Raw genomic sequence first — 56,344 nt, 5'->3', positions numbered from 1 at the left:
ATCCGTTCGCAGCTCGACACCGGCGTCCTGCACAGCTCGACCCTGTACCTGATCAAGTCGCAGGTCGAGCTGGCCGAGAAGATCGCGGAGCTGTCCGGCATTCCGGACGCCAAGGTGTTCTTCACCAACTCCGGCACCGAGGCCAACGAGACCGCGCTGATGCTCGCCACGACGGCCCGCCGCAGCGAGCAGGTGCTGGCCCTGCGCAACAGCTACCACGGTCGTGCGTTCGCCACGGTTGCGATCACCGGCAACCGCGGCTGGTCCGCGTCGGCGCTCTCGCCGATCAAGGTCAGCTGGGTGCACGGCGGCTACCGCTACCGTTCGCCGTTCAAGGCGATGGACGACAAGGACTACATCAAGGCCTGCGTCGACGACCTGCGCGAGATCATCGAGACCACGACGGCCGGTGACGTCGCGTGCATGATCGCCGAGCCGATCCAGGGCGTCGGCGGCTTCACCTCCCCGCCCGACGGCCTGTTCCGCGCGTTCAAGGACGTCCTGGACGAGTACGGGATCCTCTTCGTCTCCGACGAGGTGCAGACCGGCTGGGGCCGCACCGGCGAGCACTTCTGGGGCATCCAGGCGCACGACGTGGTGCCGGACGCGATGACGTTCGCGAAGGGCCTCGGCAACGGCCTCGCGATCGGCGGCGTGGTCGCGCGCGGCGACCTGATGGACGCGATCAACGCCAACTCGATCTCGACGTTCGGCGGCAACCCCGTCTCCACCGCGGGCGCTCTGGCCACGGTGAACTACCTGCTCGAGCACGACCTGCAGGCCAACGCGGCCAAGCTCGGCTCGCGGCTGCTCGGGGGCCTGCGCGAGCTCGCGGAGAAGCACCCGGTCATCGGTGACGTGCGCGGCAAGGGCCTGATGGTCGGCGTCGAGTTCGTCGGTCCCGAGGGCGAGCCGAACCCCGGCGCCGCTGCCACGGTGCTGAGCGAGACGAAGGCGCGCGGTCTGCTCGTCGGCAAGGGTGGCTTGTACGGCAACGTGATCCGGTTGGCGCCTCCGATGACGCTGACCGAGGACGAGCTCGAAGAGGCTCTGGGCATCCTGACGCAGGCGGTGGAGCGGACATGATCAAACACTGGATCGGCGGCAAGAACTGGGAAGCCGCTCCCGAACGGTCCGGCGACGTCTACGACCCGACGACCGGCAAGGTGGCGAACCAGGTCGCGTTCGCCTCGGTGTCCGAAGTGGACGCGGCGGTGTCCGCGGCCGCGGAAGCGTTTGCGTCGTGGCGCAACGCGTCGCTGGCGCACCGCTCGACGGTGATGTTCAAGTTCCGCGAGCTGCTGAACGCGCGCAAGGGTGATCTTGCGCGGATCGTCTCCGCGGAGCACGGCAAGGTGGTGTCCGACGCGGGTGGCGAGATCCAGCGCGCTCTGGAGTCGGTCGAGTACGCGTGCGGGATCCCGCAGCTGCTCAAGGGCGGCTTCAGCGAGAACGCGTCGACGCGCGTGGACGTCTACTCGATCCAGCAGCCGGTGGGCGTGGTCGGCGTGATCTCGCCGTTCAACTTCCCGGCGATGGTGCCGCTGTGGTTCGTCCCGACGGCGATCGCCTGCGGCAACACGGTCGTGCTGAAGCCCTCGGAGAAGGACCCGTCGGCGTCGAACTTCATCGCCGAGCTGTTCGCCGAGGCAGGGCTGCCGGACGGCGTGCTCAACGTCGTGCACGGCGACAAGGTGGCCGTGGACCGGCTGCTCGAACACCCGACGGTGAAGGCGATCTCGTTCGTCGGCTCCACGCCGATCGCCCGGTACGTCTACGAGACCGGTACCTCGCACGGCAAGCGCGTGCAGGCGTTGGGCGGCGCGAAGAACCACATGGTCGTGCTGCCCGATGCGGATCTGGACCTGGCTGCGGACGCGGCTGTGTCCGCCGGGTTCGGCTCGGCGGGGGAGCGGTGCATGGCCATCTCGGTGGTCGTGGCCGTCGGCCCGGTCGCGACTCGCTCGTGGAGAAGATCCAGTCGCGGATCGCCGATGTGAAGGTCGGTTCCGGGCCGTCGAGCGAGATGGGACCGCTCGTCACCGGCGTGCACCTGGACAAGGTCACGTCCTATTTGGACGCTGGCGTGCAGGCAGGCGCGTCGCTGGTCGTGGACGGACGGGACCACCTCATCGACGGTGAGGCGAGCGGGTTCTGGCTCGGGCCGACGCTGTTCGACCACGTCGGCACGGACATGACGATCTACACCGACGAGATCTTCGGGCCGGTGCTGTCGGTGGTCCGCTGCGACACCTACGAAGAAGCCGTCGAGATGGTGAACGTGAACCGCTACGGCAACGGCACCGCGATCTTCACCAACGACGGCGGCGCGGCCCGCCGGTTCCAGAACGAGATCGAGGTCGGCATGGTCGGCGTGAACGTGCCGATCCCGGTGCCGGTGGCCTACTACTCGTTCGGCGGCTGGAAGGAATCGCTGTTCGGCGACGCGCACGCGTACGGGCCGCACGGCGTGCACTTCTTCACCCGCTCGAAGGTGATCACCTCCCGGTGGCTGGACCCGTCGCACGGAGGCGTGAACCTGGGCTTCCCGCAGAACACGTGAGCGAACGCCGGGCGGATGCCACGATGGCGCGATGACCGTCCGGCGCTCTTACGACCTCGTGGCCGCGCGCTATGCCGCCGAACTGGGCGATGAGCTCGCGGGGAAGCCGCTGGACCGTGCGCTGCTCGACGTGGTGGCCGAGCTCGCGGACGGCCCGGTGCTCGACGTCGGCTGCGGACCGGGCCACGTGGCGGCCTATCTCGCCGATCGAGTGCCTGTTGTCGGCGTCGACCTGTCACCGCAGATGTGCGCGCACGCCTCGGTACCGGTGTGCGCCGGCGACATGACGGCGTTGCCGTTCCGTTCCCACTCGGTGTCGGCGCTCGTCTGCCTGTACGCGGTCATCCACCTGGACGCCGGGGAACGCGCGGCGGCCTACGCCGAGTTCGCGCGGGTGCTGCGACCTGGCGGGCACGCGTTGGTCGCGTTCCACGTGCGCGACGCGGATACCCGATCAGGTCAGGAGAGAACGCTGACGCAGTGGTGGGGGAACGACGTCGAGCTGACCTTCCGGTTCCTCGACCCCGAGGTGGAGACGCGGGCGTTGGCGGAGGCGGGCCTCACGGTGACGGCCCGCCTCGACCGCGCTCCGGACCCGCGTGCGGAGCACGCGAGCGACCGGACCTACTTGCTCGCGCGGGCGGCCAGCGCCTCCGGCAGCGGGTCGTAGCGGGAGAAGCGGCGCGTGAACGTCCCGGTGCCCGACGTCATCGCGCGCAGCTCGATCGCGTACCTGAGCAGCTCGGACGAAGGCACCTCGGCCCTGATCACCGTCCGCCCGCCTTCGTCGGCCTCGGTCCCGAGCACCCGCCCGCGCCGTCCTGACAGGTCGCCCAGCACCGTGCCCAGGTGCTCGTCGGGCAGGCGGATCGCGACCTCGTCCATGGGCTCCAGCAACGTGGTCCTCCCGGCGGACGCGGCCTCCTTCAACGCCAGCGCGCCCGCGGTCTGGAACGCCGCGTCCGACGAGTCGACCGAGTGCGCCTTGCCGTCGACCAGCGTCACCCGGACGTCGACCACCGGTGTGCCGTCCTGCAGGCCTTTCTCCAGCTGTGCCCGCACGCCCTTCTCCACCGACGGGATGAACTGGTTGGGGATCGCGCCACCCACGATCTTGTCGACGAACTCGAACCCGGAACCGCGGGGGAGTGGTTCGACGACGATGTCGCACACCGCGTACTGGCCGTGACCTCCAGATTGCTTCACATGTCGGCCGTGACCTTTCGCGCTCCCCGCAAAGGTTTGCCGCAACGGCACGCGCACAGGCTCGGTGTCGATCTCCGCGCCACCGGCACGCAGCCTGGCCAGCACGACGTCCGCGTGCGCCTCGCCCATGCACCACAGGACCATCTGGTGCGTCTCGGCGTTGCGGTCCAGCCGCAGCGTCGGGTCGCTGGCGACCAGACGGTTGAGGTTGCGGGCCAGGTTGTCCTCGTCGCTGCGGGTGCGCGGCACGACCGCGACGGGCAGCAGCGGTTCCGGCATGTCCCACGGGGCCATCAGCAACGGCTTTTCGGGGGCGGACACGGTGTCGCCGGTCTCGGCGGTGGTCAGCTTGGTCAGCGCGCACAGGTCGCCGGCGACGCAGTACGGGACCTCGCGCAGGTTGGCGCCCATCGGCGAATAGATGTGGGCCACGCGTTCGTCCGCGTCGTGGTCCTCGTGGCCGCGGTCGGCCATGCCGTGGCCGGACACGTGCACGGGGCGTTCGGGGCGCAGCGTGCCGGAGAAGACGCGGACCAGCGACACGCGGCCGACGTAGGAGTCCACAGCGGTGCGGACCACCTCGGCGACGAGTGGCCCGTCCGGGTCGGCGGCCATGCGGGGCTGGGGGATGCCGTCAACCGACGTCACGGAGGGAACCTCGTGCTCCAGTGGTGACGGGAACGCGCGCGCGATGCCGTCCAGCAGTTCGGTCAGGCCCATGCCGGTCGCGGCGCACACGGGCATCACCGGGTGGAAGGAGCCGCGTGCGACGGCGGTCTCCAGGTCCGCGATCAGCGTGTCCTGGTCGATCTCCTCGCCCGCCAGGTAGCGGTCCATGAGGGTCTCGTCCTCGCTCTCGGCGATGATCCCCTCGATCAGCGCGGCCCGTTCGTCGGGATAGTTGTCCCCGGACGTGAGCAGGCCGACCAGCTGGTCACCCTCCTGCATGTACAGCGGCACGACACCCGCGCCGAAAGCCGCCTGGCACGCGAGGACCTCGGTCATGACGTCTGCACGGTGGTGGTCGGTGCGTGTGATGACGACGGCACGCGGCATGCCGACGAGAGCGCACTCCTCCCACAGCGCGATGGTGGCCGAGTCGACGCCCTCGAAAGCGTTGACAACAAAAAGGGCCGCATCCGCGGCCCGTAGTCCTGCCCTGAGCTCACCCACGAAGTCGACGTATCCGGGGGTGTCGATCAGATTGATCTTGATGTCCCCGTGCTGGATCGGCGCTACAGCGAGGCCGACCGATCGTTGTTGCCGCACCGCTGCCGGGTCGTGATCGCAGACGGTCGTGCCCTCGGTGACCGACCCCGCGCGGGTCAGCACGCCGGTGGCGGCGAGCAGGGCCTCGGTGAGCGTCGTCTTGCCGGCGCCGGACGGACCGACGAGCACGACGTTGCGGACCTTGGCCGGGTCGTCCACAGCGACCGCGCCTGCCGGTGTCCCGTTGTCGGAGTGCTTGCTTCCCATTGCTACCTCCGTCAAGTCGTAGTGTTCGATCTCACACCCGTTCACCTCCGGGTACAAGTGCGGAGACCCGAGTGGATGCCTCCGCGCTCACGAGGCTGTTCCCCTGATGCGGCCGTGACACGTGTCACGACCTGCGGTTGATCGTGAAGTGGCCTTCTGATTCCGGGCTCCAGTGGCTTGGGTGAGGGGGCCACGTCAGACGTAGGATGAGTTCACCAAGACTTCCCCTCGTGAAAGGTTGCCCAGGTGAGCACTGATCAGGTCACGGGTACCGCCCGCGTCAAGCGCGGCATGGCCGAGATGCTCAAGGGTGGCGTGATCATGGACGTGGTCGACGCCACCCAGGCGAAGATCGCGGAGGACGCGGGCGCCGTCGCCGTCATGGCCCTCGAGCGCGTGCCCGCCGACATCCGCGCCCAGGGCGGCGTCGCGCGCATGAGCGACCCCGACCTGATCGACGGGATCATCAACGCCGTCTCGATCCCCGTGATGGCCAAGGCCCGCATCGGCCACTTCGTCGAGGCCCAGGTCCTCGCCTCCCTCGGTGTCGACTACATCGACGAGTCCGAGGTGCTGACGCCGGCCGACTACGCCAACCACATCGACAAGTGGGCGTTCACCGTGCCTTTCGTGTGCGGTGCGACGAACCTCGGCGAGGCCCTGCGCCGCATCACCGAGGGCGCGGCCATGATCCGCTCCAAGGGCGAGGCCGGCACCGGTGACGTCTCCAACGCCACCACGCACATGCGCAAGATCCGCCAGGAGATCCGCCGCCTGCAGAACCTCCCCGAGGACGAGCTGTACGTGGCCGCCAAGGAGCTCCAGGCGCCGTACGAGCTCGTGAAGGAGATCGCGCAGAACGGCAAGCTCCCCGTCGTGCTGTTCACCGCCGGCGGCATCGCGACCCCGGCCGACGCCGCGATGATGATGCAGCTCGGCGCCGAGGGTGTGTTCGTCGGTTCCGGCATCTTCAAGTCCGGCAACCCGGCCCAGCGCGCCGAGGCCATCGTGAAGGCCACGACCTTCTACGACGACCCGGACGTCATCGCCAAGGTCTCGCGCGGCCTGGGCGAGGCCATGGTCGGCATCAACGTCGAGGACGTCCCCGAGCCGCACCGCCTGGCCGAGCGCGGCTGGTAAGCAACTCTCGCGAACGAAGGCGCATCGCTCAGCAGCGGTGCGCCTTCGTCGTTCCTACGAGGTCTGCGTGAAGCAGTACGTCGTCTTGATCTCCGGGTACGCCAGCGCCAGCAACGGGTTCGGGCCGCACGCGGCCTTGTCCACGGTGTTCGCGAGCACCTTCACCCGTGCCACCCCGAAGGTCCCGCACTCCTTCTTCGGGACGGCGGCCTGGATCTGGGCGAGCGAGAAGTCGTAGCACTGGCCGTCGGCGAACACCGGGATCAGGCAGACCGACACGCGCTCCAGCACGCTGAACTTGACGTACTGGACGTACCCGTCCGCCACCTCGCCGCACTTCTCGCTCGACGACGACGCGACCTTGCTGACCGTGTAGTTGTTCTCGCCGCAGGAAACCTTCTTGTAGTCCGGCTGGGCCGCGTTGCCGGTCATCAGCACGCAGTCGCCGACCTCCGCGAACGGCGCCGGCTTCGACGTGGTCGTCGGCGGAGTGGTGGTGCGAGCGGTGGCCGACGTCGGCGCGCTGCTGCCGCCGAAGTCGATGGTGTCCTTGGTGGACAACCAGAAGATCACGCCGCCCAGCAGCAGCGCGAACACCGCGAGCACGATGACGATCTTCACTCCCGCGCCGGACTCGCGGTGCGGTGCCACGGGGATGACCGGCTCCGGCACGTCGTACACACCGATGGGCCTGCCGGTGCCCGTGCCGGGCGGTGGCGGCTGCTCCGGCGGCGCGGCGAAGGCGGAGAACGGATCGGGGCTGGGCGGCCCGTACAGGTCCGCGGACTCGGGTCTCGGGCGCTCGGGTTCGTTCGGTGGTGTGCTCATCAGATTCCCCCAGGATTTCGCGCGAGCCTAACCGGTCGCTCCCTTCCCCGGCGCCGAGGTCGTCCTGCTGCCATGATCGGCTCATGTACCGGGGAGTTCGCGTGTTTGTCCTGGTAGTGGTCCTGCTGGCCGGTGTCGCTGCCTGCGGTCGCAGCGGTGAGGAGATCACACGGCTGCGGCAGGCGGTCGAGGCCGAGATGGCGAAAGCACCACTACCGCCGGGGGCGCGGCTGCTCACCGAGCGCGGCAGGTTCGACAAGGGCTGCCACGACTTCTGGGAGTGCGCCGACGGCCCTGACCGGCCCGCGGTCTACGAGGCCGACCTCTACCTGGGACGGCCCCCGGCCGACCTGGCGAGCATGTGCGCGTACTTCGTCGCGATGCTGCGCGGCGCCGGATTCCGGCTGGCGGGGAGTTGGGAGCGCACGCCGTTCGAGATCGGCGAGGCGGCGTGCGCTGCCGGGCATCCCGGCGCTGGGACGGTGGTCAGGCAGGACGGCACCTCGTTCAGCGACAACGCGACGCTCGAGTTCTCGCTGCTCGACGGCGACACGGTGGCGCCGAGGTACAAGCTCATCTATGAGCCTCACGAACCGGTGCGGCTGACAGAGGTGCGCTTGACCCGTTCGATGGTCGCGCACCTCCGCAAGGAGCTCGATCGTGAGTTCGTGCTGGCGGCCGCCCCCGAGGCCGACGGGATCACCACCGGAGACCTGAAAGGGCAGCAGTGGACGGTGCCGCCCGACGTGACCTCGCTGCGGTTCGAGATCACGTGCGACGAACAGGACGAGGTCGAGGTGCAGGCCAAGGACCCGAGCTCGCCGGACTCCGGGCGGCGCACGGTGCAGTGCACCGGCGCCGCCACGGCGGTGGACATGCCCGTGTCCCTCAAGAGAGACAAGGTGTTCGTCGTGTTCACCGTGTACGGACGGTCGGCGACGCCCGGTGCGCAACCGCACCGGAACGGGGATTACCTGGTCAGGTTCGTCAGCCGGTCGTAAAACCGGCCGACCCGACCCGTGGGCGCGACGGCCCACGGGTCAGGCCGAACGGCGCTCAGGTGCGCACCGTCTCCGCGAGACCGGACAAAGCGGCGGGCAACGGCTCGTGGTGCAGCACGCCGAGCCGTTGCGTGGCACGGGTCAGCGCCACGTAGAGCTCGGCCGCACCACGCGGCCCGTCAGCCAGAATCCGTTCTGGCGCAACGACGAGCACCGAGTCGTACTCCAGCCCCTTGGTCTCGGAGGCCGGCACCGTGCCGGGCACGCCGGGCGGCCCGATCACGACGCTCGTTCCTTCGAAAGCCGCTTCCGCTCGCACGAACTCCTCGATCGCCTCGGGCAGCTCGTCCGAGGTCACCTGCCGCGCCCACGGCTGGACACCGTTGGCGCGCACCGATTCCGGAGCCTTCACGTCCGGCGCGAACTCGGCGAGCACCTGTGCCGCGACGGCCATGATCTCCGCGGGCGTGCGGTAGTTGACCGTCAAAGACCGGTACACCCAGCGGCCCGGCACGTACGGCTCCAGCATCTCGCCCCACGACGAGGCACCCGCCGCCGAACGACGCTGCGCCAGGTCGCCCACCACCGTGAAGGAACGGCCGGGGCAGCGGCGCATCAGCACGCGCCAGTCCATTTCGGACAGTTCCTGGGCCTCGTCGACCACCACGTGCCGGTAGGTCCAGCTCCGGTCCGCGAGAGCGCGTTCGACGAGCGTGCGCTGGTCGTGCTCCTCGAAGCGCTCGGCCAGGTCCTCGGCGAACAGCATGTCCGTGGCGAAGAGGTGGTCCTCGTCGTCCATGTGGTCCTGGCGGCCGACCATGCTTTCCAGCACCTCGGCGGCGTAGCGCGCCTCAGCCTTGCGTTCGGCGGCGGTGGCCTGGTCGACGGCCTGCTCGGTGCCGTCGCGGCCCAGCAGGTCGTGCAGCTCGTCGAGCAACGGCACGTCCGAGACCGTCCAGGCCTCGCCGTCGGCGCGGTGCAGCGACGGGTCGCCGCCTGCCGCGGCCAGCCGTTCCGGTGACGAGTACAGCTGACCCAGCAGCCACTGCGGAGTCAGCAAGGGCCACAAGGAATCCATCACCTGGACGAACGTCTCGTCGTCGGCCAGGTCCTTGGTCAGGCCCGCACGCATCTCCTCCCAGGCCACCTTGTCGGACCGGGACATCCAGCCCTTCCCGATCCGGCCGATCGCGCGCTCGGTCAGGACGTACGTGATGATCTCGCGGAACACCGCGCGGGCCTCGTTGTGCGGCAGGCCGCTGTCGCGCGCCTCCTGCCTGGCCCACTCGGCGACATCCACGTTGATCGGGACGACGACGTCCTTCATCGCGATCGGGATCGGCTCGGAAGGCAGTGGCTGCCGGTCCGCGACGGCCGCTTTCAGCACGTCCAGCATCTTCAGTGAACCCTTGAGCCGCGCGACGTCGGGAGTGTCCTCCGCCGTCACGGTGAGGCCGGGCAGGAGGCTGCCGGCGGTCGAGAACACCACGTCGGACTCGCCCAGTGACGGCAGCACCCGGCCGATGTGGTTGAGGAACGCCGGGTTCGGGCCGACGACGAGCACGCCGTGCCGTTCCATGCGCTCTCGTTGCGTGTACATCAGGTACGCGACGCGGTGCAGCGCCACGACGGTCTTGCCGGTGCCGGGACCGCCCTCGATCACCAGCACGCCGGGGTGGTCGAGCCGGATGATCGCGTCCTGTTCGGACTGGATGGTCGCCACGATGTCGCGCATGCCCTCGCCGCGCGGCGCGTTCAACGCCTCGAGGAGGCGACGTCGCCCTGCTCCTCACCGAGCCTGCCGAACACCTCGTCCGTGAAGCCCGCCACAGTGCGGCGGCGGGTGTGGAACTGGCGACGCCTGCTCATGCCCTCGGCGTTGGCGCCGGTGGCCGTGTAGAACGGGCGCGCGGCCGGTGCCCGCCAGTCGAGCAGCGCCGGCTCGAACTCGTTCTCCTCGTCGAACAGGCCGATCCGGCCGATGTAGGACACGTCACCGTCGACGCTGTCCAACCGGCCGAAGCACAGGCCGTAGTCGGCCACGTTCAGGCGCTTCATCTCGCGGTGCCGTGCGCGCACCTCGTTGTCCCGGTCCATGGCGGTTTCGCCGGTGCCACCCAGCGCTGACTGGTACGCGGCCTTCACGCGCGCGCGTTCGGCATCGAGCCGTGCGTAGAGACCGGCCACGTATTCACGCTCGGACTGCAGTTCTTCTTCGTACCCCACGTGCTCCCCAGTGCGCCTGTGTTCTGGCATGAGGCGATGAGTGTGAACGATGGACGGGGCCTTGTGGCAAGGCCCCCTGTCTGCTATACGGTTAAGTGGGACGAAGACCACCGCGTTCGTGTGGAGCGCGTGTAGGGCCCGTGTAGTTCTCCTCCCCAGGCTGAGTGGCATCCACTCGACAGGGGAGATCAACCGTGAAGCGGATTCTCGTAGCGCTCAGCGCTGCCGTCCTGAGTCTGGCGGCACTCCAAGCACCGTCCGCGGTGGCGGCACCGCCGACGCCCGCGTTCGGAGCGGCGATCGACAGGTACGCCACCTACGTGGGGCAGACGACCTGCGATCCGGACGCCAAGCCGGGTGTCAACGGGTTCAGAGACCTGCTCAAGGCGGAGTACGGGCGTGCCGACCTCGGGATGGTCCGCGCGTGCGGCACCGGCGGGCAGAGCGAGCACAAGGAGGGCCGCGCGCTCGACTACCCGTTCAACGCGGCCAACTCCACGCAGGCGGCGCAGGCCCAGGACATCATCAACTGGCTGCTCGCCACCGACCAGCACGGCAACGCGCACGCGCTGGCCCGGCGCTTCGGGATCATGTACATGATCTGGAACCACAAGATCTGGAAGGCCTACGAGGCCTCCCAGGGCTGGCAGTCCTACAGCGGTGCCAGCCCGCACACCGACCACATCCACTTCAGCTTCAGCTGGGCGGGCGCGCGCAAGCAGACGACGTGGTGGACGGCCGCGCGCAGCCTGTCCGCGGAGAGCGTGAACGGCGACAGGTACGACGACCTGCTCGCGGTCAGCCCCGACAACGTCATGCGCCTCTACCCCGGTACGTCCGCGGGGACGTTCGGCGGCTCCAGCGAGATCGGGCCCGGCTGGTCGGCGTCGTTCAACCGCATCGGCGTCGGCGACACGAACGCCGACGGCTTCGCCGACATCCTCGCCACCGACACCGACGGTTCGCTGCACTACTGGCACAACTCGGGCCGCGGCACGTTCACCAAGCTGGCCAACGGCGGCTCCGGCTGGCAGACGCTGGAGTGGTTCGCGGTGATGGACGTCAACGGCGACAACAGGGCGGACGTCGTGGGCCGCGACGGCGGCCGGCTCTACTGGTACCCCGGCGAGGGTTCCGGCAAGTTCTCCTCCCGGATCTTCATCGGTGAGGGCTGGGCGACGTACCCCCGGTTCGCCGGCGGTGACGCGGACGGCGACGGCGACGGCGACCTGTGGGCCACGAACGCGGCCGGTGAGCTGTGGTTCTGGGAGGGCAACGGCAACGGCACCTTCTCGAGCGGCCGCGAGGTCGGCGCCGGCTGGTCCGGCTTCACCGGGCTCAACGTGCTCGACGTGAACGGCGACGCGAAGGCCGACATCGTGGCGGTGCGCGCCAGCGACGCGACCTTGTGGCGGTGGAGCGGAGAGGGCGACGGAACGCTGGCCACGGCGGTGCAGGTCGGCTCCGGGTGGAGTGGCTACCGGCCCGCTGCCTACTGACGCGGGACAACGCGGGATGCGAGGCATTGGCCCTCGTATCCCGCATCAGACCGTGTGCTCCATGACCATCATCGCGGTCGTGCCCGGTTCCAGCGCCTTGCAGATGTGCGGCAGGTCTCCGGGATAGACGATGTAGTCGCCGGGTCCGAGCTCGACCGGGTCGTCGGCGAGCCCGGCCAGGCACCGGCCGGAAGCGACGATCATGTGCTCGACGCTGCCCGGCACGTGCGGCTCGGACTCGCGGGCGCCGCCCGGCTCCAGGGTCAGCCAGTAGATGTCGTGCTTGGTACCCGGACGGCAGGCGGCCAGCAGGGTGGCGGAGTAGTGCGCGCGTTCGGAGTGGATGACCGGGCCCTCGCCCGCGCGGATCACCTGGACGCGCGGCACGGCGGGTTCGACAAGGCGGCTGAACGGGACGCCCAGCGCCACGCCGAGCGCCCACAGGGTCTCCACGCTGGGGTTCCCGGCTCCGGACTCCAGCTGGGAGAGCGTCGACTTCGCGATTCCGGCCTTGCGAGCGACCTCGGTGAGCGACATACCGGTGCGGTCTCGCTCACGCCGGAGGTTGGCCGCGATGAGGTCGAGTGGTGCGTTCGACACAGAAGTCCATCCGTTCGTCTTGACGAACACCCGTTCAAGTGTTCATCGTAATGGGTGATGCGTTCGATATGGCGAACCCTTGATGCTGTGCTCCTGCGTGACGTGGCCGCAGTGGCACTCGGTGCCGCGGTCACCGGCGCTTCGTTCGGCGCGATCTCGGTCGGCTCCGGCCTGCCGTGGTGGATGCCGGTGCTGATGTCGTTGGTGATCTTCGCGGGCGGCTCGCAGTTCATGGCGGTGGGCATCGTCGCCGCTGGTGGCAGCCCTGCCGCCGCGGTGCTGGCCGGGCTGGTGCTCAACGCGCGGCACCTGCCGTTCGGGCTGGCGATCGGCGACGTGCTGGGCAACGGCTGGCTGGCACGGATCGTCGGCAGCCACTTGCTCATCGACGAGTCGACGGCCTTCGCGATGGCGCAAAAGGACCCCTCGAGAGCGCGTGCGGCTTACTGGGCGTGCGGCGTGTCGTTGTTCTTCTGCTGGAACGCGGGTGTGCTCATCGGCGCGCTCGCCGGGCAGGCGATCGGCGACCCGATGACGTTCGGGCTGGACGCGGCGTTCCCGGCGGCACTGCTCGCGCTCACGTTGCCCGCACTGAAGGACGTGGCCACGCGCAACGCGGCGCTCCTCGGTGCCGCGATAGCGCTCGCGACCACGCCGTTCCTGCCTGCGGGTGTGCCCGTGCTGCTCGCGCTCGCCGGACTGTTCGTCTTCAAGACGAAGAAGGAGGCACCGTGCCCGTCACCGCAGTCCTGATCCTCGCCGCCGGCACCTTCGCGATCCGGCTCGCGGGTCCGCTGCTGCGCGATCGCGTCACGTTGCCGGAGAAGGTCCGCGAACTGCTGTCGGCGTCGGCGACCGTGCTGTTGTTCGCGCTGGTGGCGATCTCGGCGCTGACGAGCGGCAAGCAGTTCGGTGGCTGGGCGCTGGCGATCGGCGTGGTGGTCGGCGGGCTGGCGGCGTGGCGCAAACTGCCGTTCGTCGCCGTGATCGTGCTGGCCGCGGCCACCACGGCGGGGTTGAGGCTCATCGGCGTGGCATGACGGCGATGCCTCCGCAATAGGGGACCGATGGGCGACAGGCCTCAGATGGACCCATGGCTGCGAAACCTGGACTGGTCGGGCGGGACCGGGAGACGGCTGCGCTGGCGGACGCGCTGACCGCGGCGGCGGGCGGCGACGGGCACCTCGTGGTGGCCACCGGGGGACTGGGGGCCGGCAAGACGGCACTGCTCACCACCGCGCGGGAGCTGGCCGCGCGGCACGGGTTCACGGTGCTGGCGGCACGGGGCAGCTATCTGGAACGCGAGCTGCCGTTCGGGGTGGTGAGCCGCCTGTTCGTCTGCGTCCAGCCGGGCGAGGAGGTCCAGCACCTGCCGCGCATCGCCGCCGCGCTGGGCCAGTCCGACTCGCTCGCCGAACCCGGCCCGGTGACGTTGCCCGAACTGCACGTCCTGCACCGCGCACTGGCGCGGATGGCCGCCGAACGCCCCGTCGCCGTCGTCGTCGACGACGCGCAGTGGGCCGACCAGCCGTCGTTGCAGTGGCTCAGCACTCTTCCGCACCGCATCGAGCACCTGCCGATCTTCGTCCTGGCGGGGGTCGGCGCGGGGGAGGCCTGCACCGGGCCGCAGACCCTCGAGGAGCTGCTCGCCGCCGGCACCACCGAGATCCGCCTGGACGAGCTGTCGTTCGACGGCGCGCGGGCGTTGATCGAGCAGGAGCTTCGCCGCTCGGTCGAAGACGAGTTCGTTGCACTGTGCCGTGCTGAGGCGGGCGGCAATCCGTTGCTGCTGCTGAACCTCGTGCGCGCGTACAGCGACCACGTCGAAGGGCTCACCGCGCCGGCGTTGCTGCCGACCGTCAACGTCCGCCTGCGCCGCCTCTCCCCGCACGCCCCTGACGCGCTGCACGCGCTGGCCGTGCTGGGCGGCGAGGTCACGCTGCCGCGCGTCGCCGAGCTGATCGGCACCGAACCGTGCGAGCTCGCCGGCACGATCGCTGCGCTGCGCAGGATGGGCCTGCTGTCGCCGACGGTTCTTTGGTGCATCCGTTGGTGCGCAACACCTTGCGCGAGGAGCTCACCATCACCGAGCGTCAGGACCTGCACGCCGCCGCTGCCCGGCTGCTGACCGAGACCGGCGCGTCGGCCGAGGCGGTGGCCGAGCACCTGGTCGAGACCCGGCCGCTGGGCGAGGAGTGGGCGACGGGCGTGCTGGTGTCCGCCGCAGGACGTGCCCGCGCGCGCAATCGGGTCGTGGACGCCGTCCGGTATCTGCGCCGGGCGATGGACGAGCCGGGATCCGGTGAGCTGCTCGCCGAGCTCGGCGAAGTCGAGTCCTATGTGGACGTTCCGGCGGCCGTGGACCACCTGGGCGAGGCTGATCCCGCGCACCCTGCGCTGCCGGGCCTGCTCGTGTTGCTGGGGGAGGAGCCGGAGTTCGAGCCGGGCACGATCGGCGACCCGGACGTGGTGCCGTCGACGCCGTCGGAGTTCGACCCGTACCTGCGGGCGATCGGCTTTCTTCGGCTGCGCGGCGAGCTGACGGCCGCGTACGCCCGCGTGGACCGTGCGCTGACCGTTGCGCGGAGGTGGCAGCACCGGCCGTGTGTGGCGGCGGCGCTCACGGCACGGTCAGCGTGCCTGCGGGATCTCGGACGGCTGGCGGGCGCCGAGTCCGATGCCCGCGAGGCACTGGCGGTGCTGGAGAGCTGCGGTGCGGCGCGGGTGTCCACGCCGATTTTCGCCGCGTTGACCGAACTCGCGTTGGCACTGCTGGAAATGGGCGACGTCGAGGTGGCGTCGCAGGTGTTCGAGGTCGTGCCGGGCGAGGTGCCGGACCTGTTCGGCGCACCGGCTCTGCTGGCGGCGCGAGTACGGGTGCGGATCGCGGCCGAGCGGCGCAAGGACGGCGTGCGCGATTTGTTGGACTGCGGTGAACGGTTGCGTGCGCGCGGTGGCGACGGCCTGTCGTGGCGGCTGCCGCTGGGCGGCGATCACCTCGTCGCGGAGGAGCTTTTAGCGCGCGCAACGGGTGCGGTGTTGCCGTTGGCGGCGGCGTTGCGTGAACGGGGTGTGCTGCTCGGCGTGGAAGGCGTTGCGCTGCTGGAGGAATCGGTCGGACTGCTGGCTTCGACGGGCGCGTTGCTCGAACGGGCGCGCAGCCACTTCGCGCTGGGCAGGGCGCTGCACCTGGCAGGACGGGTCAAGCCGGCACGCGCCGAGCTGCGCGTGGCCGTGGACCTCGCCGACGACTGCGGTGTCGAGGAGCTGGCGGAGGAGATCCGGCAGGAGCTGGCGGCAGGGCCCGCGGGACTCACGGAGTCGGAGCGCAGAGTGGCCGCGCTGGCCGCCGAGGGCAAGATGAACCGCGAGATCGCGGCCGCGCTGTTCGTGCAGCTGCGGACCGTCGAGATCCACCTGACCAAGGTTTATCGCAAGCTCGGCATTGACGGTCGCGACCAGCTCGCACCCGCATTGCGACTGGCGAGTTAGTGCTTCCGAACGTGCGAAAACAGCAGATTTGTATGAACCTCTGTCACCTCTCGCCGACTGGTGAACTTGTCCAGTACGAGTCGTTGAAGATGGCCGACGTCCGCTACCGCGACATGGACCAGGAAATCTTCCGGACCTGTCACGTGTGAGAGCGCAAGAGTTTCCGGAAGGCTCAGCACATAGGCCATGAACGGGTCGACGATCTCCTTGGTGTGCGGGCGGATCTTCAACGCGAGCATCGCCTGCACGGGTCGCCCGATCGCGCCCAGATCGACCTCGGCGTGGTACCCGGTGATCACGCCGCGCTCCCGCAGCGCCCGGTGCCGGACCACCGCCGTGGACTGGGCGACGTTCACGCGTTCCGCCAGGTCCTTGTTCTGCAGCCGCGCGTCCTTCCGCAGCTCCCGCACGATGGCCTCGTTGATCGAATCAAGCACGGCTTCTCTCCGTTCTGCCGAATCTGCTGCGGTTGGTCACCCGTTCTGTCGAGGAAGTCTCCACCATTTCGGCCATGACGCGCATCGAGACCATCGCAGTGCACGGCGGCCGCGACGACCTCGCGGAGCTGGGCGTGCACGCGCCTCCGATCGACCTGTCCACCACCTACCCCGTGCCTGACCAGGCGCTCGGCGGGGAGGCACTGGGTGAGTGGGCGACCGGCGCCGCACGGGCGGGCTCGCCCGTGTACGCGCGGCTGCACAACCCGACCGTGGCGCGGTTCGAGCAGGCGCTGGCGTCTCTCGAGCACACCGAGGCCGCGGTGGCGTTCGGCAGCGGCATGGCGGCGGTGACCGCGGTGATCCAGGCAGCGTGCGTGATGGCGGGAAAGCCGCACGTCGTGGCCGTGCGGCCGCTCTATGGCGGCACGGATCACCTGTTGTCGTCCGGTCTCCTGGGCGTCTCCACCACGTATGTAGAGGCAGGCCTGGTGTCCTCCGCGATCCGGCCGGACACCGGGCTGATCGTCGTCGAGACGCCGGCGAACCCGAACCTGGACCTGGTCGACATCGACCACGTCGTGCGCCAGGCCGGTTCGGTGCCGGTGATGGTCGACAACACCTTCGCGACGCCGATCCTGCAGAACCCGGTGCTGCACGGGGCCTCGTACGTGCTGCACTCCGGCACCAAGTACCTGGGCGGGCACGGTGACGTGCTCGGCGGCGTCGTGGCCTGCTCCGAGGACCGCGCGGCGGCGTTGCGGCAGGTCAGGATCATCACCGGCGCCGTGCTGCACCCGTTGGGCGGCTACCTGCTGCATCGCGGGCTGGCGACCCTGCCGTTGCGCGTCGAGGCCGCTTCCCGATCGGCCGCCGTGCTGGCTTCGCGGCTCGCCGAGCACGACGCGGTCGAGTTCGTGCGCTACCCGTCCGCGTCGCTGCAGATGCGGGGCACCGGCGCGATGATCGCGTTCGGCGTGCACGGCGACCCGACCGAGGTCGTGCGGCGGCTGCGGTTGATCACGCCGGCGGTGTCCTTGGGTTCGGTGGACACGTTGATCGAGCACCCGTGGGCGCTCACCCATCGCCTTGTCCCAGGAGAAGAACTGCGCGCTTCGGGCGTTCCGGAGAATTTGCTGCGCATTTCCATGGGACTTGAGCACGTGGAAGACATTTGGGACGACCTAAACGCGGCTCTCTGTGACGTCGATTACGTTAAGCCTTCCCCAGGTGATTACTTGGTGATGACCGCCACTCACTAAGGTCCCAACGCATCAGCGCGTCGGGGCGCGGGAGGTTCCGACGCGAGCATTTTTCCGTTTCGGAAGGAACCCCTCGTGAGTTCTGTGGAAACTGATGCGGACGGCTACACCAAGGCGCTGAGCAAGCGTCAGGTGCAGATGATCGCAATCGGTGGCGCGATCGGCGTCGGCCTCTTCCTGGGTGCGGGCGGACGCCTCGCCACAGCGGGGCCGTCGCTGATCCTGTCGTACGCGCTGTGCGGCCTCGCTGCCTTCTTCGTGATGAGGGCTTTGGGCGAGCTCGTCCTGCACAGGGCGGTCGCCGGCAGCTTCGTGGAGTACGCCCGCGAGTTCATCGGGCCGTGGGCCGGCTTCACGTCGGGCTGGATGTACTGGGTGAACTGGGCGATGACGGGCATCGCCGAGATCACCGCGGTCGCGATCTACATGCACAAGTGGTTCCCGGACCTGCCGCAGTGGATCACCGCGCTCGTCGCGCTCGTGGTCCTGGTCGCCATCAACATGTTGTCGGTCAAGCTGTTCGGTGAGCTGGAGTTCTGGTTCAGCGTCATCAAAGTCACGGCCATTGTCGTGTTCCTGGTTGTCGGCGCCAGCCTTGTCATCGGCAACGCCGAGATCGGCGGCACCACGGCTTCCGTCTCGAACACCCTGGGCCACGGCGGGCTCTTCCCCGCCGGCTTCGGTGTCGCGCTGATGACGCTGCAGGCGGTCGTGTTCGCCTATTCGGCCATCGAGCTCGTCGGTATCGCCGCAGGGGAGACCAAGGACCCCGAGAAGATCATGCCGCGCGCCATCAACGGTGTGGTGTACCGGATCGCGATCTTCTACGTCGGTTCCGTGCTGCTGCTGACGATGCTGCTGCCGTGGCACCACTTCACCGGTACTGAGTCGCCGTTCGTGACCGTGTTCTCGGCGCTGGGGATTCCGGCCGTCGGCGACATCATGAACGCGGTGGTGCTGACCGCGGCCTTGTCGTCGTGCAACTCGGGCCTGTACTCGACCGGGCGGATCCTGCGGTCGCTGGCGCAGAAGGGCGAGGCCCCGGCCTTCACCGGCAAGATGAACTCCCGGCACGTGCCCTACGGCGGGATCCTGTTCACCGGTGCCGCTTACCTGTTCGGCGTGGTGCTGAACTACATCGTGCCCAAGGAGGCCTTCGACATCGCGATCGCCGTCGCGTCGCTGGGTGTCGTGTCGACGTGGGCCACGTTGATCATCTGCCAGATGCGGTTGCGGAAGAAGGCGATGGCGGGCGAGCTCGTCCGGCCGTCGTACCGGATGCCGGGGGCGCCTTACACGTCCTGGGGAACGCTGGTGTTCCTCGCGCTGGTGATCGGGCAGATGGCGTTCGCGGGGACAGCCGAGAAGATCGCGTTCTGGTCGATTCCGGTGCTCGCGCTGGTGCTGTTCCTCGGGTGGCGGTACGTCAAGTCGCGTCAGCCGGCCGGACAGGCGCCGGAGCAGCTGGTCTCCGTCGACTGACACACCCGTTCAGATCACGAGCCGTCCCCTCACCGAGGGGGCGGCTCGCGGCTTTGTGCGCGGTGGGGTGTCACCCGGCCGGGCGGCTGGAGACGCGGCGAGCGGCGCGGGGGAGCAGCCTGGTTCCATGACAACGAGCCACATCGAGCACCGCGAGCACACCCACGTCCACGGCGAGGGTTGCGGACACGTCGGGGTGCCGCACAGCGACCACGTCGACTACGTCCACGACGGGCACATCCACCGCGAGCACGACGGTCATTTCGACGAGTGCGAACCGGACGGCCACAAAGAGCACGGGGCGCACGACCACGCCCACGGCGAGGGTTGCGGTCACGTGGCGGTCCCGCACGCAGATCACGTCGACTACGTCCACGACGGTCATCGCCACGCCGCGCACGGCGAGCACTACGACGAGCACTGAGCCTCGGGTGCCGGGCAGCGCCCCTGACCACCTCGAATAAGCTGGTGGCATGGTTGTCGCTGCCCCACCCGTCATCGGCGTGCTCGCCCTGCAGGGCGATGTTCAGGAGCACCTGGTCTCGCTCGCCAAGTGCGATGTCACCGCACGCCCCATCCGCCGCCCCGAAGAGCTCGACGAGCTGGACGGCATCGTCATCCCCGGCGGCGAGTCGACGACCATCAGCAAGCTGCTGGCGAACTTCGAGCTGCTGGAGCCCCTCCGCGCGAAGATCAAGACGGGCTTCCCCGCGTACGGGTCGTGCGCGGGCATGATCCTGCTGGCCAACAACGTGCTCGACGGCCGTGAGGACCAGTACCAGCTGGGCGGCCTCGACGTGACCGTGCGCCGCAACGCGTTCGGACGGCAGATCGACTCCTTCGAGACCGACCTGGACCTGGCAGGCGAAACGGTTCACGCCGTGTTCATCCGGGCACCTTGGGTGGAGGCGGTGAGCGGCGGCGTCGAGGTTCTCGCTACGGTGCCTGTCACGGCTGAAGCGGGGGACGCCGCCGGTAGGATCGTCGCGGTCAGGCAGGGCAACGTGCTGGCGACGGCGTTCCATCCGGAGCTCACGGGCGACGAGCGCGTTCACCGCCTGTTCGTTGACATGGTTCGCGGTTCGACGGAGGAGAAATGAGCGGCCACTCCAAGTGGGCGACCACCAAGCACAAGAAGGCCGCCATCGACGCCAAGCGCGGCAAGCTCTTCGCGCGGCTGATCAAGAACATCGAGGTGGCTGCCCGCACGGGCGGCGGCGACCCCGACGGCAACCCGACGCTCTTCGACGCGATCCAGAAGGCCCGCAAGAACTCGGTGCCGCTGGACAACATCGAGCGCGCCCGCAAGCGCGGCGGCGGTGAAGAGGCCGGCGGCGCCGACTGGCAGACCATCATGTACGAGGGCTACGGCCCGAACGGCGTCGCGGTGCTCATCGAGTGCCTCACGGACAACCGCAACCGCGCCGCGACCGAGGTCCGCACGGCGATGACCCGCAACGGCGGCTCGATGGCCGACCCCGGCTCGGTGTCGTACATGTTCAGCCGCAAGGGCGTCGTGATCGTCCCCAAGGCGGACACGTCCGAGGACGACGTGATGATGGCCGTCCTCGAGGCCGGTGCCGAGGAGGTCAACGACCTGGGCGAGGCCTTCGAGGTCGTGTCCGAGGCCGGCGACCTGATCCCGGTCCGCAAGGCGCTGCAGGACGCGGGCATCGACTACGAGTCGGCAGAGTCGAGCTTCCTCCCGTCGGTCTCGGTCCAGTTGGAGGCCGAGGGCGCGAAGAAGATCTTCAAGCTCATCGACGCGCTCGAGGACTGCGACGACGTGCAGAACGTCTTCGCGAACTTCGACGTGTCGGACGAGGTCATGGCCGAGGTCGGCTGACCGCCAGCTTCACGAACGCCGACCACGCATCTGCGCTGACGGGCAGATGGGTGGTCGGCGCTTTGCTGTCCCGGATGCCGACGCCATGGCCCACCTCGACGCAGTCCGCACCGCTACCGCTGTAGCTGCTCTTGCGCCAGCTCACCTCGACGCAGTCACCGCTGCTTCCGCTGTAGCTGCTCTTGCGCCAGACGGTCATTAGAAGCCCTCCAAGATGCTGTCGATCACCGCCCTCGATTCTTCCTCATCCAAGGCGACGGCATCGAGCCGCTTCACCGTGTTCTCGTAGATCTCGACGGTCTCCGTGTCGTCGAAGAACAGGCAGCAGTTGAGGCTCTCCAGGTAGACGACGGTCGGGAACTTGTGGAACTCCAGCAAGTAGAAGCCGCCTGACGTGCCTGCGTGGATGCCGATCGACGCCGGGATGACCCGGATGCTGATGTAGGTCCGCACCGACACCCTCAACAGGTGTGCGAGCTGTTCCCGCCAGACCTCGACGCCGCCCACCTGCAGCCGTAGTGCGTACTCGTGCACGTAGAAGACGAACTCACGGTCTCCGTTGAGGATCTTCGCTCTCGCACTCCGCGCTGCGGCGACCGCGGGGACGTCGGCCGCCTCGATCACCGGCGAGGCTTCGGTGACCACATGGGCGTATTCGGGGATCTGAAGCACGCCCGGCACCAACGTCAGCGACCAGGCGGTGATCTTCTTGGCGTTCTTCTCGTTCTCGATGAAGGTGTGGACCTGGTCTGGAACGCCGTCATCGGGGAACTGGAGCCAGCCCTTCTCGCCTGACTCCAGAAACAGCGCGATGAGGTGACGGCGCTCTTCGACGGTGGCGTGGCAGTACGCGAGCAGTTCGCGGACCTCGGCCTCGTCGACACCGCCTTTGCCGGCGAGCAGGTCGGAGATCTTTGCTTCGTGCCAGCCGAGCAGCTCGGCGACTCTGCGCTGGGTCAGGCCGGTCCGTTCGATGATCTTGCGGACGCCGTTGCCGAACTCTCGGCCCACCACGCTGGATGACCTCTTGGGCATGGAGGAACGCTAGAAGTCGAAGCGGGTTGGACTCCATCGTTTCCGGTCAAATCTGCCTGAAGGTGGGAGCCTTGGAGCAGCTCTAAGCAGGCATAAGGCACTGCGGAGGTGCCGTAGGGTGGAGTTCGTGCTTTCCGACGAAGACATCGAGCTGCGGGCCAGGCTGCTCTCCGCTGCCGACCTGCACGGCCACACGAACATCGTCGTGAACCCGGACTCCGAGGGCGCGGGGTACGTGTTCTCGGTCGGCGCGTGGCGGCGGTTCGGCGTGGCCGAGGCGGTCGTGATCGGGCTTCCGCAGGGCATGGGCGAGAACCTGATCAACCTCTACGTGAAGCGGGCGAGCAGCGGCGAGCGGTTCGTGCCGGGGCAGCTCTACCACGACTTCTTCGAGGGTGTTCCCGTCACGTTCGAGCGGGTCTACAAGGGTTTCTACCCGGAGTTCTTCGGCAGCGCCTACCTGCTCTACGACGGGTCGGACTTCGCGGCGGTGCAGATCATCGTGCCCACACCGCAGGGGCAGTGGCCGTGGCAGCCCAATGCGCCGGAAGGGTTCCACGACCACCAGCTGATCCTGACCGAAAGCGGTGTGCCGGAGAGCTGGACGCCTGGGGTCACCGGGCCGTGACCGTCCACATCGGACCACTCGGGGTGGAACACGCCGGTGAGGTCCTGACCGTGCAGAAGGCCGCGTACGTGAGCGAGGCCAAGCGCTACGCCATGTGGGAGCTCCCGCCGCTGACTGAGACGCTCGACGAGATCAGGCGGCACATCGAGTCCGGCCAGCCGGCGATCGGGGCGTGGGACGGGCATCGGCTCGTGGGCAGCGTCAGGGGCAAGGCCGACGGCGAACGCATGGAGGTCGCGCGGTTGTCCGTCGCGCCGGACATGGGTGGGCGCGGCACCGGCAGAAGGCTGCTGGAGGCCGTCACGGGAGCCGCGCCGGCAGGCGTGCGCGTGGTGTGGCTGTTCACCGGCGGGGACAGCGTGCAGAGCCTCTGGCTGTACGAGAGCGCCGGGTTCACCAGGGTGGACGAGCGGCAGGACGACTTCGGGATCCGTGTCACATTGGAGAAGAAGGCCATCTGACGTTCAGGGCCTGGTCACGGGAGCCTGGCAGGGTCCTGAAGTGGTCCACCCATGGCCAACCACCGGTGCGGACGTCGATCACACGTCGGCTGATCCGTCCGGCACCCGCCAGCCCCGGCGCATCCGGCGCCGGGGCTTGCGCTGTTGTTGGGGGAGGCACGTTGTCCGGAGCTCGTTGTCCACTCATCACGCTCCGACACCGGACAACGATCAACCTGTAGAAATGCGGTGCGGCCGACCGGTCCGGGGGGATCCGGGAACACCGCGATCGGGGGAGGAGCGCCCCGCCTCGCAGGAGGCGGAGGGGGATGCGAAGCGGGGCGCTTCAAGTACCTAGTTCTCGTTCAGGAACTTCTGGGCCAGGGACTCGCCGGTCGAGACGGCCTTGCCGTGGTCCTCGATCGGGGACACCTTCGAGTTCTTGAAGTAGAGGTAGTGCACCGGGCCGTCGGTCCCGCCGTTCTTCGGGTTCGGGTTGATGCCCAGGTTCACCGCGGACGCGTAGGAGGCCTCACCGATGATGCTGGCCGGGCCCGTGTCGCCGACCACCACGTAGTCGACCTTGTTGTTGTAGATGATCGCGACAACGCCACCGCCCTGGATGCCGAACTTGCGGTAGTCCCACGTGCCGCTCGGCGAAGGCACCACCACGAACGGGAGCTTGTCCGCGACCAGCGGCTTGCCCTTCGAGTCGTGGAAGGCGGTGTCGGGTTGGAACCACGGGTCGGTGTTCTTGTTGCACTTCGCGGTGGGCTGGCCATCGCAGTCGATGTCCATGTCGGCCTTGTACCAAACGGCGCCGTTCTTGCCGCAGACCGGGATGGTCGCGGCGGTCCCGGAGTCGCTGCGGTACTTGCCGCTGGAGATCTGCTGGCACGACGTCAGCTTGGCCAGCAGCTGCGAGGCGCTGGGGCCGGCGGCCTGGGCGGCGGGAGAAGCCAGGAGGGAAGCCACGAGCGCGGACACGGCGAAGAGCCCTGGGGCGAGCTTGCGCATTGCCACCTCTTTCGACAGGGAACTTTCCTGACTGAAAGCGGCGGTGGCATCACTCTGCGCAACTCAAGTCATGGGTGTCAAGGCGCTAAGGCTTACGTCCCAGAAGTCCTATCAGCCGTGTTTGGTCGTCCGCGTCCGCGGCAACCGGTACCGGGGTGTCGAACAGCGGACTTTCACTCCACTCGTCGATGCTGCGTTCGACGTACCGCAGAACGGTCGAGGCGAGCTCAGGATCGATCCGCTCGTCCGCGCCGATCGAGCGCGCCAGATCCCACGCGTGCACGGCGAGGTCCGTGGTCATCTGCCAGCAGTACTCCTCGGCGTCGATCGTCCCGGACGACACGCTCACGGGTTTCGACAACGCGGACGGCTCCAGCCACGCCTCGCGCGCCGCCGCGGCCGCGACCACCCAGGACACCAGCGGGTCGTCGCCGAGGTTGTCGTGGTCGAACCGGTCGCCGACCTGCTCGACCGTGCATCCCGCGAGCAGCTCGGGGGCCCAGAGCTGTTCGTAGACGAGGTGACCGACGAGGTCTCTGACCGACCACTCCCGGCAGGGAGTGCCGAGCGCCCACTGGTCCGGTGCGATCTTCCGCACCCGCCGGTCGAACTCCGTCATCGCCACACCGTGCGCCTGGATCAAGTCCATCCCAGCAGTGCATCAAATCCCGCTCGATCGCGCACCCCGGCATGAGAGTTGGGCCACTCGGACGCAACCCCGATTTCAAACAGTACGAGCGTTCGGCGTAATGTGCACCGGATCCGCCGTGACAACGTTGACACGAGAGGACGACGGACGTGAGCGCCCCTAGCGCCAGCATCTCCGAGCAGGACAAAGGTTTCTTCGGTCACCCCCGAGGCCTTTCCACGCTCTTCTTCACCGAACTCTGGGAACGGTTCTCGTTCTACGGGATGAAGGCCATCCTCGGCCTCTACCTGTGGACAGCCGTGTCCGAGGGTGGCCTCGGCATCGACAAGGCGCTCGCGCTGTCCGTCGTCGCCATCTACGGCACCGCGGTCTACATGTCCGGTGTCGCGGGCGGATGGCTCGCCGACCGCGTCTGGGGCGGCCAGCGCGCCACGTTCTACGGCGGCGTGCTGATCATGTGCGGCCACATCGCGCTGGCGCTGCCCATCGGCATCGCGGGCGTGTACCTCGGCCTGATCTTCATCGTCATCGGCACCGGCCTCCTCAAGCCGAACATCTCCACCGTCGTCGGCGGCCTCTACGAGCAGCACGACGCACGTCGTGACGCCGGCTTCACGATCTTCTACATGGCGATCAACATCGGCGGCTTCGTCTCGCCGCTGATCACGGGTGCGCTCGCGGACGGCATCGGCTTCCACGCCGGTTTCGCCGTCGCCGCGGTCGGCATGGCGCTCGGCCTGATCCAGTACCGCATCGGCCGCAAGAACCTGCGCGGCTCGGCCGCCGTGGCGCCGAACCCGTTGCCCGTGCAGGAGAAGGGCCGCATCTACGGCCTCATCGGTGGCATCGTGGTCGCGATCGGCGCGCTGGGCGTCGTCTCGTACCTGCTCGGTGGCGTCGAGGGCGTCATCCTGATGATCAGCATCATGTCGATCGTGCTGCCGATCACGTACTTCACCGTGATGTACCGCAGCAAGAAGACGTTGCCGGAGGAGAAGCCGCGCGTCCTCGCGTACATCCCGCTGTTCATCGCGGCGGCGATGTTCTGGCTGATCTTCGAGCAGAGCGCGTCGGTCATCGCGGAGTTCGCCGACTCGCACGTCGACAACCACGTGTTCGGCTGGGCGTTCCCGGTCGCCTGGTTCCAGTCGATCAACCCGATCATGATCATCGTGCTCGCGCCGGTCTTCGCGTGGCTGTGGCTGAAGCTCGCCGACCGCGCACCGGGCACGCCGCGCAAGTTCGCCGGCGCGCTCGTGCTGGTCGGTCTGTCGTTCGTGCTCATGTACTTCGCGAGCAACTCGGCGGCCGACGGCAAGGTGACGCCGCTCTGGCTCGTGCTGATGTTCCTGATCATGACCTGCGGTGAGCTCATGCTGTCGCCGGTCGGCCTGTCGGTGACGACGAAGCTGGCGCCGAAGGCGTTCGCATCGCAGACGATGAGCCTGTGGTTCCTCGCGGTCTCGGCCGGTACCGGCGTGGCCGCGCAGCTCGTGAAGTTCTACACGACGAGCCCGTCGGCGTACTTCTTCACGCTGGGCGGCGCGGCGATCGTCCTCGGTGCCGCGCTGGCCGTCGCTGCACCCGCGATCCGGAAGCTGATGGCCGGAGTCGAGTAGAGGGGCACGCTGACACAAGGCGAGAGGGAGGCCCGTCGCGGCGGCGGTGCGGCGGGTCTCCCTCTCGCCTTCAAGAATGCACTACGCAGATGTGTCATTGGGGCACGAACATTGCTCCAGCCGGGTGAAGTCGAGCACGTGCTGCGACGGATTTCGCGCCATGTCAGCTGTTCTTCACCGCCAGTGACCGTTTGGTTTCGTTCGCCCGAACCGGAAGTCGCAACGCGCCGCGGATGAGCTTCGACCTCCGCCGCGCCACCGGGCCGTCCGGCGCGAGGTTCGGGAAGCGCTTGAACAACTCGTGCAACGCGACCGCGCCCTCGATGCGGCTCAGCCCCGCGCCGATGCAGTAGTGGATGCCCGCGCTGAACGCGAGGTGCTCGCGCGCGTTGGACCGCGTCGGGTCGAACTTCAGCGGGTCGGAGAACACCCGCGGGTCGCGGTTCGCCGCCGCCAGCATGAGCATGACCGGCATTCCCTTCGGGAGCGACACTCCCGCCAGCTCAAGGCGTTCCTTCGGCCACCGGATCGTGTACTGCACGGGCGGGTCGAGCCGCAGCACCTCTTCCACGAACCCCTCGGCGTACTCGGGGCTCTGCGCGAGCGGCGCGACGGTGTGCGGGTTCTCGAAGGCCTTCAGCACACCGTTGCTGATCAGGTTCACCGTCGTCTCGAACCCGGCGAACAACAACAACCCAGTGGTGGCAACGAGATCCTCACGGCTGAGGTCGTCGTGCTGCGTCACCAGGTGACTGACGATGTCGTCCTGCGGGTTGCGGCGGCGTTCGTCCATCAGGCCGTCGATGAAGTCGTTGTACTCGATGATCGTGGCGTGCAGGTTCTTGAGCTGCTTGTGCGACCACACGCCGTCGAGCGTCTCCGCGAGCGCACTGCCCCAGCGCGCAAAGGTTTCCTTGTGGTCGTCCGGCACGCCCAGCAGGTCCGCGATGACCTGGATCGGCACCTGCGAGGCGAACTCGCTCACGACGTCGAACCGGCCGTCCAGCCGGTCGAGGTACTGGGTCACGATCTTCTGGATCGACTCGGTGCGGTCCTTCAGCGCCCTGGGCGTGAAGAACGGCTGCACGAGCTTGCGCAACCTGGTGTGGTTGGGCGGGTTCATCATCAGGAACGAGTCCTGCACCGGGTTGACGATCTTCTCGCCGTCCTTGATCAGCGTGATCGGCACCATCGACGCCTCGTCGAAGGTCGCGGTGATGAACCTGTTGTCCCGCAACACCGAGTCGCAGATCTCGCGCGACGGCGTGACGTACGCGCCCATCCGGCTGCGCACCATGTCGCCCTTCGCGCGCACCTTCTCGTACATCGGGTACGGGTCGCGGTCCGGCGGCGAGGCGATGACGCCCGCGTACGGGTCACCAAGCAGCGCGTAGCCGCGAACGAGCGTGCGCAGCGCGAAGAACTGAGCGGTGGTCTTCAGCGTGGACGGCATGCCTCCACATTGCGTGGTAAGTGAAGAACCTTCAAGAGTTGCGACGGTGTCGCCGCACGGTTTCTTCCACCAGATCGAGAACGGGTTCCATGTCGTCGGCCGGGAGCCCCATCGCGAGGTGCGACACCAGGCCCTCCAGCACGAGCTCCAGGAAGCTCGTCAGGACGCTCACGTCGACGTCGTCGCGCAGGTTGCCGGCTTCGCGCTGCCGGATGAGACGTTGCCTCGTGGCGGCCGTCAGCTGTTCGCTCCGCTCGGCCCACCTCGCCCGGAAGTCGGGGTCCGTGCGCAGCCGGCGGGACACCTCGAGACGCGTGCCGAGCCAGTCGGCGGCGTGCTCCTCGTCCCTTTTCTCCGGTTCGTCGAGAAGGTCGCGCATGACCTGGACGAGGCCCTGTTCCGCGACGACGTCGGCCATTCGCAGGGCGTCGTCCTCCGCGAGCGCGAGGAACAGCGACTCCTTGTCGCGGAAGTGGTGGAAGATCGCACCGCGGGAGAGTCCCGTCGCCTCTTCCAGGCGGCGTACCGTGGCACCCTCGTAGCCGTGGCGCGCGAAACAGGAACGCGCGCCGTCGAGAATCTGACGGCGGCGGGCGTCTAGGTGGTCCTGACTGACCCTGGGCACCCGTGAATGGTCGCAGGGGGAGGGCGGGAAATCCAATCCGTACGTACGGATTGGACACGTCCGTCCGTGTGATCTTCGCTCGTGATCCTTTCGTGTGGATCATTGGGCGGGCCTGCGCGAACGCGCGCGGCGCCACCAATATCCTCCACCGCCATGGAGACCCAGGAGTTCACCAAGCTGTCGACGCTCGCCGAGCGTCTCGGGTGGCAGCGGCGTGAGTCCACAGGCGTCCACGTGGTCGATCTGCTGCTCAGTCGCACGGTCTCCGATCTCATCGCCGCTCTGGCGGAGAACCGGGATCGGTAACGGGCTGCGGGTAAGCGCTTTCCCGCAGTTCTCGGAGGGGGTTGACTCCGGATGTCACGCGATGGTGTGATCTGCGCGACAGTTAGGAAAGTTTCTATCCAATAGCTGAACCCGCCGCCGCTCTGAGTGATCCCCCCTACCCGTCTTGTGGGAGGCACAACAGTGGCACCGAACAGAAGCCGGGCGTTACGCGCGCTCGGCACGATGGGTGTTGCCTGTACAACAGCCATCGCAGTGATGTCGGTACCGGAATCGGCCCTCGCGGCGCCGGTCAGGTACGAAGCGGAGAGCGCGACGATCACGCAGGGCGTGGTCGAGTCGAACCACGCGGGATTCTCCGGCACCGGTTTCGTCAACTTCGACAACGTCGCGGGAAGCGCGGTCGAGTTCACCGTGAACGCGTCGAAGGCGGGTCAGGCGAAGCTGGTCTTCCGCTACGCCAACGGAACCGCGGACAACCGGCCGGTCGACGTGAACGTCAACGGCGGCCTCGCGGTCGACGAGCGCGCCTTCGCGGGCACGGGCGCGTGGACGACGTGGACGTCCGTCGAGAACACCGTGAACCTGAACGCGGGCTCGAACACGATCAGGCTGACGGCCACCGGTGCCACGGGCGGTCCGAACCTCGACTACGTCGAACTCGACGAGATCGGCAACCTTCCCGCTCTCGAGCAGGAAGCGGAGAACGCGACGATCTCGCAGGGCGTCGTGGAGTCGAACCACGCGGGCTTCTCCGGCACGGGCTTCGTCAACTACAACAACGTGGCCGGCTCCTACATCGAGTACACGATCAACGCGGAGGCTGGTGGCGAGCACGACCTCACGTTCCGCTACGCCAACGGAACGACGGCCGACCGCCCCGTTTCGGTGACCGTCGACGGTGCTTCCGCGCAGACCGTCTCGTTCCCCGGCACCGGTGCGTGGACGACGTGGCAGACGCGCACCGCGAAGGTGACGCTGAAGGCGGGTCTGAACAAGATCCGCGCGACCGCGACGACCGCGAACGGTGGCCCGAACGCGGACAAGCTGACCGCCGTCCTGGTCGGCCCGCCGGACACCGAGGCGCCGACGCCGCCGAAGAACCTGCAGTTCGTCAGCTCGACGCACAACTCCGTGTCGCTGAAGTGGGAAGCGGCCACGGACAACGTCGGTGTCACCGGCTATGACATCTACCAGCACGGCCAGCTCGTCACGAGCGTCGGCAACGTGCTGGAGGCGACCGCGACCGGTCTGCAGCCCGACACCGAGTACGACTGGACCGTGTTCGCGAAGGACCGCGCGGGCAACGTCTCGCAGGCCTCGAACAACGTGCCCGGCCGCACGAAGCCCGCCCCGCCGGACACCGAACCGCCGACGACGCCGTCGAACCTGCGCTCCACCGGCACGACCGAGACGAGCGCGTCGATCGCGTGGAATCCCTCGACCGACAACGTCGCGGTGACGTCGTACGAGATCTACGTCGACGGCACCCGCAAGCAGAGCGCCGACGGCAACACCACCACCGCGACCATCGCCGGCCTGACCAAGGACCAGGCGTACAAGGTCAAGGTCAGTGCGAAGGACAGGGTCGGCAACGAGTCCCAGTTCTCCAACGAGATCACCGTGACGCCGACCGCCGGTGGGCCGAAGGGCGTGCCGAACCCCGGCACCGTCAACCAGATCGTCGGCGGCGTCGACGTGGCGTGGGGCGTCGCGTTCCTGCCGGACGGGTCGGCGCTCGTGACCGAGCGCGAGACGTTCAACGTCCTGCGCGTGACCGAGTCGGGCAGCAAGACCGTCGTCGGCAAGGTGCCCGGCGCTGTCGGTACCGGCGGTGAGGGCGGTGCCATGGGCATCGAGATCTCGCCGAACTGGGCGTCCGACCGGTTCATCTACGTCTACCACACCTATTCCGGCGGAAACCGGCTGGTCAGGGCGCAGTTCGACGGCGCGCAGCTGTCCGGATGGACCACGTTGCTCGACGGCGTGCCGAAGAACCGGTTCCACAACGGCGGCCGCCTGCGCTTCAGCCCCGATGGCCGTCACCTGTTCATCTCCACCGGTGACGCGCAGAACGGCTCCAACGCGCAGAACATGAACAACAACGCGGGCAAGATCCTGCGGATCAACCCCGACGGCTCCATTCCCGCCGACAACCCGTTCCCCGGCAAGGCGATCTGGAGCTACGGCCACCGCAACGTCCAGGGCCTCGACTTCGACTCGCAGGGCCGCCTGTGGGCCTCGGAGTTCGGCAACTCGTCGCAGGACGAGGTCAACCTGATCACCAAGGGCGGCAACTACGGCTGGCCAGGCTGTGAGGGCACGTCCGGTTCCTGCTCCGGCACCATCCCGCCGAAGAAGACCTGGTCGGTGTCGGCCGCGTCGCCGTCCGGTCTGACGATCATCAACGACCACGTGTTCGTGGCGACCACGCGCGGCGCACGGGTTTACCGGATGCGGATCGACTCGTCCGCCAACCTCGTCGACCAGCAGATCTACTTCCAGGGCACCTACGGCCGGCTGCGCACGGTCGAGGTCGACAAGGAAGGCGACATCTGGCTGACCACGTCGGCGGACAAGGACGGGTCGGCGAACAACGACCGCATCCTGCACGTCGACATCGTGTACGAGGGCGGCGGTGGCGGCGGGTTCGCGCTGACGTCCTCGGCCTTCGCGGACAACGCGATGATCCCGGCCAAGTACACGTGCGCCGGTGACGGCTCGCCGGGCCAGGACCCGTCGCCGCCGTTCGCGTGGACCGAGTCCTCCGGGGCGCAGGCCTACGCGATCGTGTTCGCCGACCGCGTGAACAACGGCAACAAGCTGCACTGGGCGATCTGGGACGTTCCGGCTGCTTCCCGTTCGTTGCCGGAGAATCTCGGCGCCGGCTTCAACGTGCCCGGCCAGGGTTCGGCGAAGCAGAAGGCGATGGGGTCCGGTGCGAATTCGCAGAAGTTCTTCGGACCGTGTCCCGGTGGCTCCACCAACCCGTACACGTTCACGTTGTACGCGTTGAACACCGCCACGGTTCCCGGAATCACTTCTTCGTCGACGATGGCTCAGATCGAGACGGCCATCAAGAACGCGTCCACCGCCAACACGGTGTTGCGCGGACGTTCGAACGCCAGCTCGTAAACCGAGGTCGTGAGGGTGGTTGCGGTCGTCATGGCGGCCGCAACCACCCTTGCTCCGGACCGAATTTTCGCACTCACTCACCGTGTTGCACCGGTCACTCGTGTGTGGTCCGATGGGCTTGTCAGAAACCTCCGCCGCCCATTACCTGGAGGTTCTTTCGTGCGTAAATTCGCAATGGTCGCGCTCTCGTTCTTCGTGGGAATGGCGATAGCGGCGCCGGCCGTCGCCGCCCCGGCTCCACTGGCGCTGACGAGCACGGCGTACAAGAACAACGGCAACATTCCCGACAAGTACTCGTGCGCCTTCGACCACAAGGCCGGCAACGACATCTCCCCGCCTCTGGCCTGGACCGGCGGCGACGTCGCGGCCCAGTCGTACGCCCTTGTGTTCATCGACACCTCGAACGGCGGCAAGCACTGGGCGGCCTGGGACGTCCCAGCCAGTGCGACGGGCCTGCCTGAGGGTCTGAAGAAGGGCTACGACCTCGTCGAACCCGAGCTCAAAGGCGCCCATCAGCGCGCCATGGGCAACGCGTCGGTGAACGAGCAGTTCTTCGGCCCGTGCCCGCGCTCCAAGCACAAGTACGAGTTCACTCTTTACGCGGTGAAGGTGAAGAACCTGCCGGGGATCAACAAGAACTCCAAGGTTGCCGACGTGGAGGCCGCGGCGAAGAAGGCTGCTGTCGGGCAGGCCAAGCTGGCCGGGTTCTCCACCGCGAAGCCCTAGCTCTACGTAGCGGAAATGTGCCCGTGTGCACGCGTGCACACGGGCACTTCACTTGATCCGTAAGGATTTGAGGGCTGCAACTGTCAGACCCCGCGTGTAGCGTCGAGTGCGCCATTCGATCACGGGGAGTGTGGCAGCGTGACAGCGTTGCGTAACCAGCCGGCGCCCGCGAGGTTCGCGGACCGCGCCGAGGCCGAGGCGTACGTCGCCTCGGTCTGCTTCAAACACGGACCTCCGAGGTTGTTCGGCGTGGAGCTCGAATGGACCGTTCACCACGCGGATGACCCGGCTCAGAAGCTCGACAAGCACAGGCTGGCCGCGGCTCTCGGCGAGCACGCGCCACCCACCCTCGTTCCGGACAGCCCCCAGAGGCCGCTACCGAGCGGCACCCCGTTGACCGTCGAACCGGGCGGGCAGGTCGAGATCTCGACTCCTCCCTGCACCAGCCTCCCGGACCTCTTCCAGACGGTCGCCGAAGACATCTCCCACCTCACCGCCATGCTGGCGGACCACGGTCTCGTGCTCGGTGACAGAGGCGCTGACCAGCATCGCAGCCCTGCGCGCATGCTGCAGGTGCCTCGGTACGCCGCCATGGAGCACGCGTTCAACCGGCTCGGCGACGACGGCATCGCGATGATGTGCAACACCGCGGGCCTGCAGGTCTGCCTCGACTTCGGCGAGGAGAAGCACCTGAAGGACAGATGGGCCGCCGTGCACCAACTCGGGCCGGTGCTCATCGCGTTGTTCGCGAACTCGCCGAGCATCGGCGGCATGCACGAGGACTGGGCGTCGGCTCGCATGCGGACGCTCTACGGCACGGATCCCGTGCGCACCAGGCCAAGCGCTGTGTGCGCCGATCCGGCACAGGCCTACGCGAAACGTGTCGTCGACACTCCGGTGATCGTCGTGCGGGGACCGAGTGCGAGTTGGATTCCGCCGCGCGAGCTGACGTTCGCCGAGTGGATCGACGGGGCGCTCGACCGCAGCCCGACGAGCGACGACCTGGACTACCACATGACGACGATGTTCCCGCCGGTGCGGCCGCGCGGGTACATCGAGATCAGATACCTCGACACGCCCGCGCCTGGCGGGTGGATCGCGCCGAGTGCGCTGCTCGTCGCGCTGTTCAGCGACCCGTCCGTTGTGGACGGTGTGCTGGCGGCGACGGAACGGGCCGCCGGGCGGTGGCTCGTCGCCGCGCGGCACGGGATGGCGGACGAACGCATTGCCAGAGCCGCGAAAGACGTTGTCGCGCTGGGCATCGAGTCGTTGCACCGCACCGGTCTCTCATACGACCAGATCAGCACCATCAGCCGGGAGCTTGAGGGGAAGCTGTGACAGAAGAACTCCGCGAGCAGGTGGCGGAGGAACTGTTGCGCTCGCGCGCGCGTTCCACCGCCTTGACCGATGCCGTCGACGAGCACGACCTCGTCCGGCAGCACTCGAAGCTGATGTCGCCGCTGGTCTGGGACCTGGCGCACATCGGCAACCAGGAGGAGCTCTGGCTCGTTCGCGACGTCGGCGGTCGTGAACCGGTCCGGAGCGACATCGACGAGTACTACGACGCGTTCAAGTTCTCCAGGAGCGTGCGGCCCGAGTTACCGCTGCTCAACCCGCGCGAGGCGCGGCAGTACGTCGGTGACGTGCGCGGCAAGGTGTTCGACGTGCTGGAGAAGGTCCCGCTGGAGGGCCGCAAGCTCGTCGAGAACGCCTTCGCGTTCGGCATGATCGTCCAGCACGAGCAGCAGCACGACGAGACGATGCTCGCCACGCACCAGCTGCGCGTCGGCGAACCGGTGCTGCACGCACCGCCGCCGCCCACCGGAAACCTCGTGGCCGCAACGGAAGCGTTCATTCCGGGCGGACCGTTCGAAATGGGCACGTCGGACGAACCGTGGGCGCTCGACAACGAACGTCCCGCGCACACCGTCCACGTCGACTCGTTCTTCATCGACACGACGCCGGTCACGAACGCCGAGTTCGCCGAGTTCATCGCGGCCGGTGGCTACGACGACCGTCGCTTGTGGACAGAAGAGGGCTGGCAGCACAGGACGACCGCCAAGCTCAGCGCACCCCGGTTCTGGCACCGTGAGGGCACCACGTTCACCCGCACCGCGTTCGGCGTCACGGAGCCGGTCGTGCCGGACGAACCCGTTGTGCACGTGTGCTTCCACGAGGCTCAGGCCTACGCGACGTGGGCCGGCAAGCGCCTGCCGACGGAGCAGGAGTGGGAGAAGGCCGCTCGCTACGACCCCGAAACCGGGACGACCAGGCGTTATCCGTGGGGCGACGAGGATCCCGCCGAGATCCACGCCAACCTCGGCCAGCGCCACCTGCGCCCGGCGCCAGTCGGTGCCTACCCCAAGGGTGCCTCGCCCGCGGGCGTGCACCAGCTGATCGGTGACGTCTGGGAGTGGACTTCGACGGACTTCCACGGCTATCCGGGCTTCGAGGTCTTCCCGTACCCCGAGTACTCGAAGGTGTTCTTCGGGCCGGACTACAAGGTGCTGCGCGGCGGCTCGTTCGGTACCGACAAGTCCGCGATCCGGTCGACGTTCCGCAACTGGGACTACCCGATCAGAAGGCAGATCTTCGCGGGCTTCCGCTGCGCCAGGGACGCCTGAGAGATGTGCCGCCATCTGGCTTACCTCGGCCCTGCCCTGCCCCTGGCCAGGCTGCTCTACGACGCACCGCACTCCCTGGAGCGCCAGTCGTACGCACCGGGGGACATGCGGGCCGGGGGAACGGTGAACGTCGACGGCTACGGCGTCGGCTGGTTCCCCGGTCCGGTGCGATACCGGCGCGCCGGCACGTTGTGGAGCGACGCGAACCTGCGTGAACTGGCGAGCACGGAGGCGACGGCGTTCCTGGCAGCGGTCAGGAGCGCCACGGCCGGCATGCCCGTCGCCGACGCGGCCTGTGCGCCGTTCGCCGACGACAAGTGGCTGTTCAGTCACAACGGACGCGTCGACGGCTGGCCGTACACGGTGGAGGGGCTCGCGAAGACGCTGGACGTGACGGATCTGCTGACCATGGACGCGCCGACGGACTCCGCGCTGCTGTGGACGGTGCTGAGACGAAGACTGGAAACCGGGAAGAACCCGGCCCAAACGCTTGTTGAACTCGTGCGGGAGGTCACGGACGCGGCACCGAAGTCGCGCCTGAACTTCTTGCTGACCAACGGAAAAGTGCTCGTGGGGACAACGTGGACACACGCCCTGTGGGTGTTGGAAAAGGGACAGAGCGTGACGCTCGCGTCCGAACCGCTTGACGACGACCCGGACTGGTGGGAGATCCCCGACCGGCACGTGGTCACCGCCGTTCCATCCACTGTGGAGGTTCGACCCGTATGACCGAGCCGGTGCTGGACGTTCATCTCAAACCGGAGGACGCGGCACACGCGCTCCGTGCTGATGTGCGCGCCGGGCTGACCGCGGACCCGAAGTGGGTTTCGCCGAAGTGGTTCTACGACGCGGCAGGCAGCGCGTTGTTCGAGGACATCACGAGGTTGCCCGAGTACTACCCGACGCGCGCCGAACGCGAGGTGCTCGCAGGCAGGGCGAGCGAGATCGCGGCGACGACCGAGGCGCATTCGCTGGTGGAGCTGGGTTCCGGGTCGTCGGAGAAGACCCGGTTGCTGCTGAGCGCGCTTCGCGAGCACGGGACGTTGCAGGAGTTCGTGCCTCAGGACGTGTCGGTCTCGGCGCTCACCGAGGCCGCGCACACGATCATGGCGGACTACCCCGGCCTGCGGGTGCACGGTGTGGTCGGCGACTTCACCCAGCACCTCTCGTTGCTCCCCGGTGAGTCGCCGCGCGTGGTGGCGTTCCTGGGCGGCACGATCGGCAACCTGATCCCTGAGGAGCGGGAGAAGTTCCTCCGCACGGTCCGCGACGTGCTGGATCCGGGGGAGTGGCTGTTGCTCGGCACGGACCTGGTGAAGGACCCCAAGACTTTGGTGCGCGCGTACGACGACGCGCAGGGCGTGACGGCGGCGTTCAACCGGAACGTGCTGAACGTGCTGAACCGCGAGGTCGGCGGAGACTTCGATGTCGACGCGTTCGAGCACGTGGCGTTGTGGAACGCCGAGCAGGAATGGATCGAGATGCGCTTGCGCGCCAAACGAGACATGCGAGTGACGCTCGCAGAGCTCGGCCTCACCGTGGAGTTCCACGAAGGTGAGGAGCTGCGCACCGAGGTGTCGGCCAAGTTCCGCGAGGAAGGCGTGCGGCAGGAGCTGGAAGACGGCGGGTTCTCGTTGCACCGCTGGTGGACCGACACGGAGAGCAGGTTCGCGGTCTCGCTAGCCCAAGCGGTGTAACCGGGACACAACCCGACGTTAGGCGGTACACGCGGCGCGGCCATCGGTGGTGGGCTTCGTCGATGACGTCAACTCCTGCACTAGTGCGTGCCGTGCGCGTGGCGCTGATCAGTGCGCTCGCGCTCGGCACGATCGTTTCCGGTCCGGGCACAGCGTCTGCCCAGACCGAGGCCGCGGCCGTCAGACCCGCAGCCTGGGGGCCTTGCGCGGCGGACGTGCTCGCTGAGATTCCCGCCGCCGAACGCACCAAGGTCAGCTGTGCCGTTCAGGAAGTGCCCGTCGACCACTCGCGGCCGCGCGGTGACTCGACGGGCGTCATCATGATGAAGCGCCCCGCCGGCGACCCGGCGAAGAAGATCGGCTCTCTGTTCATCAACCCCGGCGGCCCCGGTGGCGCCGGTCTGATCTACAGCGCGTACGGCTCTGCCTTCTTCACCCCGGAGATCCTCGAGAAGTTCGACCTCATCGGCTTCGACCCGCGCGGTGTCGGCCGTAGCGCGCCGCTGCGCTGCTTCCGGACCCAGGAAGAGGCCGACGCGGTGAACGTCGGCTGGTTCGCGCTGCCGATCACCAAGGACGAGATCGCGAGCTCCCTGCGGCAGTCCAAGGCCTACACCGACTACTGCAAGATCAACGCAGGTCCGCTGCTGAACCACATGTCGACCGAGGCCGTGGCACGCGACCTCGACGTCATGCGTGAGGCCGTCGGCGACAGGCAGCTCACCTACGTCGGTTTCTCGTACGGCACGCTGCTGGGCGCGACCTACGCGAACATCTTCCCGCACCGGTCGCGCGCACTGGTCCTCGACGGCAACGTCGACCCGCACCTGCGTCTGACCAACGGCGCACAGTACGACCGCGAGCGGGCTCGCGGCTTCGAGATCGCTTTGGACGCGATGTTGAGGCGTTGCGACACGGTCGGCGTGGCGAAGTGCGCGTTCGCGGGTGACGCACGCAAGAAGTTCGACAACATCCGCCAGTCGCTGCGCAAGGGCCCGACGACGTTGCCGGACGGCACCCAGGTCACGCTGACCCAGCTCGTCGGCCGCACGGCGAGCAACCTGTACAGCCCGTCGACGTTCAAGGGCCTGACGGCGTGGCTGCAGTCGATCCACGCCGCACAGAACCCGTCGGCTCAGAACTCGTCGGCCGCTCTGGGCGTTCAGTCCGTTGTGGACGTTCCGGTGCTGAACAACCTGGCCGGCCGGGCGGACGTGCGAGCGCTGCCGGACACCCCGTACACCGCGGACGACTCGTACTACGCGGTGAACTGCACGGACAAGCCGTTCGCCCGCACGAACCGCTTCTGGGAGCAGACGGCCAACAGGTGGGAGAAGGAATCGCCGACGTTCGGTCGTTATCAGGCCGCGTCCGACCTGATGACCTGTCCGACGTGGCCGACGCGCAACCCGGATCGCTGGATCGGTCCGTGGAACCGCAACACGAAGAACCCGATCGTCGTAGTGGGCAACTACTACGACCCGGCGACGCAGTACCTGTTCTCGCAGCGCATGGCCAAGGAACTGGGCAACGCGCGCCTGATCAGCGTCGACGCGTTCGGTCACTGCATTCTCGGTGACTCGGCCGGTGCCGACGCGGCGGTGACGAGGTACCTGGTCGACCTCACCGCACCCGTGCACGGCTCGGTGTTCCAGCCGAACACACAGCCGTTCGCCTGATTCGTCCTGGTCGTGTCCGTCTGAAACGCGGTGGTGGTGCTGAGAAAGCACCACCACCGTTTGGACGTGATCGGGACACAACCCGACGATAGGCGGGTACAAACGATGCACCGTCGGTGATGGGGTGCATCGGTGAAGTCATCTTCTGCATCTGTGCGTGTCATGCGCGGGGCGCTCGTGAGTGCGCTCGTGCTCGGCACCGTTGTTTCCGGCCTGGGCACGGCATCAGCCCAGACCGAGGCCTCAGCCGTCAAGCCCGCTGCCTGGGGGCAGTGCGCGGCAGACGTTCTCGCCGGCCTTCCCGCCAGCGTCACGCCCGAGGAGCGGGTGCGCCTCACCTGTGCCGTCCAGGAAGTGCCCGTCGACCACTCGCGTCCGCGCGCTGACAAGACCGGCATCGCGATGATGAAGCGGCCGGCGAACGACCCGTCCCGCAAGATCGGGACGATCTTCCTCAACCCCGGTGGTCCCGGTGGCTCCGGCCTGCTCCGCGGCGCCGTGTCGAAGAACTACTTCCAGCCGCAGGTGCTCGACCGGTTCGACGTCGTCGGCTTCGACCCGCGCGGCGTGGCCCGCAGCGCGCCGCTGCGCTGCTTCCGCACCCAGGAGGAGTCCGACGCGGTGAACGCGGGCTGGTCCAGCCTGCCCATCACGAAGGAGGAGATCGGCGACACGATCCGCTCGGCCAAGGCCTACACGGACTACTGCAAGATCAACGCCGGTCCGCTGCTGAACTTCATGTCGACCGAGGCCGTCGTGCGCGACCTCGACATCATGCGCGAGTCCGTCGGTGACAAGCAGCTCAACTTCGTCGGCTTCTCGTACGGCACGCTGATCGGCTCGACGTACGCGAACATCTTCCCGCACAAGACGCGGGCGATGGTGATCGACGGCAACGTCGACCCGCAGCTGCGCCTCACCAACGGTGCGGAGTACGACCGGCAGCGCTCCCAGGGCTTCGAGATCGCGCTCGACGCGATGCTGAAGCGCTGTGACAGCGCGGGTGCCGCGAAGTGCGCGTTCGCCGGTGACGCACGCAAGAAGTTCGAGGACATGAAGATGGCCCTGGCCAAGGGCCCGGCGACGTTGCCGGACGGCAAGAAGGTCACGCTGGCCGACGTCATCGGCCGCGTGGCGGGCGACCTGTACTCGATCGCGCGGATCACGCCGCTGGCGGCGTGGCTGCAGAGCATTCACCAGGCGCTGAACCCGTCCGCCGCTGCCACCTTCAGCGTTCAGTCCACTGTGGAACTCGCGGCACCGCTGAACAACAACGGCGGCCGCATGGACGTCGACCCGCTGCCGGACACCCCGTACACCGCGGACGACTCCTACTTCGCGGTGAACTGCACCGACAAGCCGTTCGCCCGCACAAACCGCTTCTGGGAGCAGACGGCCAACAAGTGGGAGAAGCAGTCGCCGACGTTCGGTCGCTACCAGGCCGCTTCCGACCTGCTGGCGTGCCCGACGTGGCCGACGCGCCACCCGGATCGCTGGATCGGTCCGTGGAACCGCAACACGAAGAACCCGATCGTCGTGGTGGGCAACTACTACGACCCGGCGACGCAGTACCTGTTCTCGCAGCGCATGGCCAAGCAGCTCGGCAACGCGCGCCTGATCAGCGTCGACTCGTTCGGCCACTGCATCCTGGGCCGCTCGGCCGGCACGGACGCGGCGGTGGCGAAGTACCTGGTGGATCTCGTCGCGCCCGCTGACGGTTCGGTGTTCCAGCCGAACGCGCAGCCGTTCGCCTGATGCCGTTGCGGAGCGCACTTCACAGGAGTGCGCTCCGCACGATCAGCACCACCGCGCTCGCGCCCGCGACGATCAACGTCGGCGTCCGGATCCCGCCGGCGTCGAACCGCTTGCGCAACGGCCCCGACAGCAAGAACCCCGCCACCAGGAACGGGATCAGCACCACCCCGCTCCACAACTGGTGCCCGGTGACGTTCCCGGTGGCGGTGAGCCCGATGATCGAGACGACGGACCCGAGCGTGAAGAACGCCGCCAGCGTCGCCCTGACCTCCGGCCCCGCCTGGTTCTGGTAGAGCAGCGCGACCATCGGGCCGCCGATCGACGTGGCCGTGCCGAACGACCCGCTCGCCACACCGGCGGTGACCAGCGACGGCGGGGTGGGCTGCGGGCGCCACGAGATGACCGACAGCAGCACGCACACCAGCACCGCGGCGCCGACCACCACGCCGAAGCTCTTCTGGTCGAGCGAGTCGACGATCCAGATGCCGATGACGGTGCCCGGCAGGCGGCCCAGCATCGCCCAGCCGACCCCGCGCCAGTCGACGTGGCCGAACTCCCTGACCAGCGACATCATCGCGTGCGCGCTGGCGACCACCAGCACGGGCACCGGGACGAGCGCCGGGTCCAGCAACGCGAGCAGCGGCACGGCGATCAGCGCCAGGCCGAAACCGATCAGGCCCTGCAGCAAGCCTCCGAACGCGACCACGACCCCGGCGGCCGCCAGCAATCCCCAGGACATGGTTAGCAAGGCTACAGATCGGTCTTCTCTCCTGCGGACAGGTTTCTTTCGCCGTTCGCCTGGCGTTGGTCAAGCGCACTTACGATCCGCGCCATGACCGCGTCCCGTCGTTCCTTCCTGCTCGGCACCGGTGCGACCGCCGCCGCTGCCGCCCTGGTCACGCCCGGTTCCGCGACCGCTGACATCGTTGTCGCTCCGGGTCGTCCCGACCCGGAGTCGCGCAGGTTCACGCTCGCCGTGATCCCGGACACGCAGTACATGTTCGATCTCGACCGTGGCGACTCGGCGCCGTTGAAGGCGACGTTGCAGTACCTGATCGACCACCAGAAGTCCGAGAACATCGTCTTCGTCAGCCACCTCGGCGACCTGGTCGAGAACGGTCAGAAGAGCGAGATCGACGACATCGGCGAGCGGTTCGAGGTGCTCGACCGCCGTCGCGTCGGGTACAGCGTGCTCGCGGGCAACCACGACCTGCCGGACTCGCGCACCGACGACCAGCGTGGGCACACGCCGTACCTGGACGCGTTCGGGCCGCGGCGGTTCCGGCACTCGCCGACGTTCCGCGGCGCGAGCGCTGATGGGTACAACTCGTACCACGTGTTCCGCGCGGCCGGTCAGGAATGGCTGGTCCTGGCGCTGGACTGGCGCATGTCCGCCAAGGGTTTCGAGTGGGCGCGCTCGGTGCTGAAGCAGCACCCGAAGCTGCCCGTCATCCTCACCACGCACGAGCTGGTCTACGACGGCAACGACGGTGTCGCGGTGATGTCCGACTACGGCCGCAAGCTGTGGGACCAGCTGATCAAGGACAACGACCAGATCTTCCTGACGCTGAACGGCCACTTCTGGCCGCCGGCCCGTGCGACGCTGCGGAACACCTTCGGCAACGACGTGCACGTGCACATCACGAACTACCAGGACCGCTACTACGGTGGCGGCGCGATGATCCGGCTCTACCACTTCGACCTGGACCGCAAGACGATCGACGTGCGCACGCTGTCGCCGTGGCTGCTCGGCAAGAAGACGCTCAACCCGTTGGAACGCAAGGAGATCGAGCTGACCGGGCCGGTCGACCGGTTCAGCGTGCCGATCGACTTCGAGCAGCGGTTCGCCCGCTTCGACCCGCCGGTGCTGCCTCCCGCCCAGCCGGTGCGCGACGTGCTGGTGCGCGGCACGGTCGCGTACTGGCGGCTCGGTGAGGGCCTGAAGGACCTGTCGGGCAACGGGAACGACCTCATGCAGACCGGCTCGTTGACCGCTGGGGACGATCACCACCGGTTCGCGCCGTCGCACCGCTCGCTGTACTTCGGCAAGAACGGCTATCTGTCCACTGTGGATTCGGCGTCCCTGAACAGGGAAACGTTCGAGCGCGGGTACACGATCGAGCTGTTCCTCAAGCTGCCCGCGGATTTCAACCACCCGTGGTGCGGCCTGTTCACGAAGCTCGCGCCGGGTTCGGCGGCGGGCAAGACCGGTGACGACCCGAGCGAGCCGATCGCCACGCTGAACCTCGCGGGCGGTGGCGGGCTCCAGTGGGCGGTGTTCCCGCGCAACCTGCCGGGCCTGTCCACGAACTGGGGCCACGAGATGGACTTCGAGACGTGGTGGCACGTCGCGGTGGTCAACGACGGCGTGCACACCACGATGTACGTCGACGGATCTCCCTTGCTGCGCAACCCTTCCACGCCCGCGCGAGGCATCTCGACCGCAGGCGACCCGTGGCTCGTCGGTGCCTACGCGTACAACAAGGTCGTCGAGAAGTCGTTGCACGGCTGGATCGGCGACATGCGGATCGTGAACCGGCCGTTGGACCGCTCCGAGTTCATGCGGTCGAAGGCAGCCCGAACTTCGGGAACAGACTGAGGTCGAAGAACGAGGAGACGCGCGTGATCCGGCCGTTGCCGACTTTCAGCACCTGGAGGTTGAACGGCCGGAACACGCCGTCGGCGTCGCGCAGGTACAGGCCGTAGGCGGGCTGGCCGTTCGCTTCCACTGCGATCATGCGCGCGCCGTGCGGCACCGCGGGGCACTGGTTGGTGAGGTGCCAGGCGACCATGTCGGGGCCGTGGTACCACTGCGGGTACGGCGGCATCTCCCAGACGACGTCCTCGGCGAACATCCCGATGATCGCCGGGATGTCCTTGGCCTCGAACGCTTTCACCCACCGGTCGAGCAACGGCTTGGCGTCCGCCGGTTCGATGACCTCCTCTTCGGTGAGGTCCTTGAGCTGCGCGTGAGCCCGTTGCAGGGCGCTGTTGACGGCCGCCACGGTCATGTCGAGCTCGTCGGCGGTCTCGGCGGCGCTCATCCTGAGGACGTCGCGCAGGATCAGCACCGCGCGTTGCCGCGGCGGCAGGTGCTGCAGAGCGGCGACGAACGCCAGCCTGGTGGACTCGCGTTCGGTGACGATCGCGGCGGGATCGGTCGGGAACGGCTCCAGCCACGGGATCTCGTGGTCCTGGGCGAGCGGGTCGGTTTCCGTGGCGCTCGTGGCCAGGCCGAACGGCAGCGGTCGTTTGGTGCGGGTGTCGAGCGCGGTGAGGCAGACGTTCGTCGCGATCCGGTACAACCACGTGCGGACCGATGACCGGCCCTCGAACTTGCCGTACGCCTTCCACGCACGCAAGTACGTCTCCTGCACCAAGTCCTCGGCGTCGTGCAGCGAGCCGAGCATCCGATAGCAGTGCACGAGCAGTTCCCGTCTGAACGGGTCCGCGGCGGTCGCGAAGTCCACTGTCACCCTTGCACTCTAATCGCGTTCCGCAGCCTCGTGATGAGGACTTCCACGTGCTCCTTCAACTCCGGTGGCTCGTGCACGTCGAAGTCGAAGCCGAGGAACAGCAGGTGGAACACGATCCGGTCGAGGGATTCGGCACCTGTGCGCATGAGGCAGGAGTTGTCATCGATCGGTTCCAGCGACACGGCCGTCGGCGAGGTGCGTTCGGCGACGGTCTGCAGCGGCGCGCGGATCGTCAGGACCGCCTGGTAGGTGTAGACGCTCGAGGCGACCTGGCGTGAGACGAACTCGCCCAGGTTTTCCGCCGGTGGTTCCCTGGGCGTGAAGCGCGCGGCGAGCGTCGGTTCGGTGGTGATGCGATCCACTCGGAACGTTCGCCAGTCCTTTTTGGACACGTCCCACGCGACAAAGTACCAACGTCTTCCGGTGTGCACGAGGCCGTGCGGTTCCACGAGACGTTTCGCGGGCTCGCCGTGCGTCGAGGCGTAGGTGAACCGCAGCTGCTGGTGGTCGCGGCAGGCGGCGGCGATGATCGTCAATGTCTCCGGGTCGACGGTCGGGCCCGCCGCCACCAGGGGAGTGGTGTGCATCTGGAGCGCCTGGACCCGCCTGCGAAGTCTTGCCGGCAGAACCTGTTCCAGCTTCGTGAGCGCGCGGACCGACGTCTCCTCGATGCCCGAGATCGTGCCGTTCGCCGCTGTTCTGAGCCCTACCGCGACGGCCACGGCCTCGTCGTCGTCGAGCAGCAGCGGCGGGAGCTCCGCGCCGGCCCCGAGCTGGTAGCCGCCGGTCGCGCCGGGCAGTGAGGTGACGGGGTAGCCGAGGCTGCGGAGCTTGTCGACGTCGCGGCGGATCGTGCGCACGTCGACGCTGAGCCGGTCGGCGAGCTCCGGGCCCGTCCAGTCGCGCCGCACCTGCAGCAAGGAGAGGAGCTTCAGCAGCCGTGCGGACGTCTCCAGCATGTGAGGAAGTCTAGATTCCATTGCGGACAACGGCCTGTGGTGGCTAGGGTTTGCCGTATGACTGCCGGGTCGGCCTCGTGCCGTGAGCGGAACGGTTGCCCGGCCCTGACTTGATCAGGGCCCCTCCAGCCCCGCGCCTATCCACATCGGGATACGCGCTCGGGAGAGGAGGTGATGCGCAATGCTTCCCAACGTTGGTGATGTCTTTTCGGGGAAGGTCGTCTCGACCGTTCCCTTCGGGTCTTTCATCGAGCACCCCGCCGGTGCACACGGGCTTCTGCACGGCCGCCAGGCCGAGGTGGGCTCGTCGGTGCAGGTGAAGGTGCTGGCTGTGGACTCCGAGCAGCAGCGTTTCAGCCTGGAGCTGGCGTGATGTGAGTACTCGGGCAGAGGCGCCCTGCCCGAGTTTCACGGCTTTCGGTAGTCCGCGCACTCGACGATCAGGCGGTCGTGCAAGGTCCTGCGGTGCCCCAGTTCCTGGGGCGCCGGACCCAGCGCGTCCGCTGGGCTCGTGACGTCGTGCAGCAGCCGGTACAACACGACATCCGTTGCGGTGAAAAGCCACTCGTCCGCTTTGCCGGGCGGTGCGGCCGGTCCGAGCATGTTCTCGAACCACGCCGGGAACAGCAGATCGCGCGCGACCGCGTCCTCGATGCGGGCGCGGATCTTCTGGCGTGCCTCCGCAACGGCTTCATTGCCCGCTGACTTGGCAGCGGTGTCTTTGGCGTGCGTGTTGTCGTCCGGTGCTTCGGGGCGTTCCTGCTTGGTGATCGTCCGCCATTGTTTGTACTTCTTGCGCCACAACGACTCCGCGTTCGGCGGGAGTGTGGTGAGGGCTTCGGCGGCGTCGATCGCCTCGTGGGCTGCCTTGTCGTACGCGGCTATGGCTTTGCGGGTGTCTTTGGCTTCCTGCGGCGTGAACGTCTTGCGCGCGTAGGCTTCCTGGCCGGCGAGGATCTTGGCGATGTCGGATCTGGTGATTTCGGGCCACTCGTCGAAGTCGGCCCTCTCGGTGTCGCCCGCCCTGACTTTCCTGTTGAGCGCCACCAGAAGACGTTCCAGGCGGTGCACACTTTCCGCCAGTTCGGTGATGCGATCGTTGGTCTTGGTGACCTTGCGCGTGGTGTCGCGGAGCTGGTTGGTCGTGCTGAGCTTGTGCTGGGCGGCGTCGGTCTGGGCGTCGTCGAGGCGGGTCGTGACGGCTTTGAGGTCCTTTTTGAGACGCTCGATCTTGTCGTCGAGGGCCTTGACCGGGTCGATGTTCACTTGAGCGTCCTCCATGCCCACCAGGCGACGCCTGCCGCGGTGATGAGTGTCGCCCATCCGTTCGCCACCGGGGTGAGGAGTGTGGCTGTCAGCGCCGCGGTGATCGCAATGGTCCTGGCTCGTGGCTCCCAGATCTTGCGGCCGACCGGGTCCACCAGGACGGCCGCGGCTGTTGCCACCGCTACGAGCAGGGAGAGCAGGGACCAGCCGTCGAACCAGCCGATGGCGACGATCAGAGCCGCTGTGGTGGTGGCCGCGGCTGTGGCTCGGTTCGGGATGGTCAGCCTGGCTTCCTCCACGTCTTTGCGGGCTTGCATCACCGCTTCGACCTCCTCGTCCGTGGTGGCGAGGAGGGCGGGGAAGTCGGGGCTGCCGGGGCCTGCGGCTTGAAGGGCTCGTAGGGCTGTTCGCAGAGCGTGCTGGCGGTCGGCCAAGCGGGCGAACGGATCGGCTGCCATGCCCCGAAATCGTGATCAAGGAGGGTGGGTGGGTGCTAGACCGGTGGGCCGAGTTGGTCCGGTTGCCGACGAACTTCCCTCACTCGGACTAGTGCCGGCCGGGTCACGACTTCCGCCGCGCCCCTGGTGGCCAGACCACCTCGATCGGCACGCCGGACGCCCGTGCCTGCTCCACCACGTCCGCCGTGCCGCCTTTGCCCTGGGCCGGTACGCCGTCCCACACCGCGATGAGCATCTCCACCGAGGCGAGCATGCGTTCGTTGGCGGCCACGTACGCCAGGCGGCCGGAAGACATGTGCGGCAGGACGCTGACCACCGTGGCGGCGGCGCGGAGCTCGTCGTACTCGGCCACCTGGTGCGGTTTCAGGCGGTCCCGGTAGTCCAGGGCGGGCAGGACCACCTCGACCTGGCCGCCGAGGTCCAGCACCGCCCTGGCGAACACCTGGTCGGCGCCAGGAGCCAGGCAGGTGACGCCGACCAGGGGGTGTCCCAGGCGTTCCAGGACCTCGGTGATCGCGGCCCGGACGGCCGGGACGCAGTCGGGGACCAGGTTGCTGTGCCCGGTGATGCCCACACGCATCAAGCGGTCCGGATCGCTCGGATCGCGTCGCGGGTGTCCTGCACGGCGGGGATGTGGCGATGCCGTGCCGCTTCCTTGGCGAAGTCCTCCAGTTTGCGCAGGACGCGCCCCGAGGAGAGCTTCGCCGCCGTCGGCAGGACCTCGTTGATCAACCCACACGCCGCCTCCGGGTCTCCCGCGACCATCTTGGTGCGTGCCAGTCCGATCACGTCGAAGGCGCGGTTGCGCACCTTCGACGGGTCTCGCAGCGCCAGGGCCCGCCGGATGTGCTGTTCGGCGAACACGGCCTGGGCCGGGTCGTGCATGGCGAGGTCGCGGCATCGCGCCCCGATCACGCCCTCCAGCTCCGCCTCGTCGAAGCTGTGCAGGTAGCGCGGTTCGACGTCCGCGACACGGTGCGAGAAGCTGTCCTGTGCCATGCCCACGGCCTGGTGGAACTCGCGGGTCTTGCCCATCTGCGCGTAGGCCCAGGCCTCACGGGTGAGGAGCAGGGCCTTCAGTGTCGGCGTGCCCGTCCTGCGGGTGCCGTACTGGCCCAGCTGCACGAGTTCCAGGCCGTCCTCCGGGCGGCCCAGGTCGAACATCTGCCTCGCCATGGCTGCCAGGCAGAGGGCCGCGAAGCCGTCGTTGTGGCCGGCCTTGGCCATGCGGATGGCCAGCACGTAGTAGCGCTGGGCCGCGTTGTGCAGGCCCGCGTCGAACGACATGCTCGCCGCCACCTTGGACAGCTCGGCGCCGATGAAGAACGCCCGTTCCGTCGTCGGGCCCGCCGGCGCGCGCTGGAGGCGTTCGGCCAGCTCGTCGAGCTGCCCGAGCACGGCCTTGCGCGCCAGTCCGTATCCGCCACGGCCGCCCCACCCGCGCAGCCCGTCCGCGACGTGCTGCAACGCGGCGAGCTCCTCCTCGCTGATCGCCGAGTGCGACGACCACTTCGACAGGTTCTGCAGCGGGTGCAACCATCGCTGCAGCGGCTCGACCAGTGCGGATCCCACCGTCACCGCGGCGGCTCCTGTGAGCGCCGCTCGTCTGCTGATCGCCAAGTCGCTCCTCGCCGTCTCCTCGACCGAACGGGCAATGCTCGTCGCCTCCCAGGGGGCGGCGAGCACGTCTGGCGGGCCTGTGTCTCGAGAGCCCGCCTGAGCTGGGATGACGACTCGGTCGAACCACAGTCGTTCGCCCGGTACACCGAGCACCAGTGCGAAGTGGCGCAGCCGGTCGAGCCGGTCGATCTGGTTCTCGCCCGACTCGTAACGCGAGAGCTGCGCCTGGCTGATGCCGAGCCACGCCGCCATGCGGTCCTGCGTGACCCGGCTCAAGTGCTGGGGGTGGTGCCGGTACGCGGAGATCAGCGCACCCATGTCGCGGTCGGTGCAGGCGGCCGCGATCGCGGGGTGGTCCCAGAAGTCGTTCGGGACCTCAGGTGGGCCGTGCACGCCGGAACGAGCGTTGCGGCGGCACCGGTGACACAGCCGATCGGTGTTGTCGGCGGCGATGAACGCCCCACACGGGCAAGCGCGCCTGGATTTGGGTCTCGCGGTATCCATCGGCATCGCCCCCGTCACTGAGCGTTTTCCAAGTGTACGGAGCTGTGATCGTCAGTCCATCCATCTCATGCATAAGACGTAATGAATACGCGTGTCGCAGTCCCGGTACCTCCGTGCGGCGGATGAGCTTCATACGTCCGCTGCATGAGGCCAATGCACGGGCCGAGTGGTGTTGGCGTGATGTGAGACGCACCCTGCACATCGTCAGGTCGCGGGTCGATCCCCGTGGCCTGCCAGTGCCTGACCCACCAACGGGGAGGACGACCGCCGATGAGCCTCACGACCGCGGAGACCGGCACGGGCAGTGCCGGGATCCCACAAAACAGGGGACACGCACGGGCGATCGGGGAAGCCATCGCCGGCTACCGGTTGCTCGGCTGGCAGGTGACCGTCACCGAACAGGGCGTGTTCCTGCCCCTCGGTCCCGCCACCACCGCACTGGCCATGCCGGCGCGCATCGGGTCACGCGTGCTGGCAGACCTGAAGTCGCGCATGCTCGCCGGTCCGGTCACCGTCATCCCCGGCCCCCGCGAGCACTGGATCTTCCTCGCCGAACTGGTGGCCTTGCTGCCGACCCACCTGAAGGCGCCGCCGGAGGTCCAGTTCGTGCGCTCGCCGCACCGGATCGCGCTTCCACCCACGATGACCAGGTACGGATCGCTGCGCTGGGCGAACCCGCCGTCGCACTCGCGGCACTGGTTCCCGCCGTTCACCGCCGTGCTGGCACTGGCCCGGACGGCTGCCGCGGAGGACCAGCGCCGATAATCGGTGCTCGTGGATCGTCGTTCAGTGTTGTTGTGCGGGCTCGCTGCCGCTGTTGTGAGCGCTTGTGGCGAGCCTGCTCCTCGCAAGACGGGTGGTGTCGGGACCGCCCGGCCCGGGGATCGCGTGACCGCGGCTTCTTCCGTGCCTGTCGGCAGCGGCGTGCTGGTGGACATGCCCGGCAACGCCCAGCTGTTGGTCGTTCAAGCTCAATCGGGTGAATTTCGCGCGTTCAACCCCGCGTGCCCGCATGTGGGTTCTTTGGTCAATCCTCCTGCCAACGGAGTCATCACCTGCCCGTTGCACGGGAGCGCTTTCGACCCTTCTTCCGGCGCCGTCCGCAAAGGACCTGCGACTTCAGGGCTCGTCGAGGTGACCATCGCTCGTTCAGGAGACGATTTGGTGCTGGGCTGAGACCTGTGCGTTTGCTGTGCATTGGGCTCGGCGCTGAACTCTCGCTGACCGGTTCGCGTAATGCTGTGGTGTGACCCCGGACATCCACCACCACGGAGGAACGGTCGTGAACACCGAAAGCCTGGTCAGCAGGCGAGCGGCATTGTGCGGAATCGCGGTTGCCCTCGCTGTGCCCAGCGGACTCGTGACCGCGTGCAGTTCTGGTTCGACCGGTACCGGATCCACACCCACACAGGGTGGTTCGACTCCCACGGGCTCCACCGGTTCCAGCGGTACCGCGCTCGTCGCTCTGGCTGATGTTCCAGAAGGCGGCGGCGCTGTCGTCGACGCTCCTGGTGGCAAGAAGATCGTCGTCGCGCGGATTTCCGCCACCGAGGTGAAAGCTTTTGACGCGACCTGTCCGCACCAGGGCTCCATGGTCGCGGAACCTTCCGGCGGCACCATCACGTGTCCGTCGCACGGCAGCCAGTTCGGTGCTGCCGACGGCGCCGTGAAGAAGGGGCCGGCGACGACCGGTCTGCGTGCGGTCTCGGTGAAGGTGGACGGGGATCAGGTCGTCCTGACCTGACCCTTTCTGTCTTTGTCAGACGTCGTCGATAGTCTTGACGGCGTGGCAGATCCCTCGACGTATCGCCCCGCTGTGGGCACGATTCCTGAGGCTCCCGGCGTCTACAGGTTCCGCGACGCCGGTGGCCGGGTCGTGTACGTCGGCAAGGCGAAGAGCTTGCGCGGCAGGCTGAACTCGTACTTCGCGGATCTCGCCGGGCTGCACCCGCGCACGCGCCAGATGGTGACGACGGCGGCCTCCGTCGAGTGGACGGTGGTCGCCACCGAGGTCGAGGCGCTGCAGCTCGAATACAACTGGATCAAGGAGTTCGACCCGCGGTTCAACGTCCGGTACCGCGACGACAAGTCGTATCCGGTGCTGGCCGTGACGCTCTTCGAGGACTACCCGCGGCTGCACGTGTATCGCGGCCCGCGCAAGAAGGGCGTGCGGTACTTCGGGCCGTTCGCCCACGCGTGGGCGATCCGCGAGACGCTGGACCTGCTGCTGCGCGTGTTCCCCGCCCGCACGTGCTCGGCCGGAGTTTTCAAGCGGCACAACCAGATCGGGCGTCCCTGCCTGCTCGGGTACATCGACAAGTGCTCGGCGCCGTGCGTCGGCAAGGTGACCGCGGACGAGCACCGCGAGATCGTCGAGGACTTCTGCGACTTCCTGGCGGGCAAGACGGATCACATGATCCGGCGCCTGGAACGCGAGATGGCCGCCGCGGCGGAAGAGCTGGAGTTCGAACGCGCGGCGCGGCTGCGCGACGACCTCGGCGCTCTGCGCCGCGCGATGGAGAAGCAGGCGGTCGTTCTCGGCGACGGCACGGACGCGGACGTGATGGCGTTCGCGCAGGACGAGCTGGAGGTCTCGGTCCAGGTCTTCCACGTGCGCGGCGGCCGGGTGCGCGGGCAGCGCGGCTGGGTGCTGGACAAGGTCGAGGCCATCGACGACGCGGCGCTGGTCGACCAGTTCATCATGCAGTTCTACGGCGACAACACCGAAAGCACCCCACGCGAGGTGCTGGTCCCGGTGCTGCCGGACGACGCTCCGGCGTTGGAGGACCTGCTGTCCGAGCAACGCGGCTCGCGGGTCGTGCTGAGGGTTCCGCAGCGCGGCGACAAGCGCGCGCTGATGGAAACGGTGGCCCGCAACGCCGCCGAGGCGTTCGCGCAGCACAAGCTCCGCCGCGCCGGCGACCTGACTGCACGTTCGGCCGCCCTGCAGGAACTGCAGGACGCGCTGACTCTGGACACCGCGCCGTTGCGCATCGAGTGCATCGACATCAGCCACGTCCAGGGCACGGACGTGGTGGCCTCGCTGGTCGTCTTCGAGGACGGCCTGGCCCGCAAGTCGGAGTACCGCCGCTTCGCCGTCCGCGAGGCCGCCACCGAAGGCGACGTCGCGTCCATCGCCGAGGTGGTCCGCCGCCGCTTCCAGGCCATGCTGCGCGAGACCGCCTCCGGCGGCCCGAACCCCGGCATCGACCCGGACACCGGCAAGCCCCGCAAGTTCGCCTACCCGCCCAACCTCCTGGTGGTCGACGGCGGCGCCCCCCAAGCCGCCGCCGCGGCCGACGTCCTGGCCGAGCTCGGCATCACCGACGTGGCCGTGGTCGGCCTGGCCAAGCGCCTGGAGGAGGTCTGGGTCCCCGGCGAGCCCGACCCGGTGATCCTGCCCCGCACCAGCGACGCCCTGTACCTGCTGCAGCGAGTCCGCGACGAGGCCCACCGCTTCGCCATCGCCTACCACCGCCAGAAGCGCTCGAAGCGCATGACGGCGTCCGAGCTGGACGAGGTGCCGGGCCTCGGCGAAACCCGCAAAGCCGCGCTGCTCAAGCACTTCGGCTCTGTCCGCAAGCTGCGACAGGCCACAGTGGACGAGATCAGCGGCGTGCCGGGCGTGGGCCGCCGCACCGCCGAAGCCGTGGTAGCCACGCTCGCGTCGCCTTCGCCGTCGGCGGCGTCGTCAGAGGCGAAGCCCTGATGGATGCCGGACTTCCCGTCGCGCAAGCCTCATCCATCTCACCGGTCACGCCAGTTCCTTTCGTGGTGCGGTCGGCCCGCGGACCGGGTGAGGATCGTGACCGCGACCACGGCACGACCGTCTCAACTGCCGAACCCGCCGCGCGCGAGGCCATTCCAGTGGAGACTCAGAGCGGGCGCGCCGGGTCGTGGCGTGGCCCTCAACACCGAGCTTGCCCAAACGAGAGCGTCAGTCGCTCATGAACAGGTAACGGAGTCGTAGTCGTGAACGCGGAGAAGTCCGGCATCGAAGTCGCCGTGGTGACCGGGCTGTCCGGTGCGGGCCGCAGCACCGCGGCCAAGTGCCTGGAGGACCTCGGCTGGTTCGTCGTGGACAACCTGCCACCGGAACTCATCGCCACCATGGTCGAGCTCGGCGCGCAGGCGCGTGGGGCGATCACCAGGGTCGCTGTCGTCATGGACGTGCGCAGCCGCGCGTTCACCGAGGACCTGGCCGCCATCATCAAGGACCTCGACGCGCGCGGGTACAAGCCGCGCGTGCTCTTTCTCGAAGCCACCGACGACGTTCTGATCCGCCGCTTCGAGGCGGTGCGCCGCGGGCACCCGATGCAGGGTGACGGGCGCCTGCAGGACGGCATCGAGGCCGAGCGGATCCTGCTCACGCCGCTCAAGCAGGAAGCCGACCTCGTGCTCGACACGTCCGCGCTGAGCATCCACCAGCTGCGGGCCAAGATCGAGGACACGTTCGGCACCGAGGCCGCCACCAGGACGCGGGTCACCGTGCTGAGCTTCGGCTACAAGTACGGCCTGCCGATGGACGCCGACCTCGTCATGGACGTGCGGTTCCTGCCGAACCCGTTCTGGATCCCCGAGCTGCGCGAGCAGACGGGGCTGGACGGCGAGGTGCGCAACTACGTGCTGTCGCAGGAGGGGGCGGACGAGTTCCTCGACCGCTACCACGAGCTGCTGCGGTTGATCGGCGCCGGCTATCGGCGTGAGGGCAAGCGCTACCTGACGCTCGCCATCGGGTGCACCGGTGGCAAGCACCGCAGTGTGGCGCTGTCCGAGGAGCTCGCGGCACGGCTGGCCAGCGAGGACGGCATGGCGGTCAAGGTCGTGCACAGGGATCTGGGACGCGAGTGACGAAGTTGAAGGCTGTTGCTCTGGGCGGTGGGCACGGGTTGCACGCGACGCTGACGGCGTTGCGGCGGGTGACCGGCGACGTGACGGCCGTGGTGACCGTCGCGGACGACGGGGGCTCGTCGGGACGCCTGCGTCGCGAGCTCTCCCATCTCCTGCCGCCGGGTGACCTGCGCAAAGCGATGGCGGCGCTGGCGGGGGAGGACGAGTCCAGCAGGCTGTGGACGTCCCTGTTCAAGCACCGCTTCGGCGGCACGGGTGCCCTCGCTGGCCACGCGGTCGGCAACCTGGTGATCGCCGGGCTGCTCGAGCAGCTCGGCGACCCCGTGGCGGTGCTCGAACTCGCCTGCGAGCTGCTCGGTGTCCAGGGGCGGGTGCTGCCGATGTCGAACGAGCCGCTCGACATCGAGGCGGACGTCGTGGGCCTGGACGAGGACGAGAAGGTCGTCCGCCGCATCCGGGGGCAGGTCGCCATCGCGACCACGCCAGGACTCGTGCAGCGCATCCGTCTGACAGCCCCGAACGGGCGACCTGTCGGCTGTCCGCAAGCAGTACAGGCTGTACTTGACGCCGATCTCGTGCTACTCGGCCCCGGATCGTGGTTCACCAGCGTGTTGCCGCATCTTCTCGTGCCCGAACTGCACGACGCGCTCGTGCGCACGCGGGCAAAGAAGGTCCTTGTGCTCAATCTTGTCCCCCAACCGGGGGAAACCGCCGGTTTCTCTCCGGAGCGCCATTTGGACGTAGTCTGCGAACACGCACCCGAGCTGAAGGTGGACGCGGTGATCGCGGACGTCGACTCGGTCCCCACCCCGGACCGGCTGACGCGAGCCGCCTCGGCACTGGGAGCGCAGACGCATCTGGCCAAGATCGCCGCACCGGACGCCGCTGAGCGGCATGATCCGGAGGCACTTGCCGGTTGCCTGAGGCAGGTGGTCGATGAGACCGGAGTGGGAGGGACAAGCCCGTGGCGATGACGTCGGCGGTCAAGGACGAGCTGAGCAGGCTCGCGGTATCCAAGACCTGTTGCCGCCGCGCGGAGGTGTCCTCCCTGCTCAGGTTCGCGGGCGGTCTGCACATCGTGTCCGGCCGGGTCGTCGTCGAGGCGGAGCTCGACCTGGGCTCCGCGGCTCGCAGGCTCCTCAAGGAGATCCAGGCACTCTACGGCCACCACGCCGAGGTGTTCACGATCCAGTCGAACGGCCTGCGCAAGGGCACCCGCTACGTGGTCCGCGTCGTGAAGGACGGCGAGGGTCTCGCTCGCCAGACCGGGTTGCTGGACCCGCGCGGCCGTCCTGTCCGCGGCCTGCCCGCGCCGGTCGTGTCCGGTGGTGTGTGTGACGCAGAAGCCGCGTGGCGCGGCGCTTTCCTCGCCCACGGTTCGCTCACCGAACCCGGCCGCAGCTCCTCGCTGGAGATCACTTGCCCCGGACCTGAGGCGGCGCTCGCGCTCGTCGGTGCCGCGCGGCGGATGGGGATCGCGTCGAAGTCGCGTGAGGTGCGCGGGGCCGAACGCGTGGTGATAAGGGACGGCGACGCCATCGGGGCGATGCTGACCAAGCTCGGGGCGCACGACAGCGTGATGGCGTGGGAAGAGCGGCGGATGCGGCGTGAGGTCCGCGCCACCGCGAACAGGCTCGCCAACTTCGACGACGCGAACCTGCGCCGGTCCGCACGGGCCGCGGTCGCGGCGGCGGCACGGGTGGCGCGGGCGTGGAGATCCTCGGGCCCGGAGGCGCCGGATCACCTTGCCGCGGCCGGCCAGTTGCGGCTGGCGCACCGGCAGGCCTCGCTGGAGGAACTCGGCCAGCTGTCGGATCCGCAGATGACCAAGGACGCGGTGGCCGGTCGCATAAGGCGGTTGCTGGCCATGGCGGACAAGCGGGCCAAGGACCTGGGGCTGCCGGACACGGAGTCCGCTGTCACGGCGGAGATGCTCGAAGCCGAGGTCTGAGCCGAACCGAGCGGCTCTACGGCGTGTGGCGGCCGGCCCACACCGCGAGCTGAGCCCGCGACCGCAATCCCAGCTTGGTTCGCGCGTGCGTGACATGTCGGGCAACGGTGTGGGGCGAGATGCCCAGCCGTTGCCCGATCTGCCGGTTCGTCAGCCCCTCGGCGACCAACGTCGCGACGTGCAGTTCGCGTGCGGAGACCAACCCGTCCTGATCCTCCGCGAGAGGCTGCGCGGTCAGGGCGTAGGAAACGGCCTGTGCCAAGGACATCCGCTCACCCGTTGACTCCGCGGCGCGCAGGCGCCCGGCGGTGATCCGGTCGCGGCACACGGAACGGGCCTCGTCGAGCCGCTCCTGCCAGTAGGGCTCGGCGCGGAAGTCGTAGCGGGCGCGGACGACGGACGCGGCGGTGAGGAGCGAGAGAGCGCGTTCGTCGTCCGAGCCGACGCCGACCAAACCCAACGCCAGCCCCTCCAGGTCGTAGAACTGGTCCGTGGGGTGTTCGGAACCGACTGCCAGGCTCTCGCGGAACAGGTCGACGGCTTCGGGATAGCTCTTGCGGGCCAAGGCGATCGCGCCCGCCGTGTGCAGAACCGGGTTCAGCACGTGCGGCAAGCCGAGCAGACGCACCAGCGTCAGCGCCTCGCGGACCAGAGGGGCGGCCAGATCGGCCTCGCCGTGTTGCAGCAACGTCCAGCCATAGGAGTTCAGCAGGACGCCGCGCGCGAACTTGTCGTCGTGGTCGCGCAGAAGCGTGAGCCAGCCGTCCCACGCACCCGGCACGGTCGCGGCCAGCAGGCCGCTGCCCGGCACCAGGTCGAGGCCCAGCGAGGTGT

The 56,344-nt window shown here is 68.2% G+C and carries 53 protein-coding genes and 2 pseudogenes (1 of these 55 cut by a window edge); 36 read left to right on the top strand and 19 right to left on the bottom strand.

From position 1 onward, the window contains the following. The 3 genes and pseudogenes from FXN61_RS08410 to FXN61_RS08400 all read left to right on the top strand — a co-directional run. On the top strand, positions 1-1,086 hold the 3' portion of the coding sequence (locus FXN61_RS08410) for an aspartate aminotransferase family protein (protein WP_167971889.1). It extends 198 nt beyond the left edge of the window; the window shows 1,086 of its 1,284 coding nt (coding positions 199-1,284); the start codon falls outside the window, past its left edge; it ends in the stop codon at positions 1,084-1,086. Beyond that, positions 1,083-2,563: pseudogene (locus tag FXN61_RS08405) on the top strand (CoA-acylating methylmalonate-semialdehyde dehydrogenase). Before FXN61_RS08410 ends, FXN61_RS08405 begins: the two are co-directional and overlap by 4 nt. Positions 2,564-2,594: 31 nt before the next feature. After that, the gene (locus FXN61_RS08400) at positions 2,595-3,233 is read left to right on the top strand and encodes a class I SAM-dependent methyltransferase (RefSeq protein ID WP_167971886.1); all 639 of its coding nucleotides are present in this window, start codon (positions 2,595-2,597) and stop codon (positions 3,231-3,233) included. On the opposite strand, the gene FXN61_RS08395 is transcribed toward FXN61_RS08400, so the two are convergent. Then, complete coding sequence (locus FXN61_RS08395; RefSeq protein ID WP_167971884.1) at positions 3,188-5,245, bottom strand: elongation factor G-like protein EF-G2; 2,058 nt, start codon at positions 5,243-5,245, stop codon at positions 3,188-3,190. The genes FXN61_RS08400 and FXN61_RS08395 overlap by 46 nt on opposite strands. Positions 5,246-5,491: 246 nt before the next feature. On the opposite strand from FXN61_RS08395, the gene pdxS reads away from it, so the two are divergent. Further along, a complete protein-coding gene (pdxS, locus tag FXN61_RS08390) occupies positions 5,492-6,385 on the top strand; it encodes a pyridoxal 5'-phosphate synthase lyase subunit PdxS (protein WP_086667803.1) in 894 nt (297 codons plus the stop codon). A gap of 54 nt (positions 6,386-6,439) precedes the next feature. Here pdxS and FXN61_RS08385 read toward each other — a convergent pair whose 3' ends face one another. Next, the gene (locus tag FXN61_RS08385; RefSeq protein WP_167971881.1) at positions 6,440-7,213 is read right to left on the bottom strand and encodes an LppU/SCO3897 family protein; all 774 of its coding nucleotides are present in this window, start codon (positions 7,211-7,213) and stop codon (positions 6,440-6,442) included. A gap of 101 nt (positions 7,214-7,314) precedes the next feature. Between FXN61_RS08385 and FXN61_RS08380 the strand changes: the two genes are divergently transcribed. Further along, positions 7,315-8,214 carry a hypothetical protein gene (locus FXN61_RS08380; protein WP_167971879.1) on the top strand — a complete coding sequence of 300 codons (900 nt, stop codon included), beginning with the start codon at positions 7,315-7,317 and terminating at the stop codon, positions 8,212-8,214. Positions 8,215-8,269: 55 nt separating this feature from the next. Here FXN61_RS08380 and helR read toward each other — a convergent pair. Then, positions 8,270-10,470, bottom strand: a pseudogene (gene helR / locus FXN61_RS08375) (RNA polymerase recycling motor ATPase HelR). A 164-nt stretch (positions 10,471-10,634) separates the two neighbouring features. On the opposite strand from helR, the gene FXN61_RS51680 reads away from it, so the two are divergent. Further along, positions 10,635-11,939 carry an FG-GAP repeat domain-containing protein gene (locus FXN61_RS51680; protein ID WP_167971877.1) on the top strand — a complete coding sequence of 435 codons (1,305 nt, stop codon included), beginning with the start codon at positions 10,635-10,637 and terminating at the stop codon, positions 11,937-11,939. A 45-nt stretch (positions 11,940-11,984) separates the two neighbouring features. Here the strand turns inward: FXN61_RS51680 and FXN61_RS08365 are convergent, their stop codons facing one another. Then, on the bottom strand, positions 11,985-12,569 hold the full coding sequence (locus FXN61_RS08365; RefSeq protein WP_167971875.1) for a helix-turn-helix domain-containing protein: 585 nt from the start codon (positions 12,567-12,569) through the stop codon (positions 11,985-11,987). Positions 12,570-12,596: 27 nt separating this feature from the next. Between FXN61_RS08365 and FXN61_RS08360 the strand changes: the two genes are divergently transcribed. From FXN61_RS08360 to FXN61_RS08345, 4 genes are read left to right on the top strand one after another with little or no spacing between them, the layout of a single operon-like run. Next, a complete protein-coding gene (locus FXN61_RS08360; RefSeq protein ID WP_167971873.1) occupies positions 12,597-13,292 on the top strand; it encodes an AzlC family ABC transporter permease in 696 nt (231 codons plus the stop codon). Further along, positions 13,271-13,579 carry a branched-chain amino acid transport AzlD family protein gene (locus FXN61_RS08355; protein ID WP_167971871.1) on the top strand — a complete coding sequence of 103 codons (309 nt, stop codon included), beginning with the start codon at positions 13,271-13,273 and terminating at the stop codon, positions 13,577-13,579. The genes FXN61_RS08360 and FXN61_RS08355 overlap by 22 nt, the downstream gene beginning before the upstream one ends. 53 nt (positions 13,580-13,632) lie before the next feature. After that, entirely contained in the window at positions 13,633-14,667 is a 1,035-nt protein-coding gene (locus FXN61_RS08350) for a BREX system ATP-binding domain-containing protein (RefSeq protein WP_167971869.1), read from the top strand. After that, positions 14,580-16,031: a LuxR family transcriptional regulator gene (locus FXN61_RS08345; protein WP_188134819.1), complete on the top strand. Its 1,452-nt coding sequence runs from the start codon at positions 14,580-14,582 to the stop codon at positions 16,029-16,031. The genes FXN61_RS08350 and FXN61_RS08345 overlap by 88 nt, the downstream gene beginning before the upstream one ends. Here FXN61_RS08345 and FXN61_RS08340 read toward each other — a convergent pair. Further along, positions 16,028-16,468 carry an Lrp/AsnC family transcriptional regulator gene (locus FXN61_RS08340; protein WP_167971867.1) on the bottom strand — a complete coding sequence of 147 codons (441 nt, stop codon included), beginning with the start codon at positions 16,466-16,468 and terminating at the stop codon, positions 16,028-16,030. The two genes, FXN61_RS08345 and FXN61_RS08340, sit on opposite strands and share 4 nt — an antisense overlap. Positions 16,469-16,542: 74 nt before the next feature. Between FXN61_RS08340 and FXN61_RS08335 the strand changes: the two genes are divergently transcribed. The 5 genes from FXN61_RS08335 (at position 16,543) to FXN61_RS08315 (ending at position 21,058) form a co-directional block, all read left to right on the top strand. Beyond that, positions 16,543-17,730 (top strand): trans-sulfuration enzyme family protein, encoded by a 1,188-nt coding sequence (locus FXN61_RS08335; protein WP_167971865.1) that lies wholly within the window; start codon positions 16,543-16,545, stop codon positions 17,728-17,730. A gap of 138 nt (positions 17,731-17,868) precedes the next feature. Continuing rightward, complete coding sequence (locus tag FXN61_RS08330; RefSeq protein ID WP_246291044.1) at positions 17,869-19,212, top strand: amino acid permease; 1,344 nt, start codon at positions 17,869-17,871, stop codon at positions 19,210-19,212. Between the two features lie 127 nt (positions 19,213-19,339). Then, complete coding sequence (locus tag FXN61_RS08325; RefSeq protein WP_167971862.1) at positions 19,340-19,636, top strand: hypothetical protein; 297 nt, start codon at positions 19,340-19,342, stop codon at positions 19,634-19,636. Between the two features lie 49 nt (positions 19,637-19,685). Beyond that, complete coding sequence (gene pdxT, locus FXN61_RS08320; protein ID WP_167971860.1) at positions 19,686-20,312, top strand: pyridoxal 5'-phosphate synthase glutaminase subunit PdxT; 627 nt, start codon at positions 19,686-19,688, stop codon at positions 20,310-20,312. Further along, positions 20,309-21,058, top strand: coding sequence for a YebC/PmpR family DNA-binding transcriptional regulator (locus tag FXN61_RS08315; RefSeq protein WP_167971858.1), 750 nt, complete (start codon positions 20,309-20,311; stop codon positions 21,056-21,058). Before pdxT ends, FXN61_RS08315 begins: the two co-directional genes overlap by 4 nt. On the opposite strand, the gene FXN61_RS08310 is transcribed toward FXN61_RS08315, so the two are convergent. Together FXN61_RS08310 and FXN61_RS08305 are read right to left on the bottom strand one after the other, a co-directional pair. Further along, positions 21,039-21,257, bottom strand: coding sequence for a DUF397 domain-containing protein (locus FXN61_RS08310; protein ID WP_167971855.1), 219 nt, complete (start codon positions 21,255-21,257; stop codon positions 21,039-21,041). The two genes, FXN61_RS08315 and FXN61_RS08310, sit on opposite strands and share 20 nt — an antisense overlap. Continuing rightward, positions 21,257-22,093, bottom strand: coding sequence for a helix-turn-helix domain-containing protein (locus FXN61_RS08305; protein WP_167971853.1), 837 nt, complete (start codon positions 22,091-22,093; stop codon positions 21,257-21,259). The genes FXN61_RS08310 and FXN61_RS08305 overlap by 1 nt, the downstream gene beginning before the upstream one ends. Before the next feature lie 118 nt (positions 22,094-22,211). Between FXN61_RS08305 and FXN61_RS08300 the strand changes: the two genes are divergently transcribed. Both FXN61_RS08300 and FXN61_RS08295 read left to right on the top strand, forming a co-directional pair. Further along, positions 22,212-22,721 carry a DUF4262 domain-containing protein gene (locus tag FXN61_RS08300; protein ID WP_312877601.1) on the top strand — a complete coding sequence of 170 codons (510 nt, stop codon included), beginning with the start codon at positions 22,212-22,214 and terminating at the stop codon, positions 22,719-22,721. Further along, on the top strand, positions 22,718-23,182 hold the full coding sequence (locus tag FXN61_RS08295) for a GNAT family N-acetyltransferase (protein ID WP_223165345.1): 465 nt from the start codon (positions 22,718-22,720) through the stop codon (positions 23,180-23,182). Before FXN61_RS08300 ends, FXN61_RS08295 begins: the two co-directional genes overlap by 4 nt. Positions 23,183-23,515: 333 nt before the next feature. Here the strand turns inward: FXN61_RS08295 and FXN61_RS08290 are convergent, their stop codons facing one another. Then, positions 23,516-24,178, bottom strand: coding sequence for a glycoside hydrolase family 75 protein (locus FXN61_RS08290; RefSeq protein ID WP_167971851.1), 663 nt, complete (start codon positions 24,176-24,178; stop codon positions 23,516-23,518). An 85-nt stretch (positions 24,179-24,263) separates the two neighbouring features. Continuing rightward, the gene (locus tag FXN61_RS08285; RefSeq protein ID WP_167971848.1) at positions 24,264-24,827 is read right to left on the bottom strand and encodes a TIGR03086 family metal-binding protein; all 564 of its coding nucleotides are present in this window, start codon (positions 24,825-24,827) and stop codon (positions 24,264-24,266) included. A gap of 149 nt (positions 24,828-24,976) precedes the next feature. Here FXN61_RS08285 and FXN61_RS08280 point away from each other — a divergent pair, with 149 nt between their 5' ends. Further along, entirely contained in the window at positions 24,977-26,446 is a 1,470-nt protein-coding gene (locus tag FXN61_RS08280; RefSeq protein WP_167971845.1) for a peptide MFS transporter, read from the top strand. 163 nt (positions 26,447-26,609) lie between these two features. On the opposite strand, the gene FXN61_RS08275 is transcribed toward FXN61_RS08280, so the two are convergent. Beyond that, on the bottom strand, positions 26,610-27,899 hold the full coding sequence (locus FXN61_RS08275) for a cytochrome P450 (protein WP_167971843.1): 1,290 nt from the start codon (positions 27,897-27,899) through the stop codon (positions 26,610-26,612). Between the two features lie 31 nt (positions 27,900-27,930). Further along, entirely contained in the window at positions 27,931-28,524 is a 594-nt protein-coding gene (locus FXN61_RS08270; protein ID WP_167971841.1) for a TetR/AcrR family transcriptional regulator, read from the bottom strand. Between the two features lie 153 nt (positions 28,525-28,677). On the opposite strand from FXN61_RS08270, the gene FXN61_RS08265 reads away from it, so the two are divergent. The 9 genes from FXN61_RS08265 (at position 28,678) to FXN61_RS08225 (ending at position 40,425) form a co-directional block, all read left to right on the top strand. Next, entirely contained in the window at positions 28,678-28,830 is a 153-nt protein-coding gene (locus FXN61_RS08265; RefSeq protein WP_167971839.1) for a hypothetical protein, read from the top strand. Positions 28,831-29,067: 237 nt separating this feature from the next. Next, on the top strand, positions 29,068-31,944 hold the full coding sequence (locus FXN61_RS08260; protein ID WP_246291015.1) for a PQQ-dependent sugar dehydrogenase: 2,877 nt from the start codon (positions 29,068-29,070) through the stop codon (positions 31,942-31,944). 159 nt (positions 31,945-32,103) lie between these two features. Continuing rightward, on the top strand, positions 32,104-32,670 hold the full coding sequence (locus FXN61_RS08255; protein ID WP_167971837.1) for a YbhB/YbcL family Raf kinase inhibitor-like protein: 567 nt from the start codon (positions 32,104-32,106) through the stop codon (positions 32,668-32,670). Between the two features lie 138 nt (positions 32,671-32,808). Then, on the top strand, positions 32,809-34,008 hold the full coding sequence (locus FXN61_RS08250) for a glutamate-cysteine ligase family protein (RefSeq protein WP_167971834.1): 1,200 nt from the start codon (positions 32,809-32,811) through the stop codon (positions 34,006-34,008). Next, positions 34,005-35,294: an ergothioneine biosynthesis protein EgtB gene (gene egtB, locus FXN61_RS08245; RefSeq protein WP_167971832.1), complete on the top strand. Its 1,290-nt coding sequence runs from the start codon at positions 34,005-34,007 to the stop codon at positions 35,292-35,294. The genes FXN61_RS08250 and egtB overlap by 4 nt, the downstream gene beginning before the upstream one ends. 3 nt (positions 35,295-35,297) lie before the next feature. Then, the gene (gene egtC / locus FXN61_RS08240; RefSeq protein ID WP_167971830.1) at positions 35,298-36,023 is read left to right on the top strand and encodes an ergothioneine biosynthesis protein EgtC; all 726 of its coding nucleotides are present in this window, start codon (positions 35,298-35,300) and stop codon (positions 36,021-36,023) included. Continuing rightward, positions 36,020-36,991 carry an L-histidine N(alpha)-methyltransferase gene (gene egtD / locus FXN61_RS08235; RefSeq protein WP_167971828.1) on the top strand — a complete coding sequence of 324 codons (972 nt, stop codon included), beginning with the start codon at positions 36,020-36,022 and terminating at the stop codon, positions 36,989-36,991. Before egtC ends, egtD begins: the two co-directional genes overlap by 4 nt. 62 nt (positions 36,992-37,053) lie before the next feature. Further along, entirely contained in the window at positions 37,054-38,670 is a 1,617-nt protein-coding gene (locus FXN61_RS08230; RefSeq protein WP_188134817.1) for an alpha/beta hydrolase, read from the top strand. A 162-nt stretch (positions 38,671-38,832) separates the two neighbouring features. Next, positions 38,833-40,425: an alpha/beta fold hydrolase gene (locus FXN61_RS08225; RefSeq protein ID WP_167971922.1), complete on the top strand. Its 1,593-nt coding sequence runs from the start codon at positions 38,833-38,835 to the stop codon at positions 40,423-40,425. 19 nt (positions 40,426-40,444) lie between these two features. On the opposite strand, the gene FXN61_RS08220 is transcribed toward FXN61_RS08225, so the two are convergent. Then, a complete protein-coding gene (locus FXN61_RS08220; protein ID WP_167971825.1) occupies positions 40,445-41,164 on the bottom strand; it encodes a sulfite exporter TauE/SafE family protein in 720 nt (239 codons plus the stop codon). Between the two features lie 93 nt (positions 41,165-41,257). Here FXN61_RS08220 and FXN61_RS08215 point away from each other — a divergent pair, with 93 nt between their 5' ends. Continuing rightward, positions 41,258-43,024, top strand: a complete 1,767-nt coding sequence (locus tag FXN61_RS08215) for a LamG-like jellyroll fold domain-containing protein (protein ID WP_167971823.1) — start codon at positions 41,258-41,260, stop codon at positions 43,022-43,024. On the opposite strand, the gene FXN61_RS08210 is transcribed toward FXN61_RS08215, so the two are convergent. Together FXN61_RS08210 and FXN61_RS08205 are read right to left on the bottom strand one after the other, a co-directional pair. Continuing rightward, the gene (locus FXN61_RS08210) at positions 42,984-43,901 is read right to left on the bottom strand and encodes a sigma-70 family RNA polymerase sigma factor (RefSeq protein WP_167971821.1); all 918 of its coding nucleotides are present in this window, start codon (positions 43,899-43,901) and stop codon (positions 42,984-42,986) included. The genes FXN61_RS08215 and FXN61_RS08210 overlap by 41 nt on opposite strands. Continuing rightward, positions 43,898-44,860 carry a helix-turn-helix transcriptional regulator gene (locus FXN61_RS08205; protein WP_167971819.1) on the bottom strand — a complete coding sequence of 321 codons (963 nt, stop codon included), beginning with the start codon at positions 44,858-44,860 and terminating at the stop codon, positions 43,898-43,900. Before FXN61_RS08205 ends, FXN61_RS08210 begins: the two co-directional genes overlap by 4 nt. 181 nt (positions 44,861-45,041) lie before the next feature. Between FXN61_RS08205 and FXN61_RS08200 the strand changes: the two genes are divergently transcribed. Beyond that, on the top strand, positions 45,042-45,233 hold the full coding sequence (locus tag FXN61_RS08200) for a S1 RNA-binding domain-containing protein (protein ID WP_167971817.1): 192 nt from the start codon (positions 45,042-45,044) through the stop codon (positions 45,231-45,233). A gap of 35 nt (positions 45,234-45,268) precedes the next feature. On the opposite strand, the gene FXN61_RS50565 is transcribed toward FXN61_RS08200, so the two are convergent. The 4 genes from FXN61_RS50565 to FXN61_RS08180 form a co-directional block, all read right to left on the bottom strand. Then, the gene (locus FXN61_RS50565) at positions 45,269-46,141 is read right to left on the bottom strand and encodes a hypothetical protein (protein WP_223165344.1); all 873 of its coding nucleotides are present in this window, start codon (positions 46,139-46,141) and stop codon (positions 45,269-45,271) included. After that, positions 46,123-46,584 (bottom strand): hypothetical protein, encoded by a 462-nt coding sequence (locus FXN61_RS08190; protein WP_167971815.1) that lies wholly within the window; start codon positions 46,582-46,584, stop codon positions 46,123-46,125. The genes FXN61_RS50565 and FXN61_RS08190 overlap by 19 nt, the downstream gene beginning before the upstream one ends. A 103-nt stretch (positions 46,585-46,687) precedes the next feature. After that, positions 46,688-47,164, bottom strand: a complete 477-nt coding sequence (locus tag FXN61_RS08185) for a hypothetical protein (protein ID WP_167971813.1) — start codon at positions 47,162-47,164, stop codon at positions 46,688-46,690. After that, a complete protein-coding gene (locus FXN61_RS08180; RefSeq protein WP_312877600.1) occupies positions 47,164-48,597 on the bottom strand; it encodes a helix-turn-helix domain-containing protein in 1,434 nt (477 codons plus the stop codon). Before FXN61_RS08180 ends, FXN61_RS08185 begins: the two co-directional genes overlap by 1 nt. Positions 48,598-48,978: 381 nt before the next feature. On the opposite strand from FXN61_RS08180, the gene FXN61_RS08175 reads away from it, so the two are divergent. The 7 genes from FXN61_RS08175 (at position 48,979) to whiA (ending at position 55,510) form a co-directional block, all read left to right on the top strand. Continuing rightward, positions 48,979-49,473: a hypothetical protein gene (locus FXN61_RS08175; protein ID WP_167971809.1), complete on the top strand. Its 495-nt coding sequence runs from the start codon at positions 48,979-48,981 to the stop codon at positions 49,471-49,473. 123 nt (positions 49,474-49,596) lie between these two features. Then, on the top strand, positions 49,597-49,884 hold the full coding sequence (locus FXN61_RS54170) for a Rieske (2Fe-2S) protein (protein ID WP_312877599.1): 288 nt from the start codon (positions 49,597-49,599) through the stop codon (positions 49,882-49,884). Between the two features lie 106 nt (positions 49,885-49,990). Continuing rightward, the gene (locus FXN61_RS08165; RefSeq protein ID WP_312877598.1) at positions 49,991-50,452 is read left to right on the top strand and encodes a Rieske (2Fe-2S) protein; all 462 of its coding nucleotides are present in this window, start codon (positions 49,991-49,993) and stop codon (positions 50,450-50,452) included. Positions 50,453-50,494: 42 nt separating this feature from the next. After that, positions 50,495-52,417: an excinuclease ABC subunit UvrC gene (gene uvrC, locus FXN61_RS08160; RefSeq protein WP_167971803.1), complete on the top strand. Its 1,923-nt coding sequence runs from the start codon at positions 50,495-50,497 to the stop codon at positions 52,415-52,417. Positions 52,418-52,701: 284 nt separating this feature from the next. After that, on the top strand, positions 52,702-53,559 hold the full coding sequence (gene rapZ, locus FXN61_RS08155; protein ID WP_167971916.1) for an RNase adapter RapZ: 858 nt from the start codon (positions 52,702-52,704) through the stop codon (positions 53,557-53,559). Between the two features lie 5 nt (positions 53,560-53,564). Further along, a complete protein-coding gene (locus FXN61_RS08150) occupies positions 53,565-54,533 on the top strand; it encodes a gluconeogenesis factor YvcK family protein (protein ID WP_167971918.1) in 969 nt (322 codons plus the stop codon). Continuing rightward, a complete protein-coding gene (gene whiA, locus FXN61_RS08145) occupies positions 54,524-55,510 on the top strand; it encodes a DNA-binding protein WhiA (protein WP_167971801.1) in 987 nt (328 codons plus the stop codon). The genes FXN61_RS08150 and whiA overlap by 10 nt, the downstream gene beginning before the upstream one ends. Before the next feature lie 16 nt (positions 55,511-55,526). On the opposite strand, the gene FXN61_RS51670 is transcribed toward whiA, so the two are convergent. Next, a complete protein-coding gene (locus tag FXN61_RS51670; RefSeq protein WP_246291028.1) occupies positions 55,527-55,778 on the bottom strand; it encodes a response regulator transcription factor in 252 nt (83 codons plus the stop codon). Positions 55,779-56,344 lie beyond the last annotated feature (566 nt).

The sequence above is a fragment of the Lentzea indica genome (assembly GCF_012184385.1).
GTDB lineage: Bacteria > Actinomycetota > Actinomycetes > Mycobacteriales > Pseudonocardiaceae > Lentzea > Lentzea indica.
Note: the sequence above shows the minus strand (reverse complement) of the source record. Positions and strands in the feature narration are given on the sequence as shown.

Coding starts and splice junctions, on each gene's coding strand:
- FXN61_RS08400 (WP_167971886.1), top strand. CDS start 2,595: ATGACCGTCCGGCGCTCTTACGACCTCGTGGCCGCGCGCTATGCCGCC.
- FXN61_RS08395 (WP_167971884.1), bottom strand. CDS start 5,245: ATGGGAAGCAAGCACTCCGACAACGGGACACCGGCAGGCGCGGTCGCT.
- FXN61_RS08385 (WP_167971881.1), bottom strand. CDS start 7,213: ATGAGCACACCACCGAACGAACCCGAGCGCCCGAGACCCGAGTCCGCG.
- FXN61_RS08360 (WP_167971873.1), top strand. CDS start 12,597: ATGCGTTCGATATGGCGAACCCTTGATGCTGTGCTCCTGCGTGACGTG.
- FXN61_RS08350 (WP_167971869.1), top strand. CDS start 13,633: ATGGCTGCGAAACCTGGACTGGTCGGGCGGGACCGGGAGACGGCTGCG.
- FXN61_RS08335 (WP_167971865.1), top strand. CDS start 16,543: ATGACGCGCATCGAGACCATCGCAGTGCACGGCGGCCGCGACGACCTC.
- FXN61_RS08330 (WP_246291044.1), top strand. CDS start 17,869: ATGATCGCAATCGGTGGCGCGATCGGCGTCGGCCTCTTCCTGGGTGCG.
- FXN61_RS08325 (WP_167971862.1), top strand. CDS start 19,340: ATGACAACGAGCCACATCGAGCACCGCGAGCACACCCACGTCCACGGC.
- pdxT (WP_167971860.1), top strand. CDS start 19,686: ATGGTTGTCGCTGCCCCACCCGTCATCGGCGTGCTCGCCCTGCAGGGC.
- FXN61_RS08315 (WP_167971858.1), top strand. CDS start 20,309: ATGAGCGGCCACTCCAAGTGGGCGACCACCAAGCACAAGAAGGCCGCC.
- FXN61_RS08310 (WP_167971855.1), bottom strand. CDS start 21,257: ATGACCGTCTGGCGCAAGAGCAGCTACAGCGGAAGCAGCGGTGACTGC.
- FXN61_RS08305 (WP_167971853.1), bottom strand. CDS start 22,093: ATGCCCAAGAGGTCATCCAGCGTGGTGGGCCGAGAGTTCGGCAACGGC.
- FXN61_RS08290 (WP_167971851.1), bottom strand. CDS start 24,178: ATGCGCAAGCTCGCCCCAGGGCTCTTCGCCGTGTCCGCGCTCGTGGCT.
- FXN61_RS08285 (WP_167971848.1), bottom strand. CDS start 24,827: ATGGACTTGATCCAGGCGCACGGTGTGGCGATGACGGAGTTCGACCGG.
- FXN61_RS08275 (WP_167971843.1), bottom strand. CDS start 27,899: ATGCCGTCCACGCTGAAGACCACCGCTCAGTTCTTCGCGCTGCGCACG.
- FXN61_RS08265 (WP_167971839.1), top strand. CDS start 28,678: ATGGAGACCCAGGAGTTCACCAAGCTGTCGACGCTCGCCGAGCGTCTC.
- FXN61_RS08260 (WP_246291015.1), top strand. CDS start 29,068: ATGTCGGTACCGGAATCGGCCCTCGCGGCGCCGGTCAGGTACGAAGCG.
- egtC (WP_167971830.1), top strand. CDS start 35,298: ATGTGCCGCCATCTGGCTTACCTCGGCCCTGCCCTGCCCCTGGCCAGG.
- egtD (WP_167971828.1), top strand. CDS start 36,020: ATGACCGAGCCGGTGCTGGACGTTCATCTCAAACCGGAGGACGCGGCA.
- FXN61_RS08230 (WP_188134817.1), top strand. CDS start 37,054: ATGACGTCAACTCCTGCACTAGTGCGTGCCGTGCGCGTGGCGCTGATC.
- FXN61_RS08225 (WP_167971922.1), top strand. CDS start 38,833: ATGCGCGGGGCGCTCGTGAGTGCGCTCGTGCTCGGCACCGTTGTTTCC.
- FXN61_RS08220 (WP_167971825.1), bottom strand. CDS start 41,164: ATGTCCTGGGGATTGCTGGCGGCCGCCGGGGTCGTGGTCGCGTTCGGA.
- FXN61_RS08215 (WP_167971823.1), top strand. CDS start 41,258: ATGACCGCGTCCCGTCGTTCCTTCCTGCTCGGCACCGGTGCGACCGCC.
- FXN61_RS08205 (WP_167971819.1), bottom strand. CDS start 44,860: ATGCTGGAGACGTCCGCACGGCTGCTGAAGCTCCTCTCCTTGCTGCAG.
- FXN61_RS08200 (WP_167971817.1), top strand. CDS start 45,042: ATGCTTCCCAACGTTGGTGATGTCTTTTCGGGGAAGGTCGTCTCGACC.
- FXN61_RS50565 (WP_223165344.1), bottom strand. CDS start 46,141: ATGGAGGACGCTCAAGTGAACATCGACCCGGTCAAGGCCCTCGACGAC.
- FXN61_RS08190 (WP_167971815.1), bottom strand. CDS start 46,584: ATGGCAGCCGATCCGTTCGCCCGCTTGGCCGACCGCCAGCACGCTCTG.
- FXN61_RS08185 (WP_167971813.1), bottom strand. CDS start 47,164: ATGCGTGTGGGCATCACCGGGCACAGCAACCTGGTCCCCGACTGCGTC.
- FXN61_RS08175 (WP_167971809.1), top strand. CDS start 48,979: ATGAGCCTCACGACCGCGGAGACCGGCACGGGCAGTGCCGGGATCCCA.
- FXN61_RS51670 (WP_246291028.1), bottom strand. CDS start 55,778: ATGTCCTTGGCACAGGCCGTTTCCTACGCCCTGACCGCGCAGCCTCTC.